Here is a 57,671-nt window from a genome sequence, read left to right as displayed (position 1 = left end):
AGACCTTCGGCTACGACGACCTCTACCAGCTCACGTCCGCCGGCGGTCAGTACACGACCAAGACCAACCAGCAGGACAACTACACCCTGGCGCTGAGCTACGACTCCATTCACAACACGACCACCAAAACCCAGCAGCACGAGATCACCGGCAGCCCGACCTCGTCCGCTCAAGACACAGCGAACACGGCGTCGCCGAACCACGGCGGTGGCGGAGCGAGCCCGGCGTCGCTGGGCTCGCTCTCCGCCGGACCGATCGAGCCGGTCGAGGACCCGACCAACCCGGCCGGGGTCCAGGACAAGACCAGCTACGACTACCGGTACGACTACGGCAGCGGAAAACCGCACGCGCCGAGCAAGGTCGGCCCGATCACCCAGACCTACGACGCCAACGGCAACCTCACCGACACGGTGAACACCGCGGCTGGCGAGGCCAAACGGCGTCAGTACGTCTGGGACGAGGAAAATCGACTCGCCTGCAACCAGGACGCCGCGACGACCACTGTCACGCAAACCCCGGAAGGTTGCCAGGACGCCACCGTCACCTACACCTACGACGCGGCCGGTGAACGCGTCGTCAAGAACGGCGACAGCCGATCCCTGTATCCCAACCGCGGCTACAGCGAACGCGACGGCACCGGCTACAAACACATCTTCGTCGGCGACAGTCGCCTCACCACCAAAACCGTCGCCGCCGACGGCCTCGAAAACGCCCAGTCCTACTTCCATGCCGACCATCTCGGCTCTTCCGGCTACGTCACCGACAGCCAGGGCACAGTCACCGAACATCTCGAATACCTGCCGTTCGGGGAGACCTGGGTCGAAGAGAAGGCGGGCCAAGGCGGTACTCCGTACAAGTTCACCGGCAAGGAACTGGACGAGGAAACCGGTCTCTACTACCACGGCGCCCGCTACTACAACCCCAGAACCCAGCTCTGGGCGAGCGCGGATCCCGCCCTGCCCGGATTCGTCAGCGGCAGCGAAGCCGCAGGCGGCATCACCAACCCGCGCAATCTCGCCACCCATACGTACGCTCACAACAACCCGGTGAGGCTGACCGACCCCACCGGCAAGTGGCCAACGCTCACCGAGGTGGAACAAAGGGAATTGGAGGCCAAGTTCCCGACTCAGTTCCCGGGCGCCGGGCCAAGGAAGACATACCGCCCCATTCCTTTTTCCGACAGAGAAACCCCGCCGCTGACCAACCGGGAACATGCTTTGTTCCTCGGGATTCTTGCGACTCCCACGGGCCCAGCCACTATGTGGCAGCTGTTCGACGCGAAGGGCGACGCCATCGACCGGGCGAAAGCACACTTTGGTGGCGGAGGTACCGGAGATGACGAGGGTGGTCCGCAGGACGGGACGATCGGCAACGCGTTCCAACACGCGTACTGGAGCGGCCTGCTGACGGGTATCGTCGGCCCGGGCACCGCGAAGGCGTTGACCGACGCACACGAGGCATTTTTGGGCAACGACCGCCATAACGAGTTGATGGACCTGCACAACAACTCCGTCGGCCGGAATACCTATACCGACCTCGAAAAAGAACTCGGCAGGCCACCCACCAACGCGGAGCTGGAGCAGGCGATCCTGCTCACGGTCACGAGTCCCCGCGGCTACAACGGCAGACACACGATCATGCTCGGACCGAACGGCGGGTACGAATACACGGCACCATCTCCCGACTGCTCGCAGCGGCGCTGGGTATGCGGAAACTGAGGTCCAGTCGATGGGCGCGTACCTGCCGAGGGCGCCGGCCCTCTACGACGGGCCACCAGCGCCCCGTCAGGTCGAACCGCGCCGCCGGATAGGCCGTTCGGGCGCATCGAGCGGCAGTTTCCGTGCTTTCGGTCGCGTGGGCGACCGGCGGTCACATAGTTTGCAACCGGCGCACTTGTCCGTCCACAAGTAACCGGGGAGAGCTGCCGGTCACCCCGGCGAATCATGCTCGGCGTCGCAGCGGCAGGGTTTGCCGCCTCGACCGTGGGTGGCCGGGTGCTCCTCCTGACCGACACCACTCTCCTTGCCCAGTAAGGGATTCAGCATGCGCAAGTGGAAAAGATTACTCGTGGCGGGCGTGCTCGCCACGGCCGCCGTCATGGCGGTCAACACGGCCAGCGCGGCCGACGGTGTCTCAACCGCGGCGGCCGAGTCGACGTTCCCGCTCGCCGACCCGGACACCGTCCAGGCGAAGGACGGCACGTACGTCACTTACGGCACCACGGTCGGCGCCGGGGTCGGCGCCCGGTGCGGCGTGACCGGCAAACTGTTCGTACCGGTGCTCGTGCACGGCTCCGGCAACACCGTCGGCGTGGGCACCTGCGCGTCGGCCGACGCACTGCCCAACGGGCCGGGTAGCTGGGCGGAGGGCAACGTCTGGGCGCCCGGCGTCGTCCGCTTCGGCGACACCTACTTCATGTACTACACCGCGTCGAAGCGGGGCAGCGGCCAGAAATGCATCGGCCGCGCCGTCTCGGGCAGTGCGCGGGGGCCGTTCACCAACCCCGTCGAGTGGGCGTGCCCGGGCAACGGCCGCTGGGCCATCGACGCGAACCCGTTCGTGGCGGGCAGCGCCATGTACGTCGCCTACCGGGACGACGCGATCACCTCCTACCCGGAGACCGGCATCTCGATCGTGCGCACCCACTCCAACGGCATGGCGGACTGGGACACCCGCCGGGACGCGTTGAAGAGCACCGACATCGGCTGGGAGACCACCCGGATGAGCGGTGGCACGCACGTGGTCGAGAACCCGTCGATGTTCAAGTCCGCCGACGGTTACTGGTACCTGGCCTACTCCGGCAACAACTGGGACAGCGCACGGTATGCGACCGGCATCGCGAGGTGCGGCACCGGCCCGATCCCGTCGACGCGCTGCACGCCACGGCAGAACGGCGCCGAGCGGCCGTACTTCGGGTACACCGGCACCGGGGGCCTCAACCCCTACCGCGGCCTGCCCGGCAACCACCCCGGCCCAGGCGGGATGGACTTCTTCCAGGCGGCCAACGGCCAGTACCACGCGGTCTACCACTGGTGGGACGGCAGCAGGCGGTTCCCGATCGTGGCGACGGTCCTCCGTAACGACGGCGGCTTCTACCTCAGTTAAGGCTCACCCGACCCGGAGGGAGCCCGTCCCCAGGGGCTCCCTCCGGTCATCCGGGCCTGTTCGCCGACAGGGCGGCTGAGGCCGCCCGAAAGAACAAGACTGCTGTTTCTTGAAATCCCCAGGCATCCTCGGAGGCATCGGACACCGAGTGGCGGGGAGACGAGCGGCTTGACCGGCAGTGAGATCGACCTCGAACAACAGCATCTGGAGACCTGCTACGCCTGGCTGGACACGCTGCGCGAACAGGCGGCGGCCCGCTTGGCCGCGGACCACGGCACGAGGGCATTCTGGCGGACGGAACTGTCCCGGTTGGACTCCGCCGAGGAGGGGCTGTACTTCGGCAGGCTGGACCCGCAGGACGGCCCTCGCGTCCATATCGGCAGGATCGGTTTGTTCCAGGACGGACAGGACGAGCCGTTCCTGGTCGATTGGCGCGCACCGGCCGCCCGGCCGTTCTACACCGCGACCACCACGGCCCCGCACGGCGTCCGCAGGCGACGCCACATCACCACCCGGGGCCGGACCGTCGTCTCGCTCGACGACGAACTGCTCGATCTGGACAGCGCGGGCGACGACACCCTCATCGGCGAGGCCGCGCTCCTGGCATCGCTGGTCGCCGGCCGGACCGGCCGGATGCGGGACATCGTCACGACCCTGCAGACCGAGCAGGACCGGATCATCCGCGACGACCATCCCGGCGTGCTCGTGGTGCAGGGCGGCCCGGGCACCGGCAAGACCGCGATCGCCCTGCACCGGCTCGCCTACCTGCTCTACGCCCGGCCACACCTGCGCTCGCGCGGCGTCCTGGTCGTCGGCCCCAGCCGGATCTTCCTGGACTACATCGGGCAGGTCCTTCCCGGTCTCGGCGAGCACACCGTCGTGACCACGACGATCGCCGACCTGGTGCCGGACGTCCTGGTCAGCCGCGAGGACTCACCTGAGGTGGCCGAAGCGAAAGGACGCGAAGAGATGGCCGAGCGGATAGCCGCCGCGGCACGCTCGCGGGTACGGACGCCCGAAACGCCGGTCGAGATCGAGTTCGAAGACCAGGTTCTCCAGCTCGACCCGGACAGCTGCCGTCGCGCTGTCGCCGCCGCCAGGGAGACCGGGCTTCCGCACAACCAGGCCAGGTTGATCTTCCACCGGCGGATCGTGGACGAACTCGCGCAGCTCATGATCGATCTGATGGAGCGGCTGCTGCTCACCGAGTCCGGCGAAGCCCTCGACGGCGGCAGCCTCGACGGAAGCCTGGGTGAAGCCGACCTCCGAGCACTGGCGGCCGCGGGCGTCGTGATCGGAAACGACGAGCTCGACGGCCCCAGAAGCCTGCTCGACCAGACCGACACCGCCCGCCTGCGCGACGCGCTGCAGGCCGACGACTCCGTGCAGGACGCGCTCGAACGACTGTGGCCTCGGCTCACCCCGGAAGACTTGGTCGCCGAATTGGCCGACACGTCGTCCGAAGGATGGAGCACCGCGGACATCCCCCTGCTGGACGAGGCCGCCGCCGTCATCGGTGAGCACAGCGGGGAAACCTTCGGGCACGTGGTCGTCGACGAGGCACAGGAACTGTCCGCGATGGCCTGGCGGATGCTGATGCGCCGGTGTCCGTCCAAGTCGATGACCGTCGTCGGAGACCTCGCCCAGACCGGGAGCCCGGCGGGCGCGATGTCCTGGGACGACGTGCTCCGGCCGCACACCGGCGATCGCTGGCGCCTGACCCCGCTCACCGTCAACTACCGGACGCCGGCCGAGATCATGACCGCCACCACCGACCTCCTCGCAGCCCACCACCCCGGGCTGCGGCCACCCCGATCGATCCGCTCCAGCGACCAGCCGCCGTGGCGGATCCGGACCACGCCCACCGATCTCCCCGACGTGATCTCCGCACTCGCCGAAGCGCACGAAGACGGACAACTCGCGATCATCAGCCCGCCGGTCCACCTGGAACGGCTGGCGAAAGCCCTGTCCGTCGCAACGCCGCCCGACCTCACCGAGAAAATCGTCGTCCTCACACCCGCGCAGGCCAAAGGACTCGAGTTCGACTCCGTGATCGTCGCCGACCCCACGGAAATCCTCGCCGAACCCTTGGGCCACAACGACCTCTACGTCGCCATGACCCGAGCCACCCAACGGCTCGGCATCGTGCACCCGGGCGCGATACCCGCTGAACTCGCGGGCCTGCCGGAACGCACAATCTAAGCTCCGATTTCTTCGGGGGGCGTGCAGCGGGCACGCCTCGCCGCTAGGGCAGCTCCGCGGTCAGCAGCCGCAAGCCCTCTTCGAAGAGCTCCCCCAGATCCATCCCCGTCAAGTGATCGTGAGCCTCGGCGAGATGGGGATAGTCGCCCTGCCGGAGCGCCTGGCGCAGACCGGCGATCTCGGCGGACAACTCGGGGGCGGATTGGATCGCGGCCTGTTCCTCGAGGACATGTCCTGTCGCGAAGTGAAGGACCAGGAACGACGTCTTCATCGCCGCCGAGGCATCCAGTCCCGCCTCGCGTAGAGCGCCGTTCAGGGCTTCGGCGTATCCCAAGGTGTTCGGTCCGGTGGCATGCGTGCCCGCGTACACCCGCGCTCCGTCGCGATAGGACAAGAGCGCGACGCGCAGGCTTTTCGCCAGGGCCACTACCCGTTCGCGCGGCCCGGTCACTCCCTCGGCCGCGTCACGGCAGCCGGCCAGCATCGACTCGGCCATCGCGGTCAGCAAGGCGCGCTTCGTCGGGAAGTAGCTGTACAGCGTGCCTACTTGAACTCCGACCGCGGTAGCCAGCTTTCGCATGGTGAGCGCATCGAGGCCGACTTCGTCGAGCAGGCGGAGCGCGGCGGCGGTGACACGGGCCGGATCCGCGGCCGGGGGCCGCCCACGGGTGCGGGGTTCACGAGAGGGGTGCGCGGTCATGTCCAGGTGAGCCTAACAGCGGGTTTGACGGGTTCGCGCTCTGTCAGCATACTCGACGGAAGAATAAATGAACGTTGTTCGAAAACTAAGGAGGTGGCCATGGACACCGATGTGGTGATCAGCGGCGCGGGCCCGACGGGTCTCTTGCTCGGCACCGAACTGGCGCTCGCCGGAGTACGCGTGCGGGTGCTCGAACGCCAGGAGCGGCGGCACGACCAGTCCCGCGCCCTGACGCTCCACCCCCGCAGCGTCGAGATCCTCGACCTGCGGGGTATCGCCGACCGTTTTCTCGCCCTGGGCCGCACCGTCCCGAGCTGGCATTTCGCGGGCCTGTCGAAGCAACTGGACTTCTCGGCCTTCGACACGCGGCACGGCTACACACTGTTCCTCGAACAGGTCCACACCGAACGACTGTTGGAGGAGCGCGCACGGGAGTTGGGTGTCGAAGTCTCGTACGGGCACGAAGTCGTGTCGTTGACACAAGACGAAAACGGCGTCGACGTCGCAGTGGCAGGCCCGGGCGGGGAATTCCACCTCCGCGCGGCGTACCTCGTGGGCTGCGACGGCGGCCGGAGCAAGGTCCGCGAGAGCGCCGGCATCGGCTTCCCCGGCACGGACGGCACGATGAGCGCGATGCTCGGCGACTTCGCCGTCGTCGACGCCGACGCCATCGCCGCGGCCGGGAAATCCCCCGTCTTGGTGGTCCCGCTGACCGATGGTCTGACCCGCTTCGTCCTCACCGATCCGGAACGGATGCGGGTACCCGCGACGGAACCGGTCACCTTCGAGGAGTTCCGCGACACACTGATCCGCCTGACTGGCACATCCTTCGGGATCGCGGAGCCGAAATGGTTGTCGCGCTTCGGAAACGCGACACGGCTGGCCGAGAACTACCGTGCCGGAAGAGTCTTCCTGGCCGGCGACGCCGCGCACGTCCATTTCCCGGCGGCGGGCCAGGGCCTCAATACCGGTCTGCAGGACGCGATGAACCTGGGCTGGAAACTCGCGGCCGAACTCAACGGCTGGGCACCCCCCGCCCTGCTCGACACCTACCACTCGGAGCGGTCTCCGGTGGGACGACTGGTCACCGACAACACCCAGGCACAGACGCTGCTGCTCGAACTCACGTTGGTCCCCGACTACCGCGGCCCGGTGACCGCGCTACGCGAGATGCTGGACTCCTTGCTCGAAATCCCCCAAGTCAACGCCCGGCTGGCCGGCCAGGTGTCCGCGCTCACGACGTCCTACCCGTCGCCGGGCGGCGATCCGCTCGTCGGCACCCGTATGCCCGACCTCCCCCTCGTCTCTCCCCCGGGCTCCCGAATCTCGGAACTGCTGCATACCGGCGAATTCTGTTACGTCGACTTCACCGGAGACGGCACCGCACAGGTCTCCACAGGCTGGAAAGACCGGATCGCCGTGGCCACCGGGGACCGCGGGACGTGGAACCAGGGCATCGACGAAGTGCTGGTGCGACCGGACGGCCATATCGCCTGGGTGCGCCGCGAGACCGACCCACCGGATGCCACGATCCGGCGAACGGGGATCACGGCCTGGGCCGGAACCCCCGAACGGACGGCGGTAGGGCGATGAGTTCCCTCGAGCGCTTGACTCCCTCCGGTCTCCACCACGTTCCGGGTGCCTTCACCCCGGCCGTGCTCGTCCACGGCGCCGATCTGGCCTTCCTCTCGGGCCAGGTCGCCTGGGACGAGAACGGGGTGCTGACCGGCGAGGACCACGTGACCCAGATGCACCAGATCGCCCACAACATCGATGTCGCGCTGGCGGCCGCCGGGTGCGGACGGGAAGACATCGTCAAGGAGACCGTGTATGTCGTGGACTACCGGCCCGAGTTGATCGCCGGGCTCTTCGGCGCCCTTCGCCGTGAGGTGTCCGTCGCACCGGCCAGCACCCTGGTCGGCGTGTCGGCGTTGTTCGACCCCGCCGTCCTGGTGGAGGTCGACGTGGTCGCGAAGATCCCGGCCTGATGCGATGCTCCGTGACCCGATCAGCCTGCGCCCTGGTCGGCGAGTTGCTCGGCGATGCCGCGCGGTTCGCGTCCAAGAAGGACGGACAGGGTGCGATCGGATCCCGCGAAGAAGTCGGTCCGTGTCGCCTGGAACATGGACAGGGTGAAGCGTGCGGCCGCCTCCGGAACACCGGACGCCACCTCGTTCGCGACCCATTCCTCGTCGTCGACGACCACCCGCCGGACGCGTCGGCCGGTGAGCTCGGACGCTGCCGAGGCGAAGTCGTCGAGGGTGACCGGTGCGGGCAAGGTCATGTCCACGGGGCCGTCGAACGGGGACTCGCCGGCGAGGATCGTCGCGGCGGCCTCCGCGGCATCGCGTCGATCGACCCACGAGAACGGTCCATCGGCGGGCTTGGCGATCACTCCCGTGCTCTGCCACGGGCCGAGCAACTGCCCGAGGTCTCCGTAGAAACCGTTGCGCAACGCGGTCCATGCGACGCCCGACGCCGCGAGGTGTTCCTCGGTGGCCGCGTGGATCCCGAGTGGCGGATAAGGAGTGTCGAAGCCGGTTCCGTGGGCGCTGGTGTACAGGATTCGCCGGGCGCCCGCCTCGACCGCAGCGTCGATCGCCGTCCGGTGCTGCGTGACGACGTCGGCGGTGACGTCGTTGGAAGAGACCAGGAGCACCTGCTCCGCGTCAGCGAACGAGTGACGCAGGGCCACAGGGTCGTCGTAGCTTCCTTGCCGCACGCGCACCCCTTGATCGGCCAGATGCCTCGCGCGCCCGGGATCGCGGACGCTGACACCGACGCGGCTCGGCGGCACACGCTTGAGGAGATGTTCCACGGTGGCCCCGTTGAGGGCACCCGTTGCCCCGGTAACGATGATCATGACGACGTCCTTTCACACACTAAGTTGACCAGCGAGGTCAACTTAGGCTCGAATCCCATCCTGCAGTAAGCTGACTCAGGGAGTCAAGTTCGCCGTCGGATCGAAGGAGAGGGACGATGACCAGCACTCGGTCGACGCCGACGCTTCGCGCGGATGCCCGCCGTAACGCCGACCGGATCCGCGTCGCCGCGGTAAAAGTGTTCCGCGACCAGGGTCTCTCCGCGCCGCTCGAGGAAGTCGCCGCGACCGCCCACGTGAGCAAAGCGACGATCTTCAACAGATTCGGGGGAAGGGCCGGGCTCATCGACGCCGTCATCGACGACGTCGTGGCGACCGAGCTGAGCGGCATCGTCGACGACACACGATCCGTCACCGGAGTCCCGGAACGGATTCGCCACTACGTCCGGGCGATCCGGGATCTCCAGTACCGGCTGCCCGTGGTCAACGACGTTCTGCTGCAGGAATATCCCGAGTCGGAGCGGCTCATGGACCTTTGCCATCTAGCAGGCGGCATCCACGACGATCTCGTCGAGGAAGGGCACGCCGCCGGCGTTCTGGCGCACGGTTTCACACCGGAGGACTTTCATGGGATGACCATCGACAATGCCCTCGTCCTCAAGCACGGGGTCCGGCCGTCTCGGGCCGACTACGACCGCCGGACCGGGTTCGTTCTCGACGGGATCTGCAGGTCGCCGCGTCGTGGACGCAGTTCGCGGTGAACACCCCGCAGCCGCACCTCATCCGCCACTTCAGCGGAGGGCGAGCGCGACGAAGCGGGTGTTCTCCCCTGGCCAGAAGTTGTCGTCGCTGACCACGAGAAGGGTGCGTTCGCCGGTGGGCAGCGTCGGCCCCCAGGACATCCCCTCGTAGTTGTCGATCAGCGGCAACGGCAGGTCACGGAAGTCCAGCAGCAGCTTCTTGCGGACCGGAGTGACGGTGGCGCCTTCGAGCGAATCGACGTTCTTGATGTTCGTGGCGCCCCGAGTGCTCATCTCGAACAGCTTCACGTTGTAGCCGTGCCCGGTGACGAAGCCACGTTCGATCACCAAGTACCGGGTCGGGTCGGTCGGGTGCGCCAAGATCTCCGGGATCCCGGAGTCGGCGAACGAACCGGCCGGATTCGGCACCGCGAACAACGGTTCCTGCGGATAGGCGTACTGAGCCAGCGGCGTACCGGCACGCGTGTGCACGGTGACCCTGGACAGTCCGCCCTGTTCCGGTGTGGGCACCGGCCCGTCCTGCAGCAGCGGCGACTCCACCGCACTGGTCAGCAACGCCCCGCCGGCCGCGAAGGTGATCGCCTCCAGCACCAGATTGCGCCGCGGCCCGGTCGCGCCGGTGGTGATCCTGTAGTTGTCCGGCAACGGCAACTCGCCGGCATAGGCGCCGTCACGGCCCGCCCGCTGAACAGAGGGCTGGATCACCGCGTCCGTCGGCGTGGGTGTGCCGCGCGGCCGATTGCCTTCCTGGCTCCACCAGTACTTACCGGTCCACGGATCCACCCGGATGTCCTCCGGATCGACGGTCGTCCCGTCCCCTGCCGACGACGGCGGATACACCTGCCCGTCCGGACGCAGGAACGGCTTCGTTCCGGTGAACCGCACGTCGTGCACGCCGGCGCCGTCGACATCGATCTCGGCGGTGTAGAACCGGGCGGCCTGACGATCCGAACGGTCGTCACTGATCATCACCCACTGGCCGGTCCGTTCGTCACGGTCGATCCCGGACAATCCGCCGACCGTGGTACCCCGGAACTCCGAATACTGCGGAATGGTGCGCTCACCCAGAAAACGCACCTGAGACCACGCCTGGTCGACGACCGGCGCCGCCGAGGCAGGTGTCCCGGTGACGACACCACTACCCGCCAACAGCCCGGCGACGGCAAGGGCGAGAACGCCCCGCAAAGATCGAATGCGCATACCTCGACCCTTGCCCAAACGCCCCGTTCGACGGCAGGACCATCCAGGTAGTCCGCCTGACACGATCAGGTGGCCACCGTGCACACATCGGAACTGCGCGAGAAAGCGCCGCGCACCGCTACCACTGTCCATAGTGGACAAGGCGGCAAGGCCCCGTCTGCCTTGAGTAGACGGGGCCTTGCGCGGCTACACGGTCCCTAGAGAAGGCCGTTGAGGAGGCCACCGACAAGGCCATCCTCGCTGAGAAGGTCACCATAGCCACCGCCGCCGAGGAGGCCGCCGACAAGCCCCTCCGAGCCGCTTTGCGCGGTGGACGTGGTGGCCGCGCCGGCGACCGGCGAGAACGCGACAAGGGCGGCGGCGGCAAGCGCTGTGGCGACGACGGTCTTCTTCACGAAGTTCATGGGCGGTAAACCGACTTTCTCTGGAAGTACGTGCCGGATGTCGGCACGCAGCGATCCTTCAGGCCGCGCCACCGGGTGTCGATTCCCTGACAGCGTGATCACGCCGCGCTCCAGGGTGACTCACGCACAGGTCAGAGGTTCGGGGCGCTCTCGATCAACTTCCGCACGGGTTCGCTCAGCGCGGCACCGCTCAGGTCGAGGGTCACGAGGTCCTCGTTCATCGTTCCCCGGCTCGTGACGCTGAAGATGGTCCCCTTTCCCGTGACGGGATCGAAGTTCCGCAGCCACGGGCCGCCGCTGGAACCTCCGGCGAGGTCGCAATCGGTCTTCCACGAGGTGCTGACCGAGTTCACGTCGAGTGCGGCGGGTCGCGCGCAGGAGAACAGCGCCTCACCGCCAGCCGCCTTCGACACCGGGTAGCCGAGGAGGGTCGCGTCCACAGGGGACGGTGGCGCCTCGAACGAGATGTCCTGCGTGCCCGCGACATCGGCGACATGGCGGCCGTCGACCGGGTCGAGGGCGAGCACCGCGTCGTCGTCGATTCCGCTGGACGGGCCGGGATAGGTCGCGGACCAGGCGAACGCACGCGCCGCGAACACTCCATGCGGCGCTTCGCCGTGGTCGTAGCCGGGAACGAACACGACGTTGACGATCTTGATCGGCTTGTCGTGACGGTCGAACCCGCCGTTGACGCAGTGGCCCGCGGTGAGCGCGACATCCTTGCCGGCACTGGAAAGCACCGTCGCCGTGCACGATCCGTCGACGCCCGGTTCCGCGGTGAAGAACAACCGCCCCACCCCGGAAGGCACCGGTCGCTCCCATTCGCGGCCGATCTTCTCGGCAGGCGGCAGCGCGTCGTCACCCACCCACTGACGCATCCGCTCCGGAGTCCAATGGGCCAACGCCGCGGCCCGATCGGCCTCGCTCACCCGAGTCACCACCTGCTCGTCTGCCGCCGACGCCGGCACGACCGCGGCCGCCGAAACGGCGCCGATGATCCCCGCCAACGCGACGATTCGGCGAGATACGCGCTTCAAGTCCATGATCAGTGGACGCGCCGGCCGTCGGGAAGGTTGTTCGACTTTCCTCCGGTGGACGAGGCGGCCCGTCGCCAGGCCGACTTGCGCAGCAGCCGCAGTCCATTCAGGCCGACGATGACCGTGGACCCTTCGTGCCCGGCCACGCCGAGCGGCAGGGGCAGATGGCCGACCAGATCCCAGACCACCAGCACGCCGATGAACGTGGCGGCGATGACCAGATTGGCGATGACGAGCCGCCGGGCGCGACGGGCGAGGCCGATCACGGCCGGGATGGCGGCGAGTTCGTCCCGGGTGACGACCGCGTCGGCGGTGTCGAGCGCGAGGTCGGATCCTCCCCGGCCCATCGCGACGCCGGTGTGGGCCGCGGCCAGCGCGGGAGCGTCGTTGACGCCGTCACCGACCACCATCACCTTGGCGCCCCGTGCTTCCAGTTCGCGCACCGCGGCCACCTTGTCCTGGGGCAGCAGGCCCGCACGGACGTCGGTGATGCCGACCTCGCCGGCGAGGCGAGCGGCCGCGCGCCGGTTGTCACCCGTGAGCAGCACCGGCTCGGAACCGGTCAGCGCTGTCAGCCGGGTCATCGTCTCGGCCGCCGCGGGGCGCACCCGGTCGGACAGTCCCAGGACACCCGCCGGCAGGCCGTCGACGAGCACGACGACGGCCGTGTTCCCGGCTTCCTCCAGTGCGGTCACGGCGGCGCGGGCCTGGTCGTGATCGTCGTCGAGCAGCCGCAGCGGACTGCCGACCTCGATCCCGCGTCCATCCACGCGAGCCGACACGCCACGTCCCGGCGCCGAGGTGAAGTCCCCGGCCGGACGCGGCGCGATCCCGGCGTCGCGGGCGGCCGCCACGACAGCCCGGCCCAAGGGGTGTTCGGAGGGATGTTCCGCGGCGGCGGCCATCGCGAGCAGCTCGGTCTCGGTGATTCCGGTGCCGGGCAGGGCGCGGATCTCGGCCACCCGCGGCGTGCCTTCGGTGAGCGTGCCGGTCTTGTCGAAGGCCACGCGGGTGATCGCGCCGAGCCGTTCGAGCACGACGGCGGATTTGACCAGCACGCCGTGCCGCCCGGCGTTCGCGATCGCCGACAGCAGCGGAGGCATCGTCGCGAGCACCACGGCGCACGGCGACGCGACGATCATGAACGTCATCGCCCGCAGCAACGTCGGCTCGAGCGCGGCACCGAACAGCAACGGGATCACGAACAGCGCCACCGTGGCGGCGACCATGCCGATCGAGTACCGCTGCTCGATCTTCTCGATGAACAACTGCGTGCGCGCCTTGGTGGCGCCGGCCTCCGCGACCATCGCGACGATCCGCGCGATCACCGTGTCCTCGGCGGGCCGCGTGATCCGCACCCGCAGCACACCGGTGCCGTTGAGGGTGCCGGCGAACACCTCGTCCCCGACTCGCTTGTCGACCGGCAGCGCTTCACCGGTGATGGTCGCCTGATCGACGTCGCCGGAGCCGTCGACGACCTCCCCGTCACCGCCGATCCGCTCCCCCGGCCGCACGACGATCAGATCGCCCACCCGCAGCACCGCGGTGTCGACGATCTCCTCGCCCGCGCCGGTGACCCGGGCCGCCCGCTCGGGGGCGAGGTCGAGCAGCCCGCGAACCGAATCCTCGGTGCGTTTGGTGGCGATCGCCTCCAACGCCCCGGAGATCGCGAAGATGACGATCAGCAGCCCGCCGTCGAAAACCTGTCCGATCGCCGCGGCACCGATCGCCGCGAGGACCATCAGCAGGTCGACGTCGAGCTTGCGCTCCCCCAACGCCTGCAAGCCCGCCCAGCCCGGCTCCCAGCCACCGGTGACGTAGCAGGCCAGATACAAGCCCCACCACAGCCAAGACGGCCCGTCGGCGACCTGGACCAGCGCTCCCACCAGGAACAGGACCGTCGCGGCGGACGCCCACCGCACTTCCGGCAGCACCCACATCCCTGCCCGGCGCCGCCGGGGCACGGGCTGATCGGCAAGGCTCGCGCGCTCACGCACATCCGTAGTCACGCAGATAGCATATATACGCAGTCACGCAGATACGCAAGAAGCCGGGCAGCCAGGTATGCTCGCCGCATGCACACGTCGCTGCCGGACTTCGACATGCCCAACGAGGAGCAGGTGCACCTGGCCGCCGAGTCCTTCCGCCTGCTGGCCGACCCGACCCGGATCAAGGTCCTCTGGGCGCTACTGCAGGGCGAATCCTCGGTCGCCTGCCTCGCCGAACTCGCTGGCGCCGCCCCCACCGCGGTCAGCCAGCACCTGGCGAAACTCCGGCTCGCCGGTTTGGTCAAAGGCCGCCGCGAAGGCACCTTCGTCTACTACTCCGCCGCGAACGAGCACGTCGGCAGGCTGCTCAAGCAAGCCCTCTTCCACGCCGACCACATCGACGGCGAACCCCGGGCAGCCGCGCGTTGACCTGATCCGCCGGAGCCGGCGGCTCAATCGTGGTCGGGGATCCCGTGCAGGTGATGGTCGGCCGCGTTCATGACCTCCGCCAAGAGACGCCGGACGTGCCCGCCGCGGGCGCGGTAGAGGATCCGCCTGCCGTCCCGGCGTTGCGTGACCAGCCCGGCCAGCTTGAGCTTGGCCAGATGCTGGGAGACCGCCGGACGTGCGATCGTCACCGCGGCCGCCAGCGACGCGACGTCGTACTCCTCACCGCTGAGCAACCACAGCATCCGCATCCGGGTCGGATCGGCCAGCATCCGCAGCGCCGTGGACGCGACCTCGACCTGATCATCGGGCGGCAACCGGGTCCACTGATCACCTGACTCGTCATGTGCGTACATGAGCACCTATCATGGAAGGGGCGTCGACCAAGAGGAGCGGTGGAGCGTGTCGTTGTTCGGTCATCGGGACTACCGGCATCTGTTCGGGGCGCAGCTGGTCGCGCTGTTCGGCACTGGATTGACGACCGTAGCGCTCGGCCTGCTGGCCTACGACCTGGCGGGCGCCAGTGCCGGCGCGGTCCTGGGCACCGCGCTGGCGATCAAGATGATCACCTACGTCACGGTCGCGCCACTCGCCGGGGCCTACGCCGACCGGGTGCCACGACGGCTCTTCCTCGTTTCCCTCGACGCAGTCCGCGCGCTCGTCGTCCTCGCACTGCCCTTCGTCGACCAGGTCTGGCAGATCTACGTCCTGATCGTGGTCCTGCAATCCGCTTCGGCGTCGTTCACCCCGACCTTCCAGGCCGTCCTCCCGGACATCCTGCCCGACGAACGCGACTACACGAAGGCGCTCTCGCTGTCGCAGCTGGCCTCGACGATGGAGAGCCTGCTCAGTCCCCTGCTGGCCGCAGCCGTGCTCAGCCTCGTGTCCTTCCACTGGCTGTTCACCGGCACCTCGATCGGATTCGCCGCCTCCGCCGCGCTCGTGCTGAGCACCCGAATCCCCGACGCGACCCGCAGCGACCGCGGCGGTGTCTGGGACCGCACCCTCGCCGGGATCAAGATCTTCACCGCGACCCCGCGCCTGCGCGGAACACTCGGCCTCGACCTGGTGGTCGCCGCCGTCGGCTCGGTCGTCATGGTCAACACGGTCAACTACGTCCAGGACACCCTCGGCCGCTCCCAAGCCGACGTCGCGCTTCTCTTGGCAGGCAACGGCATCGGCACCATCCTCGTCGCGCTCCTGCTCCCCCGCGCCCTCGACCGGATCCCCGAACGCACCGTGATGCTCGCCGGCGGCGGAACCCTCCTCGCCGGAATGACCGGCGCGATCGCACTGTCCACCGCGGACACCGGCGGCTGGCGATGGGGAGCCGCGCTCACCGTCTGGGCGATCGTCGGCCTCGGCACCGGGCTGGTGCTCACCCCCGTCGGCCGGGTCCTACGCAAGTCCAGCCACCCCAGCGACCGGCCCGCGATCTTCGCCGCCCAGTTCTCGCTGTCGCACGCCTGCTGGCTGCTCGCCTACCCCATCGCCGGCTGGCTCGCCACCACCGCCGGATTCACCACCACCTGGCTCGTCCTCGGCGTCCTCGGACTCCTCGGCCTGGCGATCGCCGTCCGCTCGTGGCCACGACGCGACCCCGTGCTTCTCGAACACACCCACCACGGGCCCGTCGACCCCGCGCACCTCGCCGACGCCGTCCAGACCGGCGACGGCACGTGGCGGCACAGCCACGAGTTCGTCATCGACCAGCACCACCGACGCTGGCCCGTGGCCTCGTGAGCTGGACCGGCTCGGGGCCTTGCTCGCCTTAGGTACATGAAGGCCCCCTTCCTTGCGCCTGGCGCAAGGAAGGGGGCCTTCATGTACTCGGGAAGATGTGAAGGTCGAGTTTCCTCGGCTGAGCCGAGGCAAGGGGGCCTTCACGCGCAGCGGTTGTGACTGCTGGTGTCTGTGGGGTGCGCGTGGCGATCGTTGAGTCCGTGAAGACACCTAAGCCCTAAGTCCCACGACCACGAAGCTCACGTGAGCCCTGGCTGGAGTGTCCGCGTCAGACGCGGACGATCATCTTCCCCACGTTCTCCCCCCGGAGCATCCCGAGGAACGCGTCGACGACGTGATCGAAACCTCCGACGACGGTCTCGTCCACTTTGACCGCACCGCTTTGCAGGTGCGGAACCAGGAATTCCTCCAGCTCGCCTTGGCGATGCCGGTGATCGCGGACCAGGAATCCTTCCAGCCGCAGGCTTTTGTCGACGATGTCGAAGAGATTCCGCGGTCCCGGTGGGGGTTCGGCGCTGTTGTACTGGCTGATCGCACCGCACCACGCGATCCGGCCGTGTTCGCGCAGGGCGCTGATGGCCGCTTCGAGCTGGTCCCCGCCGACGTTGTCGAAGTACACGTCGATCCCGTCGGGGGCGGCCGCCGCGAGCTGATCGCGGACCGGCCCGTCGTGGTAGTCGAAGGCACTGTCGAACCCGAGATCGTCGACGAGATGCTTGACCTTGGCCGCGGAACCGGTACTCCCGATCACCCTCCCGGCTCCGAGAAGCCGCGCGAGCTGACCAGCCGAGCTTCCGACGCCACCGGCCGCCGCCGAAATGAACACGGACTCCCCCTCGCGCAACCGCGCGATCTCGGTCAGCCCGACGTAGGCGCTGAGCCCCGTTCCGCCGAGGATGCCCAGGTAAGCACTGACGGGCACGCCCGCCACCGACGGCAGCACCCGCGCGTCGTCCTTCCCCACCAAAGCGTGTGTACGCCAGGCCTGCCGGTGGAACACCAGGTCTCCCTCGGCCAGCCCGTCGGCGCGCGAGTCGACGACGCGACCGATCGACCTGCCTTCCAGCGGGACGTTCAGCTCCCAGAGCTCGTCCATGGATTCGCGCATGTAAGGGTCGACGGAGAGGTAGACGTTCTCCACCAGCGCCATTCCGTCCGCCGGCTTCGGGACGGGAGCCTCCACGAAGGTGAAGTCCTCCGGGACCGGCATGCCCCGCGGCCGTCTCACCTGATGCACGGCCCGTGACCGGTCAGCCATCGTTTCTCCCTCGTCTCATCGAGTCACCGGCACCTTCGGCCGGAATCCGAGCGCGACCCACAACCCGCACAAGGTGAATGCCGCCAGAACCGCCGCGAGACCGACGAAGGCGGAGTCGAGCGAGATCTGCGAGGCGCTGCCGATCAGCGGCATCAGCGACGCCGTGCCCAAGCCGATCGACAAAAGCCGCAACGAAGCCATTTTCGCCTTGTCCGCGTCGCCTGCGTGCTGCTGCAGGGTGGTGATCAGCCAGGTGAGGCTGTTGAAATTGGCGAAGCCGACGACGAAGTAGCCCAGAAAGTGCATCACCGGCTGGCTCGACGCCGACAAGAGCAAGGCCATCGCGGCCTGCACGCCCACCCACACCGGCAGCAATCGCTGGGTGACGGTGTAGCGGGTGACGACGCTCGCGGCGAGCATTCCGATGCCGAACGTCGCCTCCAGTGCCGCGATGAACCAGCTTTGGCCACCGTAGTGGTCGGCGACGAGCGGGACGACGAGCGTGCTCAAGCTGTGCGCCGCGACGAAATCCGCCGCGCACAGCACGAGCATCCCGAAGACCACCAGCTCACCGCGATACTGACGCAGCATCTGCCGCCAGTCGCGAACGGCGGCGGGCAGAGCGGCGCGGAGCGGCACCGACGAAAGCGCGCCTGGGCCTTCGGCCTTGTCCAGTTTCACCGTGGACATCCACAACGCGGCGCCCGCCGATCCCGCCGCGGTCAGCAGCAGCGCGTGGGCGGCGGTGCCCACGGTCAGGACCAGGCCGAGGAGCGCCATCCCGCCCAGGACACCGACCTGGATCGCCGCGCCGCTCAGGCCGTTGACCTTGACCTTGTTCTCCTCGCTCACGTGATGGGCGATGAACTTGAACAAGGCCGTCCGCTGGACGTTGTCGAGCATCGCCAGCACCAGCGCGGCGACCGTGATCAACGGGACCGCGTGCGGGATCGCCCCCGCCCCGAGCAGGGCGATCGCGAGTACCACGATCGCTCGCGAGAAACTGCAGATCGCGTACACCCGTTGGGATCTGAGGCCGTCGACCAGCGGGCCGGCGAACGGCAGCACGGCGATCGCGCCGATCCCCTGCGCGGTGACGACCACCGCGAACGCCAGCGGCGTGCCGGTGATGGTGAACAGCAGCTGTCCCAACGCGAGGACGTAGACCCCCACCCCCACGCTCGACAACAGGATCGAACCGAGGACCGTGCGCGATCGGGGGTCCCGCCAGATCATCGCTGCCCCACCCGGCGGTCGATGATCGGCTTGATCTTGCCGCTCACCGGATCACGGTCGAGCATGCCCTCGGCATGGCATTCGACGACGAGGTCGAACACGTCCAGGGCGTTGTCGAAATCGTCGAGATCCTCGTCGAGGTCGAACCACTCGAGCAGGTGGCCGCGTACCTCCGCGGGATCCGGCGACGACGGCGACTCCATCCGCATGACCAGGGTCTCCGTGCCGCCGTGCGAGATGATTTCGACCTGTAGCTGGGACACCTCGAACTTCGCCAGCGCGGCCATCACCTCGCGGTAACCCAGTCTGCTCCGGCTGGCCATGATCTTGATCAGCCCGTCGGAACGGCCGAGGTATTCCAGCACCTTGCCCGAAACCCCGCAGCCGCACTCGTGGTGGTAGACGCGGCCGCTGTCCCCGATCCGGTATCTGATCAGCGGTCCTTCGAACTTCTGCACGCTCGTGATCAGCAGATCGCCGGGTTCACCGTGCGGCACGGGCTCGCCGTCCTCCCCGACCACCTCGATGAGGTTGTAGTCCTCGCACAGGTGGTGCGTCGTCCCGCTCAGCTCGCCGCATTGATAGCCGAGCTGCGCCCCGTCGTTCGCGGCGAGGATGCTGGAGATGACCTCGGTGCCGAGGTTCTCCCGCAGCCAGACCTTGTCGGTCTCGCTCATCGGCAGGCCGCCGTAGATGATCTTCTGAAGGCGTAATCCGGGGCGGCGCGCCTTCGCTTCGCGCAGCAGGGGCATGATCAGCGCGGGCTGCCCGACGAGCACGTTGGGGGCGAAGATGTCGGTCAGCGTCACCAGATCCTCGACCGAGATGGCCTGGCCCATCGTGTAACACTCCACCGGCATCCTGGAGAACTCGCTGAGCGTGGTGGTGAGCCCGCCGTACATCTTGCCGCCGTAGAGGGTGTTGATCAGGCGGTCGCCCGCGCGCAACCCGAGTTCGTAGAAGAGCGGCACGGCCTCGCGCACCATGTTCTCCCAATCTGTGCGCGAATACACGACATAACGCGGCTCCCCGGACGAGCCCCCGCTGCGCAGCACCTCGCCGCTGGGCGGGTCGTCGGTGAGCATGTCCCTGGCCGCGGGCAGCGAATGCGCGTCCAGGTCGGTCTTCTCCAGCACGGGCAGCCGGGCCAGGTCCGCCAGCCCGTCGACGGCCGGAAGGTCGCGGTAGAAGGCGGTGCGCCGGGCCCGTTCGACGACGTACCGGAGTTTGGCGTCCAGCCGCCCGCTCCCCCGCGCGTCATCGAGGCTCCGGACGACCGAAAGCCGGGTGCCCATCAGGTAATCCCGGCGGAACAGCCGGCGGACCCAGTCCGACCGGCAGTCCAGCTCCAGTGCCACACCGGCGGCCCTCGTCACCTCGCCGGCTCTGCCTGGATCGACGTGGATCCGGAGGTCTCCCGAATTCGCCTGCCCGGCGGCGCCGAACAGCTCCTCGTCGCCCCACTCCGCCGACGGACCGCCCGGCCCGATCGGGACCAGGTCCGGGACGTGGACGACCACCCCTCCCGGGACCGCCTCACCTTCGTCGGCCACTCGTGCCTCCGGCACCGGGAAACCGGGCTGCCGCAGCAGTTTGATCAGCCCTTCCCAGAACGGCCGCCTCGAGGTGCGGACGACCACGGTGTCACCCGCCGCCCAGCCGAGCAGCAGCCCCCGCAAAGTGTTGCCCGCACGCCGATCCTCCAGGACCAGTGTGCCGATCGGCCGGAACTCCTCGACGTCGTTGGTGTCGACCAGCACTCGCCAGGGATACTGGTCCAAACCGCCGAAAAGCTCGTCGAGCGCTCCGGCCAGCCCGCCTCCGGCGAGGATCGCCGCCAGCCGGGACAGGCCGGCTTCCGCCAGGAACGTGTCCAGCTCGCCGCCCGGGTCTCCGGACAGCGCGGCCGCCGCGTGGTCGACCGTCAGCACCAGGTCGGTCGGGTAGTACCTCATTCCGCTCCTCCAGCTTCGACCGAAATGGATCGCGCGCACTCGGTGAGGAACTCCCTCAGTACACCGGCGTCAGGATGAGACGCCTCGATGAAGACCGGCGACAGCCACTCGTGGTACGTGACGTGATCGGGCAAGGGATCCGTGGGCGCCAGCTGGCAAATCCGGTCCACACAGGAATGTGCACGCAGGTGATCGGGGAACGTGATCGTATGCCCACGTCCCCCACCCAGGTGATGGCCGGGGAACACGAGCCAGCCGTGGTACCGGCCGCTGGCCGCGGCGGGCTCCGGCCGGTCGAGGCCGAGCCGGATCGCGATCTCGTGCGCGGGTAGGTGCACGCCGCGATGGCGCAGATGCGCGGTGATCACGCCGGCGCCGCCGACCCGGTTGGCGACCTCCAGGAAGACCAGTTCTCCTTGCGGCGTCTCGAACATCTCGAGATGCAGAGAACCTTCCTCGATCTCCAGTGCTTTGACCACCTGCTCCGCGAACGCCCGGTGCCGGGGGTCGAACGGGATCTGGTGCGACCCGAGCGGCAGTCCGTCCACGAAGTCGATGGGCTTGTTGACGTAACGGCTGACCACGAGCTCGACCAGAGCACCCGCGCTCACCAGGCCGTCGGCGTGCAGGATCTCGCCTTCGACGTACTCCTCGAGCTGGTAGTCGTGTCGCTCGTCCAGCTTCCAGTAGGCACCCAGGGCTTCCATCGCGGTCTCGTAGACGTGGACGTCCTCGCTGGAAGCGCCTCGACGTGGCTTGAGGACGGTCTTGTCCCGCCACGGCAAGGGACGGCAACTCATCGGAGCCGCGACGAACCGGGGATACCGCAGTCCCGATTCGGCGAGCGCCTCCTTCATGCTCACCTTGTCCCGGATCCGTTCCAGTCGCGACAGCGAAGTGCCCGGCAGCCCCAGGTGGTTCCGCACGTGCCAAGCCTCCAGCTGCCCGAACTCCGAAAGCGAGAGCACCTTTTCGAAACCGTCCGCGCGCGAGACACGGGACGTGATCCCCTCCACCAGGTCCTGACCGTCTTCGAGTTCGATGCGGACGCAGCGGAGATCGTCCGGCAGATCCGCCATCCGGCGCGGAAACCCGATGTAGGTCACGTCGTGACTCTGGTGGTCGAGCGCGTCGCGGTAGCCGATTTTGGCGTCGGGCACCTGATGAACGACCAAGATCTTCATTCCTGACACTCCAAGGCCGTGATCCCCCAGCTGAAACCCATGGCGCTGGTCGCGAGCAGAATCAGGTCGCCGCGCCGCAGCCTTCCCTTCGCCATCAGCCCCTGCAAGGCGATCAGCGTGTCGGCGCAGCCCATGTGGCCGAGCCGGTCGTAGTTGAAGACGCTCTTGTCCGCGGGGATGCCGATGTCGCGGAGCAGCTTCTCGTGCATGCTCCGGTCGCCGTGGTTGATCAGGAACCAGGCGACGTCCTCCAGCCCTGTGTCCAAAGTGGACAGTGTCTCCACCACCAGTGCGGTGAAGTTCTCGACGTAAGCCGCCGCGAGTCCTTCGCGATGGCCTTGCCGCCGGATGGTGACCCGATCCGGCCGTCGTTCCCCCGTGTAGTAGTCGGACCAGCCTGGATCGGTGCGCATCGCCGAGTGCAGCATCTTGAACACCGGCGCGCCGCGGCCGAGCAGCACGGCGGCACCCGCGTCCCCGAAGTTGAAGAGTGCCTTGGAATCCGGGTCGCCGTAGTCGACGAGGCGGCTCAACCGGTCTCCGGTGAGCACCAGGGTGTACTCGCTGCGGCCGGCGTCGAGTTCGTCGCAGGCGACCCGGACGGCCGCCATCAGCGCGTTGCAGAAGTTCACCACTTCGAAGCAGTGTGCCCGATCGATGCCCAGTTCGTGCGCCACCTTGGCCGCGGGCGACCAGAACGGGATGTCCCATTCGCCCGAGCCGGCGTAGATCACCTGCCCGATGGCGGAACGGGGCACCCTCGTGCGGCCGAGCACCGCGCCGGCGGCCGCGAGCGCGAGTTCCCACGCTTGTCCCCCGTCTCCCAGGGCGGGGAACTCCTCGCAATGCGTGATCGCCAGAATCTCCGCGATGTCCACACCGGACTCGGCGTGCATGTCCTGGACTTTCGCACTGGACCGCGGGAACACCACCTCGAAGTCGAGGATCCCACTCACCGTTCGTCCGAGGCGATACTGATCCGGTGCACCGTGCGGGACACACCGGGCTCGACTGCGGTCGCCGCATGGTACGTCGTCGCGGTCTTCCACACCACGAGGTCGTTCGGTGTCCACCGGTGGGTGTAGACGCGGGCTTCGTCCTGGATCAGCTGGTCGAGCAGCGTGAAGAAGGCCTCGTTCTCGTTGGCGTCGAACCCGTTCACCGAATCCATGTACTCCGGTGCGCCGTAGAGGTACTCGCGGCCGTTGTCCGGATCCACCCGGACCACCGGGTGTTCGACCTTCGGGTGTTCGAGGTCGACCTTCGCCCTCAGCTCGGCGATGGACAGCCCGACGTCCTCGGCGCGGACCCGGAACCGCTTGTTCACCGTGTGCAGCGCCGTGCGCCCGGCGATCTTGGCCTTCCATTCCGCGGGCAGACGGTCGTAGACGTCCGCCGCGTTGGCGTAAAGGGTGTGGCCGCTGGTTCCCGGCACGTTGACCCCGTGAAGCATCGTGTACGGCGCGGGGGCACCGACATAGGACGAGTCCTGGTGCCAGAAGTTCCCGACCCTCGCGACCCCGATCGGCTTCTCGTTCTTCACCTCGTTCGAGGAGATCATGATCTCCGGGATCTCGGGATGGCGGTACTTGGCCATCAGGAACGGCACCGGCCTGCCGAGCCGCTGGGCCAGTTCCAGCTGCTGTCGCGGCTTCAGCTCGATACCGCGGACGACCACGAGTTCCCGCTGGCGAAGGATTTCGGTGAACTTGCCGAACACCTCGTCCGTGGCCAGTTCCTCGTAGGTGAGGTCCAGCATTTCCGAGCCGATGAAGGAAGTGAGTTCGTTGATCCGCATTTCTTTCTCCTGAACTGTGTTCGGTCAGTTGGCGGTGGCTCAGTCCTCGAGGGACAGACAACGCCCGAGCGCGCTGACGAAGCCGTCGATCTGCTCATGCGTCCGATAGGGAGCGACGGTGATCCTGAATCGCTCACCGCCCTTGGGGACGGAAGGGAAGTTGACCGGCTGCACGTAGACGTCGTGCTCGTCGAGCAGCCGCTTCGACACCTTCTTGACCCGATCTCCGCCCGGTACGAGCACCGGGACCAGATGGCTCTCGGCGTCCAGGAACTCGATTCCGGCCGCACGGAGGGCGTTCTTCAGGTAGGTGACGTTCTCCCGCAAGTCACGCCGCAGGCCCTCGTCACGCCGGATGACTTCGAGGCTCTTCAGCGTCCCGTCCAGCACGGCTCGGGGAATGGTGGTGGTGAAGATGAACCCCGGTGCGTGGGAACGGACGTAGTCCAAGGCACTGTCCGGGCCCGCCACATATCCGCCGGTGGTGCCGACGGCCTTGCCGAAGACCCCCTGGATGAACGTCGCACGGTGCTCGCCGACCTCTTCGCAGATGCCCGCGCCCGTCGGCCCGTTGGGTCCGATGGCATGCGTCTCGTCGACGAAGGTCAGCGCGTTGTACTTCTCGGCAAGGTCGCAGATGGCCGTCACCGGGGCGGTGTCACCGTCCATCGAGTACACGGACTCGAACACGATGAGCTTCGGATGCTCGAGTTCGTACTCGCCCAGCGCCCGTTCGAGTGCCGCCAAGTCGTTGTGCGGGAAGATGTGCTTGCGGCCTCCCGAGCGGCGGATCCCCTCGATGAGCGAGCGGTGATTGAGCGAGTCCGAGAAGATCACCAGATCCGGGATTCCCGATGCCAGCGTCGTGAGTGTCTCGAAGTTCGCGACGTAGCCGCTCGTGAAGACCAGTGCGCGCTCTTTCCCGTGCCACGTGGCGAGTTCGGCCTCCAGCTGAACGTGTGCTTCACTGGTTCCCGCGATGTTGCGCGAGCCGCCGTTGCCGACGCCGTGCAGTTCCGCGGAGTCGATCTGGGCCTGGATCACGTCCGGATGCTGGCTCATGCCGAGGTAGTCGTTGGTGCACCAGACCTGGATCTTCCGGCCGGCGTGCAGCGCGTGCCCCTGCTCGGCGGCCAGGTAGCTGCACGGGATGTACTGCCGGTAGAGACCACTCTGTTTCAGGTCTTCGACCTTCGCCTTGAGTATGTCCAAAGTGGACTCGGTACTTCGGATAACGGATATCGTGGGCATGCTTGTCCCCCTTGCTTTCGGTGATTGCGTAAAGGTGTGGCCGAGCCGAGGTCAACCGGCTAGCGGCAAGGTGATCTCGCTGAAGCCGAGCTGCGCGGAAATCCGGGTTCCCGCCGGATAGCGCAACGTGAAATCGCGATCGGTGGAGACCAGGACGACCCCTAGACGGTGTCCCGCCTTGAAGCGGTATTCCTGCGGCTGCAGATCCCACCGCAACGTGTAGGTCCGGTCCGGGCTCAGCGGTTCGGTGACGCTCGCCGAATGCCTGTTGCGCGCGTCGAGCCAGCCGCGGCTGACCACCTGGTAGGGCGTCTGCGCGGTGGTGTACCGGTAGATCGCCCGGCAGCCGGAGTTGCCGGGAATACTGTCGCCGAAACACCAGGACTCTTCGGTGGGCCCGAAACCGGCCGGCCGGGTATCGGTGCCGTAGTCGACGAGGAGCGCGGCCAGGTAGGGCGACGGCCCTGCCACCGAAGCCCGCAAAGTCACCTCGGGAACTCCGGAAAGGCGCAGATCCTTCGGCAAGGGCCCGGTCAGGTAGACGAGCCGGTTCGGGTCGGCGTTGCCGGTGTCGGCGACGAGCTCGTCGGCGGTCCGCCCGGGCGCGTCGACGAACTCCTGGCGATGTCCGAAGCCCGCCGGCCGCTGCGCCAGTTTGCCCGGCTGCGGCTGGGAATCCCCCGCCCCGAAGCGGAAGGTCACCGGACGCGCGGCCGGATCGGGCCAGTTCCGGTACCCCTGCCAGACCGTGGGCTCGGTTTCCACCTGCACCTTCGGCTCGCCGAGAGCGCCGTTGCGCACTCCGTAGAGCCAGTGGTCGAACCACTGGTGGACGGCGTCGGTCCACACCTGCCGCCGGGCATGGAGGATGTCCACATGCGGCGTGCGCGCCAGCCACAACCGCCGCGGGACGTCGTTGCGCTCCAGCGCTTTCCACAATTCGGCGAACTGCTTCGGCTTGACGTTCCAGTCGCCGACACTGCCCACCTGGAACACACTGGCCTTGAACCGCGGGACGTCCTTGACGAAGTTGCGTTCGTGCCAGAAGGCGTTGTAGTCGCCACTGACCCTGTTCATCTCGTCTTCGATCCGATGAACGGCCTGTGCGCAAACACCGGGATTCTTGCGGGTCAGCACCACCTTGGCGTGCAGATCCGCGTCCTCACCGCCGTACCCGCCCGGTGCGACGACGCCACCGTTCGCCCGGTAGTACTCGTACCAGCTGGACACCGACCCGGTGGCCACGACGGTTTTCAGGCCGGCCACGCCGGTTCCGGCGACGGCCAGCGCGAGAGAAGCGTTATAGGCGCCGCCCGCCATCGCGACGTTCTTCGTGGACCACTCCGCGCCGACCTGCGTGCCGTCCGCCGAGAACGCGTCGGCACGACCGGTCAGCCACTCGATCACCGATTTCACGGCGAGCTTCTCGTCGGTACCGACGACACTCGGGCACCCGTCCGACTCGCCGGTTCCCAACCCGCTCACGGAGAGGACCGCGTAGCCGCGAGAGACGAAATAGTTGTCATAGTTGGTGCGCGCGTAGTCGACTCCTGGCCATGGCCCGGACGGCGGCGACCACGGGGACAAACGAGGCACGTCGGTGACGTCCACCGGGTGATACGGCGCGTCGACCAGTCCGCCGAAATAGGGGCTGGCTTCCACGATCGACGCGACCTTGAGGCCCTGCCGCGTTTCCTTGGGCCGGGTCACATAAGCGGCGACACGATCTTTGCGGCCGTCGGCGTCACTGTCCACGGGCGTCTCGACGTAGACCGTTTCGCGTACCGCGTCGGCGTAGGAAAAAACGGGCTGAGTTTTACCTTCACGCACGATCACTTCGGTCGTGGCTTCCGCCGTCGCGTGCGTGAGCGTGGCTCCCAATACCAGACAGACACCGACGATCAGTCCACTTCGGACGTTCCGCAAAGCCTTCGGCGACCACCTTGACCAGGCATGATTCATCATCGGACTTCCCCCATCGCCAGTTGCGAACCGACTATGACCGACAACCATCGGAGGCGCAAGACTTTCCAACCAGCAGACCCTTTAGGGCAACTATTCAGACGTTCGACCAATGCCATGATCAGTTCGATCATTCTCTTGCCACCGATAAAATCGTTCAAGACCGGCAGAACATGCCGATTCCGGTGGCGGCACCACGAATCGGGAACGAATCCCACCATGCAGGCTTCGCGTCCCAACTCCGGCCGATCAGCGACGCGGCCCGGATTTCCGGTTCGTCGCCCGATCGGATCTCGTCCATCGGCCCCAACCGGCGCGTCCGTTTGCAGGCATACCGTCCGCATGGGGGTATCGGCAGGTAGGCACAGAGGAAGAAGCGGGGACTTCAGCCGACGCGGCGCCGTATCGCGACGTCACGGTCAGTACTGGATGATGGGGGGATGTTGGTGCGCACGGAGAAGCTGCCGCGGATTTCGCGGCGGCCGGCGAAGGTTCGGGTTCACACCCCCGTCGGCGTCGCCGAGGTGCTCTGGCACGGCGATCCCCGCGAAACCGACGGCCATCACCACGTCGAGTGGACGGTCGATGAGGACATGCACTGGGGGCACAACACGCGGCCGGTTCCGCGTACCGAGCCAGGACTACGGCACGACGGCACCCGGGTGATCATGTGCGGGCGACTCCAACTGACCGAGGACGGTGCCGCGTACCTTCTGCTGGGCGACTCGCCGATTCTGTTCGATCTCGCGGCACCGATCCCTGCCGGTGCCGACGGTACTTGGGTGGAGTTGGACGTAGGGGCAGACAGCGTCGCCGTCTGCCCCTGTCGGACTTGACGCCTCAGGTCATGGCGACCAGGGTCCGCCGCTTGCCCGTGAACGGCTCGCGTCCGTGCGCCATCAGCATGTTGTTGATCACCATGATGTCACCGGGCTGCCACGGGAACGCGTAGCTGACCTCGTCGTACGTCGCCTTGATCGTGGCCAGGTCCGCCTGCGGGATCGGCGAGCCGTCGGCGAAGAACGCGTTGCGGGGCAGGTCTTCCTCGGGGTACAGCTCCAGCAGCGCCTCGCTGACCTCCTCCCCCAGGCTCGAGACGTGGAACAGGTTGGCCTGGTTGAACCACACCGTCGCGCCGGTGTGCGGTTCCTCGACGAAGGACGGCCGCACATGCCGCGTGCGCAGGCCCTCGTCGGTCCACTCGTAGGTCTGCCCGTTGCCGGTGCAGTAGTCCTCCACCGCCTGGCGGTCGTCGGTCTGGAACGCCTCCTGCCAGGTCAGCCCGAGGCCTTCACGGAACGCACGGGTGTAGGTGACGCCGCCCGCGAACCGCTCGCGCAGGTCCGGCGGCAGCAGGCGGTACATCGCGCGGCTGTCGGCGATCGGTGTCGCGCCGCCGGTTTCGGCCGCCGTGTCGCACAGGAAGAACAGGCGGTCCGGCCAATGCGCCGAGTACGAGTTCTCGTTGTGCATCGGGATCGACTCGGCCGCCGGGTACTCGGTCGAGGTGTAGATGTTGCCCGAGACCGCCGACCGCGGCGTCGACCGTTCCGTGTAGGTCAGCAGTGAGCCGCCGATCTCCTCGGTGACCTGGTTGAACACCGCCAGGTCGGCGGGCATTCCGCGCAGCAGGATCGCGCCGTGCTCGCGCAGCCGGTCCTGCAGCACCTCGCGGTGCGCGCGCACCCAGTCCAGGCCCGTGGCCGCATAGACGGTGAGCTTCGTGTGTTCGTTGCCTTCGACGTAATGGGCGCTGTCGAGGTTCGCCGCGAGTTCGGTCATGACTCCTCCAGTTCGAATCGGATCAGCTTGGCGGCCTCGGCGTGCAGCGCGGCGAGGTCTTCGGTGTCGGCGAACCCCGCGGCGAGGACGTTCACCGCGTAGATCTCCTGGTCGTCGGTGAGCAGCTGGCCGGGGCGCACGATCGTGACGACCTCCAGGACCTCGGGCAGGTCGGCGACCTCGTCGGTGCCGTCGACGCGGACCAGTCGCCCGGTGCCCTCGGCGTAGAAGATCAGGTAGCCCACCGGCACCGGCAGGCCCGTACCACGCGCCGGCGGTGGCGTGCCCAGTGCCAGCGACACGGCCTCGGCGATGACGTCGATACCGGTCGCGAGCTTCAGCAGCACCGGCTGGGCGCCGCCCGCCGGGCGGCCCGCGTTCACCTCGACGATCGTCGGGCCCAGCCCGGCGTCGTCGATCAGCTCCAGGTGAGCGCAGGTGTTGTCCAGCCCCAGTGCCAGCGCGGCGGCCTTCGCGGCCGCGAACAGCCGTTCGGTGTCCTTTTCGGACAGTTCGAGCGGCGGGCAGACCATGCCCAGCTCGAACTTGCGCTCGTCGATCAGCGGCTTTTCCACCACGGCCACCGGCTCCGCGACGCCGTCGCGCACCAGGACGTCGACCGCGTATTCCGGGCCGCGCAGCAGGCCTTCGACGAGGAACACCTGCAAAGGATCGATCAGCGACGGTCCGCCACCGATGAGCCGGTGGTACCGGGCGTCCTCCGACAGCGGCAACCGCTCGGCCAGCAGCCGGTACGCCGCCGCCAGCTCGTCCACAGTGGACACTGTACGCACGAGGTTGCTCGCCGCGCCGTTCACCGGCTTGACGATCGCCGGGAGCCCGACCTCGGCAGCCACCGACTCCGCCTCGGCAGCCGACGAGATCAGCGCGCAGCGTGGCCCCGGCAATCCGGCCGCGGCCAGCGTCTGCCGGACCGCGAACTTGTTGTGCGTCACGGTGAACACCGACGCCGGGCAGCGCGCGACGCCGAGCAGCTCGGCCGCACGGGCGACGCTCGCGATGATCCCCTCGGCGGCGGTCACCAACCCGGCCGGACGCGCGTTCCGCGCCCGGATCGCCTCGGCGACGGCTTCGGCGTCACGGACGTCGTCGACGAAAACGATGCCGTCCACCAGTTCCGTCAGCTGTGCCTGTTCGGCCGGTTCCAGTGGCTGCGTGACCAGTTCGGCCCCCAGCCCGGCCGCGCGGATGGCGGCCACGAAGTCGGCGATCCATTGCCCGGTGGTCTCGCAGACCACGAACGCGGTGTTCACACTTCCTCCAGTTCGAGCCGGACGAGCTTGCTCGCCTCCGCGTGCAGGGCGGCGAGGTCGTCGTGATCGGCGAACCCGGCCACGACGAGGTTGACCGCGTAGGTCTCCTGCTCGTCGGTGAGCACCTGCCCTGGCGAGACGGTGGTGACGACGTCGATCACCTCGGGCAGCTCGGCGATCTCCTCGAGCCCGCCGATGCCGGTCAACCGGCCCGAACCGGCCGCGTAGAGGATCAGCATGCCCAGCGGGATCGGCAGTATCGCGGGTTCCCGCTCCGGCGGCGGAGCGCCCACCGCGAGCGCCGCCAGCTCGGCGAACACGTCGATGCCGGTGCGCAGCTTCGCCAGCAGCGGCATGATCGACCCGGCGGGCCTGCCCGCGTTGACCTCGACGATCGTCGGACCGCGGTCGGCGTCGTCGATCACCTCGACGTGGGCGCAGGTGTTGTCGAGCCCCAGCGCGCGGACGGCGGCGACCGCCGCCGCGGTGACCAGCTCGGCCCGGTCGGCGGTGAGCCCGGCGGGCGGGCACGACAGCGCCAGCTCGAACTTCCGCTCGTCGATCAGCGGCTTGTCGAGGATCTCGACCGGCTCGGCCACCCCGTCACGGACCAGTACGTCGACCGCGTACTCCGGCCCGGACAGCAACCCTTCGACAAGGAACGTCGTCGAAGGATCCAGTGTCCCCAGTGGACGGTGGTAGCGCGGATCAGCGGATTCGGGCAGCCGCGCGGCCAACAGCTCGTACGCGGCCGCCAACTCCTCCACAGTGGACACCGTGCGGATCAGATTGCTGCCCGCCCCGTTGACCGGTTTGACGATCGCCGGGAGCCCGACCGCGGAAGCGACCGACGCCGCCTCGGCGGCCGACGAGATCACCGCGTGCGCGGGACCGGGCAGCCCGGCCGCGGCGAGCGCCTCCCGGACCGCGAACTTGTTCGCGCACAAGGCGAACACCGACGCCGGGCAGCGCGCCACCCCGAGCAACTCCGCGGCACGGGCGGTGCTCGCGATGGCGCCGTCCGATCCGGTGAAGATCCCGGCCAACGCGCCGCCGTCGATCTCCCGGACCTTCGCCGCGACGGCTTCCGGATCGTGGACGTCGTCGAGCGCGACGACGTCGTCCACCACGCCGGCCAGCGCGGCCCGCTCGGCCTCGTCCATCGGCGGGGCGAGCAGCACCACGCGGTGCCCGGCCGCCCGCATCGACGGCGCGACCTCGCCGACCCAGTGCCCTCGGGCCTCCCTGACCAGCACTGCCGTACTCATGCGGCTTCCTTCCCCGCCAGCTTGCGTTCCCGTTCCTGCGCCCCGACCAGGTCGTCGGGCAGCGAATCGGGCACCTCCGTGTCGAACCGGCGCAGCCGCCGCAGCGAGAACCCGCCCACGTTGATCAGCAGCAGGATCAGTGCGAAGACGACGTAGGCGAGCCCGATGCCCCGGGTCTCCCCCGTGCCGAGCACGGCGCCGACCGACCCGGTCAGCGCACCACCCGGTGCCAGCAGCGGCGAGAACCAGCCGACGGCCAGCGGCGCCAGCACGGCGAACCCGATCGGCAGCGTCGACCAGGTGATCGTCTGGTTGATCGCGAACACCCGGCCGTGGAACCGCTGCGGCACCTTGACCTGCACCAGCGTCGCGTAGATGCCCTGCGACACGGACATCGCGGCGGCCAGCAGGAACACCCCGGCCGCGACGACGATCAGCGACGGCCGCAGACCCATCACCAGGCAGCCGAGCGCGATCCCGACGTTGCCGACGAGCACGCCGACCATCCGCCGGTGCCGCGGGCCGCCCCACAGCGCCATCCCGATCCCGCCGGCCACCGCGCCGACGGCCTCGGCCAGCGCCACCTGCGCGACGTCGGTGACCGAGCCGAACGACAGCACGAGCGGCGACAGCAGCACCAGCGCGGGGGCGAGGAAGACGTTCGCCAGCGCGAAGTACAGCAGCATCGTGCGGAACCCGCGGTGGTTCCACGAGTACCGCAGCCCGCCCGCGATCGCCGTCAGCAGCGGTTCGCGCGGGCGCCAGCCCATCATGTCCGGGAACCGCACCAGCAGCAGGCCCACGATCGCGAACGCGTAGCTCGCCATGTCCAGGATCAGGATGCCGGACAGCTGGATCGTCGCCAGCAGTCCGGCCGCGAGCACCGGCATCAGCAGCTGGGCGAAACCGGTGGAGAGCTGCGCGAGGCCCATCGCGTGGCCGAGGTACTGCTTCGGCACCAGCTGCGCCACCGACGACTGATAGGCGATGCGCTGGAACGACGCGGCCACCGACCCGAGCGGGATCAGCACGTAGAACAACCACAGCTGGACGTGTCCGGTGATCAGCAGCAACGCCAATATCAGCTGGATCCCGCCGGCGACACTGCTGGCCGCGATCATGATCCGCCGCCGGTCGCCGCGGTCGACCAGTGCGCCCGCCACCGGCAGGACGAGCACGCCGAAGAGCAGCGCGAGCGCCCACAGCAGGCCGAGGTCGGCGACCGAGCCCGTGCGGGTGTAGAGCCAGATCGGCACCGCGAACGACGTCAGCGCCGAGCCGGTCGAGGACACCAGCTGCCCGATCGTGATCGTGACGAACCGGGCCATACTCGGGCGTACCGTGGGTTTCTCGTCCACTTCCGCCCGATGGGTTTCGTGCACCGCCCAGCCCGCGTCTTCGCCGCGGACCCGGACGTCGAGTTCGCCGGGATCGTCCAGCGCCGGATGCACGCGCGTGACGATCTCCGCGAGTTCGTCGGCCCGGTAGCGCAGGAAGAAGTGCCCGGCCCGGTCCAGCACCACGAGCGCGGTGGTGTCGGTGAGGAACTCCCATTCCCGGTACCGCTCGGCGTAGTAGTCGGTGACCGGGTCCTCCGAGCCGACCACCGACACGATCGGCGCGCGCAACTTGGCCACGCGGGCGTCGAGCAGGCCGCTGAAGTACTCCTCGGCGGCGCGGCTGTCGGCGCGCATGTTCGTGATGATCCGGTCGGCCTGTGCCGGGTCGAGGTCGTCGGTGTCGACGCCCATGCCCTTGAGCCAGTTCGAGTAGTACCGGTTGCTGCGCAGCTTCTCCAGCCGGGTGCGCAGCGTGCCCACCGGGCCCTTCATCCGGGCGAACGGGAAGATCGCGCCGATGTAGACGACCTCCAGCTCGCGGCCGCGCTCTTCGAGCAGCCGGGCGACGGCGACGGCTAGTGCGTTGCCGACCCCGCAGTGGCCGTAGATGGCCAGCGGGCCGTCGACGCGGTCGAGGATCTCGTCGGCCAGCCGCTCGACCAGATCGTCGAAGGGCAGGGCCTCTTCGGACAGTCCGACGTCGTGGCCGGGGATGGCGACCGAGTAGAGCGAGTAGCCCTCCGGGAGCGCGTCGGCCAGCGGCTGGTAGACGATCGCGCTGCCGCCGCCGTAGGGGAAGCAGACGTAGGTCAGCGTCCGCTGCGTCGTCGGCTTGGTCAGCTCGTACAGCAGGTGGCGCGGCCGGTCGGCGGCGTCACCGTCCATGAAGGACGCCAGCTCGCGGATCGTGCGGTGCTGGAACAGGTCCATGACGCCGACCTGACCGGCGCCCGCCTTGCCGATCCTCGCCACCACCTGGGTGGCCAGCATCGAGTGGCCGCCGAGGTCGAAGAAGTCGTCGTCGACGCCCAGCTCGTCCACCTTGAGCACGTCCCGCCAGATTTCGGCCAGCAGGATCTCGACCGGGGTCGACGGCGCGACCAGCTCCTTGGTCGCGTCCCGGGACGCGACCGGCGCGGGCAGCGCCTTGCGGTCGAGCTTGCCGTTCGGGGTGAGCGGCAGCTCGTCGAGCGCGACGAACGACGGCGGGACCATGTAGTCCGGGAGGCTCTGCTTGAGCGCCGTCCGCAGCGCTCCGGGCTCGGCGTCGCCGACGACGTATCCGACCAGCCGCTTGTCCCCCGGCGTGTCCTCGCGGACGATCACGGCGGCGTCGCGCACACCCGGCTGGGCACGCAACGTCGTCTCGATCTCCCCCAGCTCGATGCGGAGGCCGCGCAGTTTGACCTGGTGGTCGATCCGGCCGAGGAACGCGATCGTCCCGTCCGGGCGCCAGTGCGCGAGGTCGCCGGTGCGGTACATCCGTCCACTGTGGAACGGATCGGGCACGAACCGCTCCGCCGTCAGCTCCGGGCGATTGTGGTATCCCAGGGCGAGGCCGACTCCGGCGATGTGCAGTTCGCCGGGAACGCCGACCGGGCAGGGCCGCCCGGCACGGTCGAGGACGTAGATCCGGATGTTCTGGATCGGCGCCCCGATCGGCACCGACGCGACCTCGGCGAGCGCGGCAGGCGTGCAGTGCCACGAGGTGACGTCGATGGCGGCTTCGGTCGGTCCGTAGAGGTTGTGCAGCTCGCAGTCCGGCAGCCGCCGGACGAACTCGCGGGCGGCGTCGAGCGGCAGCTCCTCACCGCTGCACACCACCCGCCGCAGCGCCGTGCAGGTCTCGACGCCTTGCTCGGCAAGGAAAAGCGTGAGCATCGACGGCACGAAGTGCGCGGTGGTGATGCCTTCGGACGCGAGCAGCTCACGCAGGTACGCGGCGTCCTTGTGGCCGCCGGGTTCGGCGAGCACGAGCCGCGCGCCGGTGATCAGCGGCCAGAAGAACTCCCAGACCGAGACGTCGAAGCCGGCCGGGGTCTTCTGCAGCACCGAGTCGGTGCCGTCGAGACGGTACGCGCGCTGCATCCAGTCGAGCCGGTTGACGATGCCGCGGTGACCGTTGGGCACGCCCTTCGGCTGGCCCGTCGAGCCCGAGGTGTAGATGACGTACGCCGGGTCGTCCGGTCCCGCGAGCGGCTCGGGTGGGCCTGCCGTCTCGGGCAGGTCGGCAGGATCGTCCAGGACAACGACGGTGGCGTCCCCCGGTGGCAACGTTTCGCGCAACGCAGCCTGGGTCAGCACGACGGGCGCGGACGCGTCCCGCAGCATGAACGCCAGCCGGTCGGCCGGGTACTCCGGGTCGAGCGGGACGTACGCGCCACCGGCTTTCAGCACGCCGAGGAGCGCGACGACCAGCTCGAACGACCGCTCCGCGAACACACCGGTGAGCACGCCCGGCCCGACGCCGAGGCCTCTCAGCCGGTGCGCGAGCCGGTTGGCCCGCTCGTCCAGCTCGCGGTAGGTCAGCGACGCGCCGCGGAAGGTGACCGCGGGGGCATCCGGCGTCCGAGCGGCCTGCTCCTCGACGAGCGCGTGCAGCGTCGTCTGCGGGAATTCGGCCGTCGTGGCGTTCCAGCGTTCCAGGACGAGTTCGCGCTGCCCGGCGTCGAGGATGTCCAGTTCGGACAGTCGCCGGTCCGGGTCGGCGACGATCGAGCGCAGCAGCGTGACCAGCCGCCCGGCCATCCCGGCCACCGTGTCCGTGGTGAACAGCGCGGTGTTGTGCACGAACTTGCCGATCAGCCCGCGTTCGACCTCGATCGCGTGGAACTCGAAGTCGAACCGGGTCGCGGGCAGGTCCATCGGCAGCCAGCGGAAGTCCACTTCGGACTCCCCGGCCGCGTCCATCCGGCCCATCTCGTAGTTCTGCAGGACGAACATCGCCTGGAACACCGGCGAACGGCTGACGTCGCGGGGCACGCCGAGCGCGTTCACCAGCCGCTCGAACGGGACGTCGGCGTGCTCGAACGCGTCCAGCACGTGCCGCCGGGTGCGTTCGAGCAGCTCGGCGAACGTCGGATCGCCCTCGAGCTGGGCACGCAGGGGCAGCATGTTGATGAACATGCCCGCCACGCCCTCCAGCTCGGGCACCCCGCGCCCGGCCGACGACGAGCCGATCGCGAAGTCCTCCTGGCCCGAGTACCGCGCCAGGAGGACCTGGTAGGCGGCCAGCAGGGTCATGAAGAGCGTGACGCCGTTCCCACGGCTCAGCTCACCGAGCGCGCCGGCGAGCTCCCGCTCGACGAAGAACTCGTGGATCGCGCCGTCGAAGCTCTGCTTGGCGGGCCGGGGCCGGTCGGTGGGCAGTTCCAGGGGCTCGACCCCGCTGAGCTGTGTCTTCCAGTGCTCCAGCTGCCGGTCGAGTTCACCACCGGTGAGCGTGCGGCGCTGCCAGTGCGCGAAGTCGCCGTACCCGATGCTCAGGGCGGGCAGCTCGGCCGTGCCGCCGGTGCTCAGGGCGTGGTACTGCGCGGCGAGGTCTCGCAGCAGCAGGTCGACCGACCAGCCGTCGCCCACGATGTGGTGCGTGCACAGGACGAGCAGGTGCTCCTCGTCGGACACCCTGGCCAGTGTCGCGCGCAGCAGCGGACCCGTGGCCAGGTCGAACGTCTCGGCCGCGGCGGCGTCGACGGCGGCACGGGCCGCTTCCTCGCTTCCTGCGTCCACTATGGACAAGCCGACCGTGACCGACGGTTCGATATGGACAGTGGGTTGCCCGTCGCCCCCTGCCGGGAACCGCATTCGCAGCGCCTCGTGCCGCATCGGCAAAGTGTCCAAAGCGGACTGAAGCGCGGTGACGTCGAGCCTGCCGGTCAGCCGGATCGGCACCGGGATGTGGTACGACCCGGTGCCCGGCGCGAACTGCTCCATGAACCAGACGCGTTCCTGCTGATACGACAGCGGGACGACGGCGTCGGCGGGACGCGGCGTGATGGTCGCGGCCGGCTCCGCGCGCCGTCGCAGCCGTTGTTCGAGCAGGGCGCGGCGTGCGGCCGCGCTGCTGGTTTCGTCGATCGCGGTCATGAGAGCTCGCCTTCGGCCAGCTGACGCTGGACCTCTTCGTCGCTGAGCTGGTCGAGGTCCTCGGCTAGCCGCCGCTCGATCTCGGCGGCGAGCCCGGCGACGGTGGTGAGCGTGAACAGCCCCCGCACCGGGATGTCGACCTCGACCTGCTTGCGGATCCGGGCCATCGCGCGGATCGCCAGCAGCGAGTTGCCGCCACGGGCGAAGAAGTCGTCGTGCGCGCCGAGGTCGTCGACACCGAGCAGCTCACCGAGCACCTCGGCGACGAGTTCTTCCGCCGCGGTCCGGGGTGCGACGTACGCCGCCACCTCGCCGGGTTCGGGATCCGGCAGCGCGGCCCGGTCGAGCTTGCCGCTGGCCGCCATCGGCAGCGCGTCGAGCGACACGAACCGGGTCGGCACCAGGTACTCCGGCAACGTCTTCCGCAGGGCATCGGCGGCTCCCTCGGTGCTGCCGACGACATAGCCGACGAGCGTGTCGCCGCGGACCGCCACGGCCGCGTCCCGCACGTCCGGCAGCTCGCGCAGCGCCGCTTCGACCTCACCGGGCTCGATGCGATAGCCGCGCAGCTTCACCTGCTCGTCGATGCGGCCGAGATAGTCGAGCGTGCCGTCGCGGCGCCAGCGGACGAGGTCGCCCGTGGCGTACATCCGGCCGTACGGACCTTCGGTGAATTTTTCGGCGGTCAGCTCCGGCAGCCCGAGGTAACCGCGGGCGAGCTGCGCCCCGGCGACGTACAACTCGCCCGGGACGCCCGGCGGCACCGGCCGGCGCCGCTCGTCGAGGACGTACACGCGGGTGCCGGGCACCGGGCGGCCGATCGCGACGGGGCCGGACGGCAGTACGTCCCCGGGTTCGATCCGGTGCACGACGCAGCCGACCGTGGCTTCGGTCGGGCCGTACTCGTTGACGACGAGCGTGCCGGGGTGCCGTTCCCGCCAAGGCTGGACGGCCTCGGCGGTCAGCGCTTCGCCGCCGAGCACCAGCTCACCCGTCGGGAACAGGTCCTCGGCGAGGACGGCGAGGTGCGTCGGGGTCGCCTTGACGAACGTCGGCCTGCCCCCGTCGACCACCGCACCCCCGGCGGTGAGGGTGCCGAGCAGCGTCGTCACGGTGAGGTCGAACGACGGTGACGTGTGCAGCAACGCCCGTCCGGCCAGGCCGGGGTACGCCTCACGCGCCCACGCCAGGTACGTGTCGACGGCCCGGTGCTCGACCTCGACACCCTTGGGGCGTCCGGTCGAGCCCGACGTGTAGATCACGTAGGCGACGTCGCCCGGTCCGGCGGCCGGTTCCGGGTCTTCGGTGGCCGCGGCGGACCACTCGGCGGGGTCGTCCAGTGCCAGCGTCTTGGTGTCCATAGTGGACTCTCCGGTGACCAGCACGAACGGGACGCCCGCGTCGGCGAGGATCAGCGCCTGCCGAGGGGCCGGGTTGTCCGGGTCGAGCGGGACGTAGGCCGCGCCGCTCTTCAGCACTCCGAGCACGCCGGTCAGCAGATCCGCCGAGTTCGGCACGCATACGCCGACGACGGTGCCGGGACCCGCGCCCAGCTCGCGCAGCCGGTGCGCGACACGGTTGGCTCGTGTGTTCAGCTCGGCGTACGTCAGGCGAACTCCGCCGAAGTCGACGGCCTGCGCGTCCGGCGTCCGCCGCACCTGGGCCTCGAACCGGGCGGGCACCGTCACCGTGTCCGAATTGGACACTGGGTTCCACCTGTTCAGAACCAATTCACGTTCGGCGTCCGAAAGCAGCGGCAGATCCACGACCGACTGCGCGGGATCGGCGACCGCCGCGGTCAGCAGCCGGACGTACCGCTCGGCCACCGCTTCGGCGGTCTCGCGGTCGAACAGGTCGGTGCGGTAGACGAGCCTGCCGTTCACGGCGGTCAGGTCGATCGCGATGTCGTCCTTCGCCGTGGCCGAGCGGATCGGCTCCAGCCCCGAGTCGGGCAGGAAGTTGAACCCGAGCTGATACAGCGCCTGCACGCCGGGGTCGCGTTCGGCCCCGACCGCTTCGGCGACCGCCTGGAACGGCACCTGGCTGTGGTCGATCGCCTCCAGCAGCGTGGTCCGGACCCGCCCGACCAGCTCGGTGAACGCAGGTGCGCCCGAGCAGTCGACCCGTACCGCCATCTGGTTGACGAACATGCCGATCAGGTCGGCCAGCTCGGGAAGTTCGCGGCCGGCGACCGGAACGCCGACGACGATGTCGTCCACTCTGGACAGTCGCGACAGGAGTGCCGCGTAACCGGCCAGCAGCACCATGAACGGTGACGCCGACAGCTCCCGGCCCAGCTCACCAACGCGGTCGATCAATCCGTCCGGGAGGGCGAAGTCCACCTGGTCACCGGCGAACGTCAGCTCCGACGGCCGCGGGCGGTCGGTGGGCAGGCCGTGCACCGGCGGCAGCCCGGCGAGCTGCGTCCGCCAGTAGTCCAGCTGCTCACTCGACGTTTCGAGCTGCCCGCGTTGCCAGGCCGAGAAGTCCGCGTACTGGATGGACAGCTCGGGCAGCTTCGGCTCGCGGCCCTCGAACACGGCGTCGCACGCCTCGCCCAGCTCGGTCCCCAGCACCAGCACCGAGCCGGCGTCGAACACGGTGTGGTGCACGACGAACGTGAGCACCCACTCGTCGTCGGCCATCCGGCACACCTGGGCCCGCCACGGCGGCGGCGAGTCGAGCGGGATGGCCCCTCTCGTCACGGCGCCGACGAGTTCGGCGAGCCGGGCGTCGCGGGCGCCGTCGGGCAGATCCCGCAGGTCGTGCACCTCGGGCTCGATCGGCACCTCGGCGTGCACCACCTGCATGAGCGCGCCGCCGTCCATGCGGAACGACGTGCGCAGCGCCTCGTGGCGCCCGACGATGACGCCGAGCGCGGCGCGCCACTGCTCCGCGGTCAGCGGGCGGTCCAGCCGGGCCTGGCAGTGCAGGTTGTACACCGGGGACGCCGGGTCGAGCTGGCCGGACAGCCAGATCCGCTCCTGCCCGAACGAGGCCGGGAACGTCCATTCCTTCGTGTCGCTCATGATTTCCTGTTCTCAGTGTCTGTTGGCGGACTCAAGACCGGTCGGGTCTCGGCTGCCGCCTGGCGAGCATGTCGCGAAAGTGGCTTTCGCGACATGCGGTTTCCGGACCGGGTCGTGAAAGGTGGCGTCAGTTCAGGGTGTGTGGAAACAGGGACGTTGAATGTCCCTATTTCCACACACCCCTTCCGGAACAGGTGTTCAGAGGACCTGTCACGCTGGACTGTGTGGATTCCGGGACATCTGACGTCCCGAAATCCACACGGTGAGGGACGCGGCCCGACAGCGGGACCAGTCACCGGCACCGCACCCGAACACGACACCTTTGCCTTACCTCTCAATAACCCGAAGCCGCCCACAGGTTCAGCGTTCGAGCTTCGGGATGGTGGTCCGGGCGGGTTCGGCGGGCGCCTCGGCCTTGTCGGCGCGCAGCTCCTCGATCCGCTCGACCAGAGTGGCCACTGTGGACGCTTCGAACAGCGTCTTCATCGCCAGCCGCGTGCCGGTGGCCTTGCGCACCTGGGCGATGAGCTGGATGGCGACCAGCGAGTTGCCACCGAGGGCGAAGAAGTCGTCGTGGATGCCGATCTTCTCCACGCCGAGCAGCTCGGTCCACTGGCGGGCGATCTCGGCCTCCAGGTCGGTGCGCGGGGCGACGTAGTCGTCCTCCGACACCTTCACCGCCGCTTCGTCGGGTTCGTCCAGCTCCTCGACGGTGACCTGGTGCTCGATCAGCTCCCGCACCGGGAGCGTGCTGATCACCACCTGCCCGCCGAGGCCGGGGGCCAGCGCCCGGACGAACGCCTCGGCGCCGTCCACCGGCCGGATCCCGGTCGACTTCTTGTCCGAATTGGACACAGTGGACGCTGCGGACGCCGAAGTCAGTCCGCCGCCGACGGCGTCCTGATCCACTTGGCGCAGCACGAAGTCCTCGATCGTGACGAGCACGCGACCGGACTCGTCGCACAGCGAGAGGTCGGCCGCCACCACCTGGTCGCCGCCGGAGTCGCGGTAGCGCAGGTGGCTGCGGAAACTCGCCGGGAGCGCGTCGTGCACGACGATCCGGCCGTAGCTCATCGGCAGGTAGGTTCCGCTCCCCCGGCCGCGGCCGAACGCGGTCGCGACGTCGAGCAGTGCCGGGTGCAGCCCCCACGCGCCGACGTCATCCGCCGCCGCCTCGGGAGCCGTGATCGTGGCCAGCTCTTCCTGTGCGCCGATGCGGTGTTCGCGCAGCGCCGCCCAGCGCGGGCCGAAGGTGACCATGCTGGTGCGGCCGGTGCCGAAGCCGTTCCCGTCGTCGATCGGCTCGGTCCGTCCGGTCACCGCCTCGATGTCCACAGTGGACGTCGACCCCGCCTCGACCCATCCCGCGGAACCGCGCACGTGGGTCCGGCTCGCGCCGGCGACGTGGCTGGTCACGGTGAAGTCGTCGCCGTCGAACTCCACGCGGTACTCCGCGGTGGCGCCGTCCGGGACGCCGAACGGCTCCAGGAACGCGACGTCCCGCAGCTCGACAACGTGCCCGTCACCGGGCTTCGGCAGCGCCGCGGCCACCGCCGCGCGGACGGTCTCCAGGTGTCCCGTGCCCGGGACCACCGGCACCCCGGCGATCCGGTGCTCGTCGAGCAGCCAATGCGTGGCCGCCGAGACGAGCCCGTGCGCGCCGTCCTCGGTGCGCGTGGTGAGCACGGGGTGCTCGACCGCGCCGAGTGCCCGTGACCGGGCGGTGCGGATCGTGGTCGGCGCGGCCACCTCCGCGGCCATGCCGACCTCTTCCCAGCCACCCCAGGCGTGCGAGACGAGCCGTGCCCGCCAGCCGTGGCCGCCCCGCGCGTAGGCGTCGAGGAAGTTGTTGGCGGCGCAGTAGTCGACCTGCCCGATGCCGCCCGCCACCGCGGTGATCGACGAGCACAGCGCGACGAAGTCCATCGGCAGGTCGGCGAACGCCTCGGCAAGAGCCAGCGTCCCGGCGATCTTCGGGGCCAGCACCGCCTCGGCCGCGGCCCGCTCCTTGACCTCGGCGACGCCGCCGCCGGGCAGCCCGGCGGCGTGCACGATCCCGTCGAGGCCGCCGAACTCGCGCTCGGCCAGCTCACGCACCTCACGCAGGCGTGCCGCGTCGGTGACGTCGGCGGCGACGACGTGCACCACCGCGCCTGCGGCCTCCATCCGCCGCACGGCGAGCATCGTGCGCCCGGCGCGGTCGGTGCCGCCGTGCACGGCGAGGTGCGCGTCCCACTCCGCGCGCGGCGGCAACCCGGCGCGGGAGAGGAGCACGAGCTTCGCCCGCACCCGGCGGGCGAGATCCTCGGCGAGCGTGATGCCGATGCCGCCGGTCCCGCCCGTGATCAGGTACCGGCCGCCGTCCCGCAGCACCGGCTCGGTGCTCGCGGGCACTTCGAGCTGGCTGTAGTCCAGCACCCAGCGACGGCCGGAACGCAGCGCGACCTCGGCCGCCGCGTCGGCCGGGCGGAACAGCTCGGCGACGGCGTCCATGACGTCGACAACGTCGATCCGCCGCACCACAGTGCCCGGAACCTCCAGCGGTACGACCCGCGCGATGCCGGCGAGGGTCGCGTGCTCGGGGCGGGTCAGGTCGGTGCCGGTGACGTCGGCGGTGCCGGTGCTCACCACGTCGATCCGCACCGGCTCGCCCCAGGCCTGGACGAGGTTGAGCACGCTGAAGAAACCATGCTCCTGGGCGGCCATGCCGCGTTCTTCCCCGGCCAGCGTCCAGGCGTGCACGACCCGCTCGGGCCGGGCGGGCAGCGCGGCCACGAGCGCGTCGTAGTCCTCGCGCACCCCCGGCCGGACGGCGAATCCGGTCTCCGTCGCGGCGAACCCGTCGCCGGGTCGCACCTCTGTGACCGTCACACCCGCGTCGCGCAAAAGGCCGGGCAGGAAGTCGTCGGCGGCGAAAACGAGGGCGTTCGCGAAGGGCTCGCGTCTCAGGTCCGGCTCAGCCTGCCGCCACGCCGGGACCGCGAACCACTCGGACAGGGGCAGCGGACCGCTCCGCCGCGCGGGCTGAGCGGCCGTGATCGGGTCCGGGTCGACCCAGTACCGCTTGCGCGCGTACGGGTAGCCGGGCAGCGGCACCCGGTGTCCGGGCGCGCCGAACATGCGCGGTTCGAGGGAAACCCCATTCGTCCACAAGAGACCGGCCGCGCCGTACAGGGTTTCGACGTCGCCGATGCGCTCGGTGCGGCCCGGCAGGCTCGGCTGCGGTGCGGGCATGCCCTTCGGAACCTGGCCGCGGGCCAGCCCGGACAGCTGATGACCCGGACCGCATTCGACGAGCGCCCACCGGCCGCCGCGCGCGAACAGATTCTTGACGCAGTCACCGAACCGGACAGCCTGACGCAGGTGGGAGGCCCAGTAGGCGGGGTCGGTGGCCTGGGCGTCGGTGATCCAGTCGCCGGTGACGTTCGACAGGAACGGCAGCGCGGGCGCGGTGCGGGTGACGGCGACGACGGCCTCGGTGAACTCGGCGAGGATCGGGTCCATCATCGGCGAGTGGAACGCGTGCGAGGTCACCAGTTCGCGGCACTGGACGCCGCTGGCCTTGAGCGTCGCCGCGAAATCCGCGATCGCGTCGGACGGCCCGGCCACGACGCACGTGCCGGGACCGTTCACCCCGGCGACCGCGAGGGTGCCCGGCAGCCGCGTGGCGACGCTCTCCTCGTCGAGCTGGACGGCCAGCATCGCCCCGGCGGGCATCGACTGCATCAGGCGGCCGCGCGTGGCGACCAGGTTCAGCGCGTCCGGGAGGGTGAAGACCCCGGCGACGGTGGCGGCGACGTACTCGCCGACCGAGTGGCCGATCATCGCCGCGGGCCGCACGCCCCAGCTCTGCCACAGCTTCGCCAGCGCGTACTCGACGACGAACAGCGCGGGCTGGGTCACGCGGGTTTCCCGCAGCGCCTGCTCGCCCCCGCGGCCGAAGATCAGGTCGCGCAGCTCCGGCAGCTCGGATTCGAGCAGCCGCAGGCACTCGTCGACGGCCGCGGCGAACACCGGCTCGGCCTCGTACAGCTCGGCGCCCATCCCGGCGTATTGGGAACCCTGCCCGGGGAAGAGGAACGCCACGTTCGTCTCCCCCGCCTGTGCGGACACGAGGCGCCGGGGATCCCGCAGCCCATCGACCGCGTCCTCCGTGTCACGGGCGACGACGACCGCGCGGTGCGAATATTCGGTGCGCCCGGCGGCCAGCGTGTGGGCCACGTCGGCGAGGTCGAGGTCGACGTCCCCGGCCAGCCGCTCGGCCAGCCGGTCGACCGCGGCGGAGAGCGCTTCCGCGGTGTTGGCCGACACCCGCAGCAGGTGCGCCGGATGCGGCGTCCGGGACCGCTCGAGGACCGGCGCCTCCTCCAGCACGACGTGCGCGTTGGTGCCGCCGACGCCGAACGAGCTGACCCCCGCCCGCCTCGGTGCCCGGCCCGCTTCCCACTTCGTCACCTCGCGCGCCGGGTAGAACGGGGTCGCCGGGAAGTCGATACCCGGGTTGGGTTCGTGGTAGTTGATGGTCGGCGGGATCAGCCCGTGCTCCATGACGAGCACGGCCTTGATCAACGAGACCACGCCCGCCGCCTGCGACAGGTGGCCGATGTTGGACTTCACCGAGCCGATCGCGCACCAGCCGGTGTCCGCGACCCTGTCTCCGTACACAGTGGACAGTGCGGTGATCTCGATCGGGTCGCCCAGCGCGGTGCCGGTGCCGTGCGCCTCGACGTAGCCGATGGTGCGCGGGTCGACGCCGGCCATGCCGACGGCCTGCGCGACCGCCTCGGTCTGCCCGGACACGCTGGGCGCGGAGAAGCCGACCTTGGTGGCGCCGTCGTTGTTGATCGCGTTGCCCAGCACGACGGCCCGGATGTGGTCGCCGTCCTCGATCGCCTGCGACAGCCGCTTCACCAGCACGACTCCGACGCCGCTGCTCCACACCGTGCCGTTGGCGCCGGCGTCGAACGCGCGCACGTGGCCGTCCGGCGAGGTGAAGCCGTCGACGCCCATGTAGCCGACGCCGTGCGGCATCTCCACGTTGACCCCGCCTGCCAGCGCCATGTCGCACTCGCCGTTGCGCAGCGCCTCACAGGCCAGATGCACCGCAACCAGGGATGTCGAGCAGGCGGTGAACACCGCGAGGCTCGGGCCGCGCAGGTTGAGCTTGTACGACACCGAAGTCGTCAGGTAGCTCGGCTGGTTGCCGGTCGAGATGCCGATACCGCCGTGCTGCGAGGCGAGGAGCCGCTCGTTGCGCATCAGGTTCTCGGTCAGGTATCCGGTGCCCCCGGAACCGCCGTAGACGCCGATCGCGCCGTCGAACCGGGCCGGGTCGTAGCCCGCGTCGGTCAGCGCGGCGTGGCACGACTGGAGGAACAGCCGATGCTGCGGGTCGGTGATCTCGGCCTCGCGGCTGGTCATGCCGAACAGCTCGGCGTCGAACTCGTCGAAGCCGTCGACCACGGCGGTGGCGTTCACCCAGCTCGGATCGTCCACTGTGTCCGGTGCGGCGCCGCGGGCGATCATCTCCTCGCGAGTGGCGGGCACGATCGACTCGACACCGTCGACGAGGTTGCGCCAGAACTGCCGCGCGTCACGCGCGCCGGGCACGCGAATGTCGAGTCCGACGATCGCGATCGGTTCGGCTCCGGGATCGCCGGCGCCGGTTTCGGGAAGGTGGGTCACGGTGGTGCTCCTATCAGGGGCCGGCCGGGCCGGCGGTGCGACGGGGTCTTCTGGTCTGGGTCCTGCCTCGGCGGGCGGCGACGCGCTCGGCGGCGCGGGCCAGTTCCGGGACGGCGGCTCCGCCGGAGTGCAGGTGCGCGGCGAGGGCACGGACGGTGGGATGGCTGAACAGGTCGACCAGCGGGATCCGGCGGTCGAGCCGGGCGCTGACCTGGGCGTGCACCCTGGCCAGGGCGAGCGAATTCCCGCCGACGTCGAAGAAGTTGTCGGTGTGCCCGACTTCGGCGACGCCGAGGACGTCGCACCAGGCACGAGCGATCACGGCTTCGGTCGCGGCGGCCGCCGCCGGGTCCGCGGCCACTGACGGCGGCCTCGCCCTGGCTCGGGCCGTCGCGGCAGGCGCGGCCGTGCGGACGTCCGCCCGCGGCAGCTCCGGCACGCTCGCCCCGACCGGCGCGTCCGGCGCCGCGGCCAGCGCGGCGAGCAGGGCGACGTAATCCTCGGCGAGCCCGGCCATCCGGGCGTGGTCGAACAGGTCCGGGTTGTACAGCAGTTCGACGCCGTCGTCGTGGACGTACACCGTGAGGTCGAACGGCGACCCCGGCTTGTCGACCGGCAGCCACGCCGAGGCCACGCCGGGCAGGTCCAGCCGCGGCTCGGTGAAGTTCAGGACGTTGAACATCACCTGGACCAGCGGGGCGTGCGCGGGATCGCGGGGCACGCCGAGCGCCTCGACGAGCCGCTCGACCGGCGCGGCCGGATGCGCGGTCGCGGCGAGGAGTTCCGCGCCGCCGTCCCGGACGTGCGTCGCGAAGTCAGCGGCGTCGTCGGCCCGCAGCCGCACCGGCACGATGTCCACGAAGAATCCGGCGATCTCCTGGCACTCGGCGAGCTGCCGGTCCGCGACGACCGTGGCGACCAGATGGTCGGTCGCGCCGGTGAGCCGCCGCAGCAGCTGGCCGAACGCGGCGAGCAGCACCCCGGCGCGGGTCGTGCCGGTGCGGGCGGCCAGTGCCCCGACCGAATCGGGGACACCGTCCGAAAAGGACTGACGCAGGCTCGCGCCCCGATACGTCTGGACGGCCGGGCGCGGCCGGTCCCGGGGAAGGTCCACTGTGGTCGGTGCGCCGGTGAGATGTTCGCTCCACCAGGCGACGTCCACGGCCTCCCGGCGTTCGTCGCGTCCGGCCCGCCACACCGCGTAGTCCGCATAGGACGCCACAGGTGGCGGAAGTGGTTCACCACGGTAGGCCGCCGACAGGTCGGCGCACAGCAGGTCCTGCGACCAGCCGTCGAACACCGCGTGATGCAGTGTGAAGCCGAGCACGTGTTCCGTCTCGCCGATCCGGTAAAGCCTTACGCGCCAGGGAGCCTCGCGGTCGAGGCGAACCGGCGTCGCGGCGTCGGCGGCCAGCCGGGCCCGCAGGCCGTCCTCGGTCACCGGCGCCACCGGCAGCGGAACATCCGACGGCGGCAGGAGATCCGCCAGCGGCGCGCCGTCGACGGCCCCGATCCGCCAGCGGAGCACGTCGTGGCGCTCGGCGACCGCGCGCAGGGCGTGGCGCAGCGCGTCGACGTCCAGCGCGCCGGTCAGCCGGAACGCCATCGCGATGTTGTACGGCGCGGCGTCCGGGGCGAGCTGGTCGAGGAACCACAGCCGCCGCTGCTGCGGGGACAACGCGGGCGCGTGCCCGGTGGTCAGCCCCGGTCCGGTCAGCGGCGGTGCGGCCGCGACCCGGCGGGTGAGCGCGCCGAGAGTGCCGCTCGCGAGCACGTCCTCCGTGGCGACGTCCGCGGCCAGTTCCGCCCGCAGCGCCGCGACCAGCCGCATCGCGGCGATCGAGTTCCCGCCCGAGGCCAGGAAATCCGTCCCCGCGCCGTCGCCGAGCACTCGTCGCCAGATGGCCGCGACCGCGCGTTCGGCCGGGGTGCCGAGCGGGCCGAGGTCCCCCCGAGAACCCGCCAGCCCCGCCAGCGCCGCTTCGGCCAGGTCTCGCAGCGCGGGCCGGTCGATCTTGCCGGTGACCGGGTTGACCGGCAGGCGGTCGAGCACCCGGACGGCGGCCGGGCGCATCGCCGCGGTGAGCAGGTCCCGGCCCAGTTCGTCCACATCGGACGGTGCGGAAGCCGGTGCCAGGAAGGCCACCAGCCGGGTGCCGCCCTGCCACGAGACGGCCTCCACGGCGGCGACGTCGACGTCCGGATGAGTCGCGAGCGCGGCCTCCACCTCGCCCAGCTCGATCCGCTGGCCGCGGACCTTCACCTGCCGGTCGGCGCGGCCGGCGAACTCGAGACGGCCGTCGGGCAGCTCACGGACCAGGTCGCCGGTGCGGTAGAGCCGTTCCCCCGGCGTCATCGGATCGTCGACGAACTTCGCCGCGGTCAGCTCCGGGCTGCCGAGGTAGCCGAGCGCGAGGCCAGGGCCGCCGATGAGCAGCTCGCCGATCTCGCCGGGCGCGACCGGCCGCAGCTCGGCGTCCACGACGTACGCCCGGTGGTTCGGCGTCGGACGGCCGAGCGGCAGTGGGTCGGCCGGGATGCCGGTGACCTCGTCGGTGACGACCACGACGGTCGCCTCGGTCGGGCCGTAGGCGTTGAAGAACCGTCGGCCCGGCATCCAGCGCGCGGCGAGGTCCGCGGGCACCGGCTCGCCACCGCAGGCGATGACGCGCCAGCCGGGAACGGCCGCCGGATCCACCATGGACAGCAGCGTCGGCGTGACGAAACCCCACTCGACGTCGTGCTCGACGAGGAACCGCCGCAACCGTTCGGGGTCGGCCCGGTCGGCGGTGCCGGCGAGCTGGACCGATCCGCCGTTCACCAGCGGGACGAACACGTCCATGGTGAAGGCGTCGAAGGCGGGCGAGGCGATGCCGAGCGCCCGGGCACCGGGCCGGATCCCGAGGGCGGCGGCGAACCCGGTGACGAACGCGACCACGTTGCGGTGACTGGTCAGCACGCCCTTGGGACGGCCGGTGGAGCCGGAGGTGTACAGGAGGTGGACGAGGTCGTCCGGACCGGCGGGGCACTCGACAGGGCCGTCCGCGGGCGGGGGCACGTCGAGAGCCTCGATGCCTTCCGTGGTGCCGAATTCAGCCCGCGCGCGATCACCGACGACGAGGGCGACCCCGGCGTCCGCGGCGATCTCGGCCAGCCGCGCCTTCGGGCCACCGGGTTCGAGCGGCACGTAGGCGGCCCCGGACAGCAGCACACCCACGACGGTCGAGATCAGCTCCGGCCGCCGGTCTGCGCAGACGCCGACGCGGGTGCCGGGTCCCGCACCCCGGGCCCGCAGCAGCCGGGCGACGCCGGTCGCCGACGCGACCAGTTCGCGGTAGGTGAGCCGGGCGTCACCCTGCCGGACGGCGACGGCATCCGGGGTGCGCGCGGCCTGGGCGAGGATCAGCCCGGTGATCGTGGTGTCCGGATAGGACAGTGGCGGGCCATGGCCTCCCACGACGGGCAAGGTGTCGGTCACCGAGGGGTCTCCTGGTCGGTTGTGTGGTGATGCGGTGGCTCGATCCAGTACCGCTCTCGCTGGAACGGATAACCCGGCAAGGGGACGCGGCCGGGATCGCCGTCCGCCACCCCTTCGATCTCGCCGCCTGCGGCCCAGTGGGCGGCCAGGTCTCGCTCCGCCCCGGCCGGGCCCTCGACGTCGGTTCCGTTCGCCAGCACCGCGTCGAGCGCGGCGACCGCCGACGCGACCGAGTCCGCCACCACGGCGGCCCGGCACGCGAAAGCCCGCCGCGCCGAAAGCGTGTACGCCACGTCCCTGAGGTCCGGCGTGTCCGTGGCGAGCCGGTCGCGCAACCGGGAAACCGCCTCTCGCAAAGCCTTCGGGTCACGCGCGGACACCGGCAGTACGAAGGGACCGCTCGCCGCCGGCCGTGGCGGGGCGACAGGGGCCTCCTCGACGATCACGTGCACGTTCGTGCCGCCCATGCCGAACGAGCTGACCCCGGCCACCCGCCGCTCGCGGGCGGGCCAGTCGGTGGCCTTCGCCGGGACGTACCAGGGTCCGCTCGCCAGGTCGACCTCCGGGTGCGGCGCCGTGAAGTGCAGGCTCGGCGGGATGACGCCGTGCCGCACCGACAGCACGGCCTTGATCAGCCCGGCGATACCCGCCGCCGCGTCGAGGTGCCCGATGTTCGTCTTCACCGAACCCAGCGCACACGTTTCCGGCAGCGTGTCCCCGTAGACGCGGTTGAGCGCGGCCACCTCGATCGCGTCACCCAACGGGGTGCCGCTGCCGTGGGCTTCGAGCAGTGCGACCTCGTCCGGGGCGACCTCCGCGACGGCCAGCGCCTCGGCCACCGCGGCCGCCTGCCCGGCCGGTCCCGGCACGGCGTAGCCCGCTCGGTCCGGGCCGTCGTTGGTGATCGCCCAGCCGGGCAGCACGGCGTAGACGTGGTCGCGGTCGGCGAGTGCGTCCGCCAGCCGCCGCAGCACGACCACCCCGGCGCCCGAGCTGAACCCGGCACCCGCCGCGGCGGCGTCGAATGCGCGGCACCGGCCGTCAGGTGAAGCGAGCCCGCCACTTCGGTATCGCGGCCACGTCACGCTCGCCCCACCGGCCAGCGCGACATCGCACCGGTAGTCCGCGAGGCTCTGCGCGGCCAGCGCCACCGCCGCGAGCGAACTGGAGCACGCGCTCTGCACGGCCACCGCCGGCCCGGTCAGCCCCAGCCGGTAGGCGACCTGGCCGGGCAGGTGGTCGGTGAGCTGGCGTCCGGTCAGCCGCCCCTCCCAGTCGTCCGGGTCGACGTCGCCGGTCACCGCCGGATTGCCGAACAGGTGGAACAGGAAATAGCGGTTCACCGAGGCGGCCGTGAACACCCCGACCGGCCCGGTCTCGGCGGCCGGGTCGCGTCCCGCGTCCTCCAGTGCCTGCCACGCCGTTTCGAGGAAAAGCCGGTGCTGCGGGTCGGTTCGCGCGGCTTCGTCGGCGGTGAACCCGAAGAACCCGGCGTCGAACTCCTCGACACCCTCGATCCGGCCACCCGCCCGCACATAGGCCGGGTCGGCGCGCAGGCCCGGTCCGATGCCCAGCGCCGCCAGCTCGTCGTCGGTGTAGTCGTGGATCGAGTCGACGCCCGCGCAGAGGTTCCACCAGAACGAGGCGGCGTCCGGCGCGCCGGGGAACCGGCAGGCCAGCCCGACGACGGCGATGAGGTCCCCGGCAGGCTCCTCCCCGGTGACCGGCGGCGGAGTGTCCGAAGTGGACTCCGTGAACCAGGCGGCCTGCCCGGCGATCGTCGTGCGCTCGAACAGGACGAGCAGCGGGACGTCCACGGCGAACTCGTCGGCCAGCCGCGCCTGCACGCGGCCGAGCCGCAGCGAGTCGCCGCCTGCGTCGAAGAACGCCTCGGTGCGCCCGACCCGGTCGCGGCCCAGCACCGCGCACCAGATCCGGTGCACGCGTTCCTCGTCCGGGGTCAGCCGCTCGGCCGGGACGGTCGCGGCCGAGCGTGGGTCCGGCAGCGCCAGTTCGTCGAGTTTTCCGGTCACGGTCAGCGGAAAACCGTCCAGCACCGCGACGGCGGCGGGTACCGAGTAGCCGGGCAGGACGTCCGCCAGCGCGGCCCGTAGCACCCGGCCGTCCGGACGCGGGTTTGCCGCGGTCACGTAGGCGAGCAGGTCGCCGTCGCGCACGATCGCGCGGGCTTCCGCCACGCCGGGCTGTTCGGCGAGGAGTGCCTCGATCTCGGTCAGCTCCACCCGGAAGCCGCGCACCTTGACCTGCCGGTCGAGCCGTCCGAGGCAGACGAAGTCGCCGTCCGGCAGCAGCCTGCCGAGGTCGCCGGTCCGGTAACGACGGCCGCCGTCGGCCGTCACCCCGAACGCCGGGCTCGGCTGGTCGAGGTAGCCGTCGACGAGGTGCCGCCCGCGCACTTCGAGTTCGCCGCTGTCCAGCACGGTGAGCGTGAACCCGGGCAGCGGGCGCCCGATCGGCAGCGGCCCGTCGGCGTCCGGATCCAGCTCGGCGGCGGTCGTCCGGTAGTGGGCGGCGAAAGTCACCTCGGTGGCGCCGTAGCCGTTGACGAACACGCACTCCGGCGCGAACCGGCCGCGCCGGACGTCGGCGTGGGTCGCCTGCTCGCCGCCGAGCAGCACGGTCCGCACGGACGGGAGGCCGGTCTCGCCGAGGACCTCGAGCAGGTGCCGGTAGACCGTGGGCGTCGAGTGGTAGACGGTCACCTCGTGCCGGGCCAGCTCGCGCGCGGCGTGGGCGAGGCCGTGCGCGCGCAGGTCGACCGGCACGAGCGCGGCGCCGGTGAGCAGAGCCGGGTACAGGTCCGGGATCGCCGCGTCGAAGCCGAACGACGCGAGCAGGCTGAGCCGGTCGGCCGCGGTGATGCCGAGCGCGGCGATCTGGTTGTCGACGACGTGCAGGAGGTTGCGGTGGGTCTGCGCGACCGCCTTCGGACGGCCGGTGGACCCGGACGTGAACAGCACGTACGCCACGCCCTCCGGATCGGTTTCGGGCACCGGGAGCGGCGCGGTCTCCGTGCCCGAGCGCACGAGCCGCGCGGATCCAATACGGCACAACGACTCCGCGAGCTCGACGTACTCGGGATCCGCGAGCACGGCGGTCACCCGCGCGGCCGTGAGCTGGTACTCGAGCCGCTCCCGGGGAAAGGTCGGGTCCAGCGGGACGTACGTGCAGTCCGCGGCGAGGGTGCCGAGGATCGCCGCGATCGCGGCGCTGCCGTGCCCGGTGACGAGCCCGACCCGCTCCCCCGGCCGGACACCGGCGTCGCGCAACCGCTGCGCGCGGCCGCCCGCGAGCCCGGCGAGCCGAGCGTAGGTGAGCTCGCTGCCGTGCTCGAAAACCGCGATCCGGTCGGGCGACTGCCGGGCGTGCGTATCGAATCGGCTGACGCAGCCGGATCGTGTCATCGGGCGTCGAGCAGTCGCTCCGAGGTTTTTCGGGCGCGCGACAACAACGGCGTGGACTTCATCTTGCTCCCCAGTGCAGATTCAGGTGAAGAATCACGCAAGGTTATGACGACCTGCCGCGCCGAGGAATACGATTTCCGCGGATTTAGTCCGAACGATCCATCCATATTGGACCATACGTCGCAGTTATCCACTGCTTACGACCGAATCCGCGCCCTGGCCGACACTTCCCGACCATCGTTCGGCCACCAACGACACTCGGTTGATCACTTTCGGTGACACGTCGGATATTAACCGACACCCTGTCGTCGAATACGTTCACAGGCAACCAGGAAACCCATTTCCACAATCGATTCAGAAATACGATCCCTCTACTTCCCTGGCATCGCTTTTCACTACCGGCACGGCGGCGCGAGGGTGGCTTTCAGGTCGGCGACCGCGGCCCGGGCCGTCATGCCGACGCCGATGAGCGTGGCCGAGGCCGGACCGGTCCAGTCGCCGTAGCCGAGCAAGTGCAGCCGGGGCTCCGCGACGGCGCGGGTGCCTTCGGTGGGGATGCGGCCGCGGGTGGTGCGCAGCCGCAACGGCGCGAGATGGCTCAACGCGGGGCGGAACCCGGTACACCAGATGACCGCGTCGGCGTGCCGCCGGGTGCCGTCTGTCCACACAGGACCATCGTCGTCGAGTCGCGCGAACATCGGGCTCGGCCGCAGCAGCCCGGCGTCGCGGGCCTCACGGACCGGCGGGACGGCGACGATGTCGCCCAGTCCGGCGACTCCCGCGGTGTCGGCCTGCCCGGTCTCCAGGGCTTGACGGCGCCGGGTGGCGACGTCGAAGAGGGCCTTGCCGTCGATGTGGTCCGGCAGGTAGCGGGGCGGGCGGCGGGTGACCCAGGTCAGGTTCGCCGTGCCCGCGAGGTCGGCGGCGATCTGCGCGCCGGAGTTGCCGCCGCCGACCACCACGACGTCCAGGCCCGCGAACTCCTCCGGGCCCCGGTAATCCACCGTGTGCAGCTGGCGGCCCATGAAACCGCCCGGCATGAGCGGCAGGAAGGGACGCCACCAGGTTCCGGTGGCGCTGATGACCGCCTCGGCGCTCCACTCCCCCGTATCGGTGCTCACCTGGAACCGGCTGCCGTCCCGGGACACGGCGGTCACCGTCTCCCCGCGGCGGATCGGAAGTTCGTAGCGTTTCTCGTACGCGGCCAAGTAGTCGACAACGTGTTGGGCGGTCGGATACCCGGGCCCTGGATAGGGCGGCATCGGCCACCCCGGCAACGAACTGTGCCGCGCCGGGGAGAACAGTCGCAGTGAATCCCACCCGTGGATCCAGGCGCCGCCCGGCTGGGTTCGGGCGTCGAGGATGACGAAGTCCAGACCGGCGCGGCGCAGGTAATAGCCCGCGGCGAGACCGGCCTGGCCGCCACCGATGACGACTACGCGGTCCATCGTTTCCGCAGCCAGAGGCTGACGTAGACCAGCGCGACCAGAACAGGTACTTCGATCAACGGTCCGACGACCCCGGCGAGCGCCTGGCCGGAGGTCACGCCGAAGACGCCGATGGCGACGGCGATCGCGAGTTCGAAGTTGTTGCCCGCGGCGGTGAACGCGAGTGTCGTGGTGCGCTCGTACGAGAGGCCGGACGCCTTGCCCAGCAGGTAACCACCGACCCACATGATCGCGAAGTACACCAGCAGCGGCAGCGCGATGCGGGCGACGTCGAGCGGGCGGGAGGTGATGTTGTCGCCCTGCAAGGCGAACAGGATCACGATCGTGAACAGCAAGCCGTAGAGCGCGATCGGGCCGATCTTGGGCAGGAACTTGCCCTCGTACCAGTCGCGTCCCTTGCTCCGCTCCCCGATGCGGCGGGAAAGATACCCGGCGGCGAGCGGGATGCCGAGGAAGATGATGACGCTGAGCGCGATCTCCCACGGCGAGAAGTCGATGCTGGTGGTGTCCAAGCCCAGCCAGCCCGGCAGCAGATCCAGGTAGAACCAGCCGAGGACACCGAACATGATCACCTGGAAGACCGAGTTCAGCGCGACCAGCACCGCCGCGGCCTCGCGATCGCCGCAGGCGAGGTCGTTCCAGATGATCACCATCGCGATGCAGCGGGCGAGACCGACGATGATCAGCCCGGTCCGGTACTCCGGCAGATCCGGCAGCATCAGCCAGGCCAGCGCGAACATCAGCGCCGGACCGAGAATCCAGTTGAGCACCAAGGAGAGCACCATGGTGCGCTTGTCCTTGGTCACGGTGTCGAGCTTGTCGTAGCGAACCTTCGCCAGCACCGGGTACATCATCAGCAGCAGCCCGAGCGCGATCGGCAGCGACACCTGCCCGATCTTCACCGCGTCCAGCACGCCCTGCAGGCCGGGGATCACGCTGCCCAGCAGGAGCCCGGCGCCCATCGCGACGATGATCCAGACGGGAAGAAAACGGTCCAAAAAGGACAGTTTGTGCAGGACGTCGGTGTCGGCCCTGTCGGCGGTTCGGGTCACGGGCTGGTCTCCAGAAGTCGGAAGCGAGAGTTACGCGTCAAGGATTTCGGCGACCAGGCCGCGGACCCGTCGGTCGATCTCGTCACGGATCGGGCGCACGGCCTCCACTCCCTGACCCGCGGGATCCTCGAGCGGCCAGTCGAGGTACCGCTTGCCGGGGAACACCGGGCACGTGTCACCACAGCCCATGGTGATCACCACGTCAGAGGCTTCGACGTCCTCAGTGGACAGTTTGCTCGGGACCTCGGCGGTGATGTCCATGCCCCACTCCGCCAGCGCCGCCGCGGCGGCGGGATTCACCTGGTCCGCGGGCTCGGAGCCCGCGGACCGCACCGCGATCCGCCCGAGCGAGTAGTGCTGCAACAGCGCGGCGGCCATCTGGGACCGGCCGGCGTTGTGCACGCAGACGAACAGCACCTCGGACGTGCGGGCCATGGCTCTCCTCGGGACTGGATCGAAGTCTGTAAATCCAATTGAACGGCCTGTATCGACGTTTGTCAATCCAGTGGGTAGGCTCGTCGTCAGAGGTCACAGGATCCGAGGAGGGCGTATGGCGACCGAGAACGGCCGCACCCGGAAGCCGGTGCCCATCACCCTGCTGATGGCCGAGCCCGCGGCGGTCGTGGCCCAGGACGAGGCGGAGCAGGCGGCGAAGCTGTTCAAGGCGTTGTCGGACCCCGTACGGATCCGGCTGCTGTCGATGGTCCGGTACTCACCAGGCGGCGAGGCGTGTTTCTGCGATCTCGCCGAGGAGTTCGACATGCCGCAGCCGTCACTCAGTCACCATCTCCGCGTCCTCGTCACGGCGGGCATCCTCGAGCGGGAACGCAGGGGAACGTGGAGCTGGTACAGCGTCGTGCCCGAACCGCTGCAGACCTTGGAAGCACTGCTGACGACCGGTGGGCCGCTGGCCGACCGGACCGCGCCGCTGTCGCCCGGGCAGCGGGCCACGCGCTGCTAGCCGAAGTGCACCCATCACAACTGGTGGCGACTCGCCCCCTGTCGGGTCACCCTGAGGTCGACCGGAGGACGAGGCAGACGAAACCGAAGGCTTCCCGGTAGACGCGCAACCATTCCTCTCGATGGGTGGCGGCCGCGGCAAGCGCGTGAGGACTGTCCGGATCGTCCGGGTGATCCAGCGCCCACGAAGCCAACGTCCCCGTCCAGTCCCATTCGTAAGCGTCAAGCTCGTGGCGAGTGCTGACGTGCCCGTAGACCGGTACCCATCCGTCGGCGACCACACGGTCGACAGTGGTGGCCAGGTCGGTGAAATCACCGAGCATCTCCACTGCCTCCGGAGACGGGTCGCGCTCCCAGAAACCGTCACCGATCAGGACCCGCCCGCCGGGAGCGAGATGTCCGCGGGCGGCCGCGAGGGTGGGGAGCAGACCACCGAAGGCATGCGCGGCTCCGACACTGAGAACCAGGTCGAATCGTTGCGTCGACGCGAAGTCCGCGGCCTCGGCATGGTGCAGATCGAGCCGGTCCGCCACGCCGAGGGTCTGCGCGGTATGACGAGCACGCGTCAGCGCGCTGTCGGAGACGTCGACGCCCACCGCTCGCAACCCCGGATAGGCGACCAAAGCCCGCAACAGCCACTCGCCACCGCCGCACCCGAGATCGAGAACGTGCCCGTCCCCGGCTCCCACCCCGCGCTCCAGCAGTCGTCGTACCGACTCATCGTCCAAAGGGGAAGCCACCGGATGATGCGCATGGGCAAGCCGGGAAATCCGTTCACGCTGCATCCGGAGACCATGACATGTCCGGATATCGCGGACAATCGGTTATTCCGCCGTCGGCCGCCGGGGTCAGACCTTGCGTCCGACACCGGCGTAGACGTCGTCCGGTTCGATGTCGCGGAGGCCGGGTTCCGGGTGCCACAGTGGCGCGCTCACCACACCGGGCTCGACCAACTCCAGCCCGTCGAAGAGAGCGGCGACGTCGGCGTAGGGGCGGAAGTACATGGGATCCCTGCTGTTCTTCATCGCCTCGGTGACCGCCGCCATCTCCCGTGGCGCGTGGTCGGCGGTCAGATGCGACAGCGCGACCAGGCTGCCCGCCGGCAGTGCCTCCCGGTAGTGGGCGACGATCTCGGCGGGCCGCAGGCTGTCCGGGATGAAATGGAACACGGCCACCATGAGCAGCCCGATCGGCTCGTCGACGTCCAGCAACGCCCGCACCGCCGCCGAATTCAGGACCGCCTGAGGCTCGCAGAGGTCTTCCTCGACAACGGCGGCGTTCGGATTCCCGTCCAGGATGAGGCGGCTGTGGGCGACGGCGACCTTGTCGTAGTCGACGTAGACCACCTGGCATCCGGGATCCATGCCCTGGGCGATTTCGTGCACGTTGCCGACCGCCGGGATCCCGGAGCCCAGGTCGAGGAACCGGGTGATGCCCTGTCCGACCATGTACTGCACGGCGCGGCGGAGGAACGCCCGGTTGGACGCGGCGACCTGACGGCCCGAGGGCAGGACCGCCATGACCTTCTCCCCGACAGCGCGATCGGCGTCGAAATTGTGGCTACCGCCGAGCAGCCAGTCGTAGACCCGTGCCGCACTGGGCACTCGGATGTCGACACCCTCTGGAACCCGTTCGCCCGCCACGGACACCCCACACCTCGCATGCCTCGGCTCGGTAGATCTCTGTCGCCAGTACGGTACCGACTGCGATCCCTCGCTCGAAACCCTTGACCCCGCAGGCTTGGGGCCCGGGCCTCAGATGGATGCGCGGGCTGCTCGCGAGGCGGCGGTCA

40 protein-coding genes (2 of these 40 cut by a window edge) are annotated in these 57,671 nt (G+C 69.6%); 10 read left to right on the top strand and 30 right to left on the bottom strand.

Annotated features, from left to right (window positions below):
* The 3 genes from DMH01_RS36390 to DMH01_RS36380 all read left to right on the top strand — a co-directional run.
* Positions 1-1,718, top strand: partial view of a SpvB/TcaC N-terminal domain-containing protein gene (locus tag DMH01_RS36390; protein ID WP_233621812.1) — the 3' end only. 6,595 nt of this gene lie to the left of the window's left edge; the window shows 1,718 of its 8,313 coding nt (coding positions 6,596-8,313); the start codon falls outside the window, past its left edge; its stop codon occupies positions 1,716-1,718.
* Positions 1,719-2,043: 325 nt separating this feature from the next.
* Complete coding sequence (locus tag DMH01_RS36385) at positions 2,044-3,105, top strand: family 43 glycosylhydrolase (protein ID WP_125682981.1); 1,062 nt, start codon at positions 2,044-2,046, stop codon at positions 3,103-3,105.
* A 168-nt stretch (positions 3,106-3,273) separates the two neighbouring features.
* Positions 3,274-5,307 carry an ATP-binding domain-containing protein gene (locus tag DMH01_RS36380; protein ID WP_125682979.1) on the top strand — a complete coding sequence of 678 codons (2,034 nt, stop codon included), beginning with the start codon at positions 3,274-3,276 and terminating at the stop codon, positions 5,305-5,307.
* A gap of 43 nt (positions 5,308-5,350) precedes the next feature.
* Here DMH01_RS36380 and DMH01_RS36375 read toward each other — a convergent pair whose 3' ends face one another.
* The gene (locus DMH01_RS36375; protein ID WP_125682977.1) at positions 5,351-6,007 is read right to left on the bottom strand and encodes a TetR/AcrR family transcriptional regulator; all 657 of its coding nucleotides are present in this window, start codon (positions 6,005-6,007) and stop codon (positions 5,351-5,353) included.
* A gap of 99 nt (positions 6,008-6,106) precedes the next feature.
* Here DMH01_RS36375 and DMH01_RS36370 point away from each other — a divergent pair, with 99 nt between their 5' ends.
* Entirely contained in the window at positions 6,107-7,600 is a 1,494-nt protein-coding gene (locus DMH01_RS36370) for an FAD-dependent monooxygenase (RefSeq protein ID WP_125682975.1), read from the top strand.
* Positions 7,597-7,995, top strand: a complete 399-nt coding sequence (locus DMH01_RS36365; protein WP_125682973.1) for a RidA family protein — start codon at positions 7,597-7,599, stop codon at positions 7,993-7,995. Before DMH01_RS36370 ends, DMH01_RS36365 begins: the two co-directional genes overlap by 4 nt.
* Before the next feature lie 20 nt (positions 7,996-8,015).
* On the opposite strand, the gene DMH01_RS36360 is transcribed toward DMH01_RS36365, so the two are convergent.
* A complete protein-coding gene (locus DMH01_RS36360; protein ID WP_125682971.1) occupies positions 8,016-8,870 on the bottom strand; it encodes an NAD(P)H-binding protein in 855 nt (284 codons plus the stop codon).
* A gap of 116 nt (positions 8,871-8,986) precedes the next feature.
* Between DMH01_RS36360 and DMH01_RS36355 the strand changes: the two genes are divergently transcribed.
* Complete coding sequence (locus tag DMH01_RS36355) at positions 8,987-9,589, top strand: TetR/AcrR family transcriptional regulator (RefSeq protein WP_125682970.1); 603 nt, start codon at positions 8,987-8,989, stop codon at positions 9,587-9,589.
* Positions 9,590-9,619: 30 nt separating this feature from the next.
* Here DMH01_RS36355 and DMH01_RS36350 read toward each other — a convergent pair whose 3' ends face one another.
* From DMH01_RS36350 to DMH01_RS36335, 4 genes are all read right to left on the bottom strand, one after another.
* Positions 9,620-10,789: an esterase-like activity of phytase family protein gene (locus DMH01_RS36350; RefSeq protein ID WP_125682968.1), complete on the bottom strand. Its 1,170-nt coding sequence runs from the start codon at positions 10,787-10,789 to the stop codon at positions 9,620-9,622.
* A gap of 197 nt (positions 10,790-10,986) precedes the next feature.
* The gene (locus DMH01_RS36345; protein WP_125682966.1) at positions 10,987-11,295 is read right to left on the bottom strand and encodes a hypothetical protein; all 309 of its coding nucleotides are present in this window, start codon (positions 11,293-11,295) and stop codon (positions 10,987-10,989) included.
* A 29-nt stretch (positions 11,296-11,324) separates the two neighbouring features.
* A complete protein-coding gene (locus DMH01_RS36340; protein WP_233621811.1) occupies positions 11,325-12,236 on the bottom strand; it encodes a serine protease in 912 nt (303 codons plus the stop codon).
* Positions 12,237-12,238: 2 nt separating this feature from the next.
* The gene (locus DMH01_RS36335) at positions 12,239-14,170 is read right to left on the bottom strand and encodes a heavy metal translocating P-type ATPase (RefSeq protein WP_125683351.1); all 1,932 of its coding nucleotides are present in this window, start codon (positions 14,168-14,170) and stop codon (positions 12,239-12,241) included.
* A gap of 135 nt (positions 14,171-14,305) precedes the next feature.
* Between DMH01_RS36335 and DMH01_RS36330 the strand changes: the two genes are divergently transcribed.
* On the top strand, positions 14,306-14,647 hold the full coding sequence (locus DMH01_RS36330) for a metalloregulator ArsR/SmtB family transcription factor (RefSeq protein ID WP_125682964.1): 342 nt from the start codon (positions 14,306-14,308) through the stop codon (positions 14,645-14,647).
* Between the two features lie 23 nt (positions 14,648-14,670).
* Here the strand turns inward: DMH01_RS36330 and DMH01_RS36325 are convergent, their stop codons facing one another.
* Positions 14,671-15,021, bottom strand: a complete 351-nt coding sequence (locus tag DMH01_RS36325) for a metalloregulator ArsR/SmtB family transcription factor (RefSeq protein ID WP_125682962.1) — start codon at positions 15,019-15,021, stop codon at positions 14,671-14,673.
* Here DMH01_RS36325 and DMH01_RS36320 point away from each other — a divergent pair.
* Entirely contained in the window at positions 15,020-16,408 is a 1,389-nt protein-coding gene (locus DMH01_RS36320; protein ID WP_125682960.1) for an MFS transporter, read from the top strand. The two genes, DMH01_RS36325 and DMH01_RS36320, sit on opposite strands and share 2 nt — an antisense overlap.
* Before the next feature lie 268 nt (positions 16,409-16,676).
* Here the strand turns inward: DMH01_RS36320 and DMH01_RS36315 are convergent, their stop codons facing one another.
* The 9 genes from DMH01_RS36315 to DMH01_RS42825 all read right to left on the bottom strand — a co-directional run bounded on the left by DMH01_RS36315 (position 16,677) and on the right by DMH01_RS42825 (position 27,353).
* Positions 16,677-17,666: an NADP-dependent oxidoreductase gene (locus DMH01_RS36315; protein ID WP_125682958.1), complete on the bottom strand. Its 990-nt coding sequence runs from the start codon at positions 17,664-17,666 to the stop codon at positions 16,677-16,679.
* Between the two features lie 15 nt (positions 17,667-17,681).
* The gene (locus tag DMH01_RS36310; RefSeq protein WP_125682956.1) at positions 17,682-18,902 is read right to left on the bottom strand and encodes an MFS transporter; all 1,221 of its coding nucleotides are present in this window, start codon (positions 18,900-18,902) and stop codon (positions 17,682-17,684) included.
* Positions 18,899-20,857 (bottom strand): phenylacetate--CoA ligase family protein, encoded by a 1,959-nt coding sequence (locus tag DMH01_RS36305; protein WP_125682954.1) that lies wholly within the window; start codon positions 20,855-20,857, stop codon positions 18,899-18,901. The genes DMH01_RS36310 and DMH01_RS36305 overlap by 4 nt, the downstream gene beginning before the upstream one ends.
* Positions 20,854-22,041 (bottom strand): acetyl-CoA carboxylase biotin carboxylase subunit family protein, encoded by a 1,188-nt coding sequence (locus DMH01_RS36300; RefSeq protein ID WP_125682952.1) that lies wholly within the window; start codon positions 22,039-22,041, stop codon positions 20,854-20,856. The genes DMH01_RS36305 and DMH01_RS36300 overlap by 4 nt, the downstream gene beginning before the upstream one ends.
* Complete coding sequence (locus DMH01_RS36295; RefSeq protein ID WP_125682950.1) at positions 22,038-22,997, bottom strand: 3-oxoacyl-ACP synthase III family protein; 960 nt, start codon at positions 22,995-22,997, stop codon at positions 22,038-22,040. The genes DMH01_RS36300 and DMH01_RS36295 overlap by 4 nt, the downstream gene beginning before the upstream one ends.
* Positions 22,994-23,839: a TauD/TfdA family dioxygenase gene (locus DMH01_RS36290; protein WP_125682948.1), complete on the bottom strand. Its 846-nt coding sequence runs from the start codon at positions 23,837-23,839 to the stop codon at positions 22,994-22,996. Before DMH01_RS36290 ends, DMH01_RS36295 begins: the two co-directional genes overlap by 4 nt.
* A 39-nt stretch (positions 23,840-23,878) precedes the next feature.
* The gene (gene hemA / locus DMH01_RS36285; RefSeq protein ID WP_199745753.1) at positions 23,879-25,051 is read right to left on the bottom strand and encodes a 5-aminolevulinate synthase; all 1,173 of its coding nucleotides are present in this window, start codon (positions 25,049-25,051) and stop codon (positions 23,879-23,881) included.
* A gap of 90 nt (positions 25,052-25,141) precedes the next feature.
* Positions 25,142-27,016 (bottom strand): Xaa-Pro dipeptidyl-peptidase, encoded by a 1,875-nt coding sequence (locus DMH01_RS36280; protein ID WP_158633283.1) that lies wholly within the window; start codon positions 27,014-27,016, stop codon positions 25,142-25,144.
* A gap of 193 nt (positions 27,017-27,209) precedes the next feature.
* Complete coding sequence (locus DMH01_RS42825) at positions 27,210-27,353, bottom strand: hypothetical protein (RefSeq protein ID WP_158633282.1); 144 nt, start codon at positions 27,351-27,353, stop codon at positions 27,210-27,212.
* 139 nt (positions 27,354-27,492) lie between these two features.
* On the opposite strand from DMH01_RS42825, the gene DMH01_RS36275 reads away from it, so the two are divergent.
* Entirely contained in the window at positions 27,493-27,888 is a 396-nt protein-coding gene (locus DMH01_RS36275) for a hypothetical protein (RefSeq protein WP_199745752.1), read from the top strand.
* Between the two features lie 4 nt (positions 27,889-27,892).
* On the opposite strand, the gene DMH01_RS36270 is transcribed toward DMH01_RS36275, so the two are convergent.
* The 11 genes from DMH01_RS36270 to DMH01_RS36220 all read right to left on the bottom strand — a co-directional run bounded on the left by DMH01_RS36270 (position 27,893) and on the right by DMH01_RS36220 (position 55,354).
* The gene (locus DMH01_RS36270; protein WP_125682940.1) at positions 27,893-28,834 is read right to left on the bottom strand and encodes a TauD/TfdA family dioxygenase; all 942 of its coding nucleotides are present in this window, start codon (positions 28,832-28,834) and stop codon (positions 27,893-27,895) included.
* On the bottom strand, positions 28,831-30,108 hold the full coding sequence (locus DMH01_RS36265) for an ATP-grasp domain-containing protein (RefSeq protein WP_125682938.1): 1,278 nt from the start codon (positions 30,106-30,108) through the stop codon (positions 28,831-28,833). Before DMH01_RS36265 ends, DMH01_RS36270 begins: the two co-directional genes overlap by 4 nt.
* Positions 30,105-31,376 carry an ATP-grasp domain-containing protein gene (locus tag DMH01_RS36260; protein WP_125682936.1) on the bottom strand — a complete coding sequence of 424 codons (1,272 nt, stop codon included), beginning with the start codon at positions 31,374-31,376 and terminating at the stop codon, positions 30,105-30,107. The genes DMH01_RS36265 and DMH01_RS36260 overlap by 4 nt, the downstream gene beginning before the upstream one ends.
* Positions 31,373-36,802 (bottom strand): non-ribosomal peptide synthetase/MFS transporter, encoded by a 5,430-nt coding sequence (locus DMH01_RS36255; protein ID WP_125682934.1) that lies wholly within the window; start codon positions 36,800-36,802, stop codon positions 31,373-31,375. Before DMH01_RS36255 ends, DMH01_RS36260 begins: the two co-directional genes overlap by 4 nt.
* A complete protein-coding gene (locus tag DMH01_RS36250) occupies positions 36,799-39,831 on the bottom strand; it encodes a non-ribosomal peptide synthetase (RefSeq protein WP_125682932.1) in 3,033 nt (1,010 codons plus the stop codon). The genes DMH01_RS36255 and DMH01_RS36250 overlap by 4 nt, the downstream gene beginning before the upstream one ends.
* Positions 39,832-40,191: 360 nt before the next feature.
* The gene (locus tag DMH01_RS36245) at positions 40,192-45,516 is read right to left on the bottom strand and encodes a type I polyketide synthase (RefSeq protein ID WP_125682930.1); all 5,325 of its coding nucleotides are present in this window, start codon (positions 45,514-45,516) and stop codon (positions 40,192-40,194) included.
* A gap of 13 nt (positions 45,517-45,529) precedes the next feature.
* Complete coding sequence (locus tag DMH01_RS36240) at positions 45,530-48,994, bottom strand: non-ribosomal peptide synthetase (RefSeq protein WP_125682928.1); 3,465 nt, start codon at positions 48,992-48,994, stop codon at positions 45,530-45,532.
* Positions 48,991-52,419, bottom strand: a complete 3,429-nt coding sequence (locus DMH01_RS36235) for an AMP-binding protein (RefSeq protein ID WP_125682926.1) — start codon at positions 52,417-52,419, stop codon at positions 48,991-48,993. Before DMH01_RS36235 ends, DMH01_RS36240 begins: the two co-directional genes overlap by 4 nt.
* Before the next feature lie 395 nt (positions 52,420-52,814).
* On the bottom strand, positions 52,815-53,867 hold the full coding sequence (locus DMH01_RS36230) for an ArsO family NAD(P)H-dependent flavin-containing monooxygenase (RefSeq protein WP_125682924.1): 1,053 nt from the start codon (positions 53,865-53,867) through the stop codon (positions 52,815-52,817).
* Complete coding sequence (gene arsB, locus DMH01_RS36225; RefSeq protein ID WP_125682922.1) at positions 53,855-54,919, bottom strand: ACR3 family arsenite efflux transporter; 1,065 nt, start codon at positions 54,917-54,919, stop codon at positions 53,855-53,857. Before arsB ends, DMH01_RS36230 begins: the two co-directional genes overlap by 13 nt.
* Before the next feature lie 30 nt (positions 54,920-54,949).
* Positions 54,950-55,354, bottom strand: a complete 405-nt coding sequence (locus DMH01_RS36220; RefSeq protein ID WP_125682920.1) for an arsenate reductase ArsC — start codon at positions 55,352-55,354, stop codon at positions 54,950-54,952.
* Between the two features lie 115 nt (positions 55,355-55,469).
* Here DMH01_RS36220 and DMH01_RS36215 point away from each other — a divergent pair, with 115 nt between their 5' ends.
* A complete protein-coding gene (locus DMH01_RS36215) occupies positions 55,470-55,880 on the top strand; it encodes a helix-turn-helix transcriptional regulator (protein WP_125682918.1) in 411 nt (136 codons plus the stop codon).
* A gap of 46 nt (positions 55,881-55,926) precedes the next feature.
* Here the strand turns inward: DMH01_RS36215 and DMH01_RS36210 are convergent, their stop codons facing one another.
* From DMH01_RS36210 to DMH01_RS36200, 3 genes are all read right to left on the bottom strand, one after another.
* A complete protein-coding gene (locus DMH01_RS36210) occupies positions 55,927-56,664 on the bottom strand; it encodes a cyclopropane-fatty-acyl-phospholipid synthase family protein (protein ID WP_125682916.1) in 738 nt (245 codons plus the stop codon).
* 63 nt (positions 56,665-56,727) lie between these two features.
* Positions 56,728-57,528, bottom strand: a complete 801-nt coding sequence (locus tag DMH01_RS36205) for an SAM-dependent methyltransferase (RefSeq protein WP_125682914.1) — start codon at positions 57,526-57,528, stop codon at positions 56,728-56,730.
* Between the two features lie 105 nt (positions 57,529-57,633).
* Positions 57,634-57,671 carry the 3' end of a hypothetical protein gene (locus DMH01_RS36200; protein WP_125682912.1) on the bottom strand. The gene runs 352 nt beyond the window's last position, so only the last 38 of its 390 coding nucleotides appear in the window; the start codon falls outside the window, past its right edge; it ends in the stop codon at positions 57,634-57,636.

The sequence above is a fragment of the Amycolatopsis sp. WAC 04182 genome (assembly GCF_003947465.1).
In the GTDB taxonomy this organism is placed as follows: Bacteria; Actinomycetota; Actinomycetes; order Mycobacteriales; family Pseudonocardiaceae; genus Amycolatopsis.
Note: the sequence above shows the minus strand (reverse complement) of the source record. Positions and strands in the feature narration are given on the sequence as shown.

What these genes read in the sequence shown, in the direction of transcription:
- DMH01_RS36385 (WP_125682981.1), top strand. Translation starts at nt 2,044, where the DNA reads ATGCGCAAGTGGAAAAGATTACTCGTGGCGGGCGTGCTCGCCACGGCC.
- DMH01_RS36260 (WP_125682936.1), bottom strand. Translation starts at nt 31,376, where the DNA reads ATGAGTACGGCAGTGCTGGTCAGGGAGGCCCGAGGGCACTGGGTCGGC.
- DMH01_RS36315 (WP_125682958.1), bottom strand. Translation starts at nt 17,666, where the DNA reads ATGGCTGACCGGTCACGGGCCGTGCATCAGGTGAGACGGCCGCGGGGC.
- DMH01_RS36355 (WP_125682970.1), top strand. Translation starts at nt 8,987, where the DNA reads ATGACCAGCACTCGGTCGACGCCGACGCTTCGCGCGGATGCCCGCCGT.
- DMH01_RS36330 (WP_125682964.1), top strand. Translation starts at nt 14,306, where the DNA reads ATGCACACGTCGCTGCCGGACTTCGACATGCCCAACGAGGAGCAGGTG.
- DMH01_RS36325 (WP_125682962.1), bottom strand. Translation starts at nt 15,021, where the DNA reads ATGTACGCACATGACGAGTCAGGTGATCAGTGGACCCGGTTGCCGCCC.
- DMH01_RS36235 (WP_125682926.1), bottom strand. Translation starts at nt 52,419, where the DNA reads ATGACACGATCCGGCTGCGTCAGCCGATTCGATACGCACGCCCGGCAG.
- DMH01_RS36320 (WP_125682960.1), top strand. Translation starts at nt 15,020, where the DNA reads ATGAGCACCTATCATGGAAGGGGCGTCGACCAAGAGGAGCGGTGGAGC.
- DMH01_RS36250 (WP_125682932.1), bottom strand. Translation starts at nt 39,831, where the DNA reads ATGAGCGACACGAAGGAATGGACGTTCCCGGCCTCGTTCGGGCAGGAG.
- DMH01_RS36290 (WP_125682948.1), bottom strand. Translation starts at nt 23,839, where the DNA reads ATGCGGATCAACGAACTCACTTCCTTCATCGGCTCGGAAATGCTGGAC.
- DMH01_RS36360 (WP_125682971.1), bottom strand. Translation starts at nt 8,870, where the DNA reads ATGATCATCGTTACCGGGGCAACGGGTGCCCTCAACGGGGCCACCGTG.
- DMH01_RS36370 (WP_125682975.1), top strand. Translation starts at nt 6,107, where the DNA reads ATGGACACCGATGTGGTGATCAGCGGCGCGGGCCCGACGGGTCTCTTG.
- DMH01_RS36340 (WP_233621811.1), bottom strand. Translation starts at nt 12,236, where the DNA reads ATGGACTTGAAGCGCGTATCTCGCCGAATCGTCGCGTTGGCGGGGATC.
- DMH01_RS36220 (WP_125682920.1), bottom strand. Translation starts at nt 55,354, where the DNA reads ATGGCCCGCACGTCCGAGGTGCTGTTCGTCTGCGTGCACAACGCCGGC.
- DMH01_RS36305 (WP_125682954.1), bottom strand. Translation starts at nt 20,857, where the DNA reads ATGAGGTACTACCCGACCGACCTGGTGCTGACGGTCGACCACGCGGCG.
- DMH01_RS36230 (WP_125682924.1), bottom strand. Translation starts at nt 53,867, where the DNA reads ATGGACCGCGTAGTCGTCATCGGTGGCGGCCAGGCCGGTCTCGCCGCG.
- DMH01_RS36270 (WP_125682940.1), bottom strand. Translation starts at nt 28,834, where the DNA reads ATGACCGAACTCGCGGCGAACCTCGACAGCGCCCATTACGTCGAAGGC.
- DMH01_RS36215 (WP_125682918.1), top strand. Translation starts at nt 55,470, where the DNA reads ATGGCGACCGAGAACGGCCGCACCCGGAAGCCGGTGCCCATCACCCTG.
- DMH01_RS36310 (WP_125682956.1), bottom strand. Translation starts at nt 18,902, where the DNA reads ATGATCTGGCGGGACCCCCGATCGCGCACGGTCCTCGGTTCGATCCTG.
- DMH01_RS42825 (WP_158633282.1), bottom strand. Translation starts at nt 27,353, where the DNA reads ATGGACGAGATCCGATCGGGCGACGAACCGGAAATCCGGGCCGCGTCG.
- DMH01_RS36365 (WP_125682973.1), top strand. Translation starts at nt 7,597, where the DNA reads ATGAGTTCCCTCGAGCGCTTGACTCCCTCCGGTCTCCACCACGTTCCG.
- DMH01_RS36275 (WP_199745752.1), top strand. Translation starts at nt 27,493, where the DNA reads ATGTTGGTGCGCACGGAGAAGCTGCCGCGGATTTCGCGGCGGCCGGCG.
- DMH01_RS36335 (WP_125683351.1), bottom strand. Translation starts at nt 14,170, where the DNA reads ATGTGGGTGCTGCCGGAAGTGCGGTGGGCGTCCGCCGCGACGGTCCTG.
- DMH01_RS36300 (WP_125682952.1), bottom strand. Translation starts at nt 22,041, where the DNA reads ATGAAGATCTTGGTCGTTCATCAGGTGCCCGACGCCAAAATCGGCTAC.
- DMH01_RS36255 (WP_125682934.1), bottom strand. Translation starts at nt 36,802, where the DNA reads ATGACCGCGATCGACGAAACCAGCAGCGCGGCCGCACGCCGCGCCCTG.
- DMH01_RS36210 (WP_125682916.1), bottom strand. Translation starts at nt 56,664, where the DNA reads ATGCAGCGTGAACGGATTTCCCGGCTTGCCCATGCGCATCATCCGGTG.
- DMH01_RS36350 (WP_125682968.1), bottom strand. Translation starts at nt 10,789, where the DNA reads ATGCGCATTCGATCTTTGCGGGGCGTTCTCGCCCTTGCCGTCGCCGGG.
- DMH01_RS36375 (WP_125682977.1), bottom strand. Translation starts at nt 6,007, where the DNA reads ATGACCGCGCACCCCTCTCGTGAACCCCGCACCCGTGGGCGGCCCCCG.